The 52,001-nt window shown below is 46.3% G+C and carries 47 protein-coding genes; 7 read left to right on the top strand and 40 right to left on the bottom strand.

The genetic code is table 11. From position 1 onward, the window contains the following. Positions 1–167: 167 nt before the first annotated feature. The 16 genes from A3773_RS15350 to urtA form a co-directional block, all read right to left on the bottom strand. The gene (locus tag A3773_RS15350) at positions 168–497 is read right to left on the bottom strand and encodes a hypothetical protein (protein ID WP_067987834.1); all 330 of its coding nucleotides are present in this window, start codon (positions 495–497) and stop codon (positions 168–170) included. Between the two features lie 86 nt (positions 498–583). After that, positions 584–1,078 (bottom strand): hypothetical protein, encoded by a 495-nt coding sequence (locus A3773_RS15345; protein WP_067987831.1) that lies wholly within the window; start codon positions 1,076–1,078, stop codon positions 584–586. Positions 1,079–1,491: 413 nt separating this feature from the next. Continuing rightward, positions 1,492–1,812 carry a hypothetical protein gene (locus A3773_RS15340; protein ID WP_197462804.1) on the bottom strand — a complete coding sequence of 107 codons (321 nt, stop codon included), beginning with the start codon at positions 1,810–1,812 and terminating at the stop codon, positions 1,492–1,494. A 202-nt stretch (positions 1,813–2,014) separates the two neighbouring features. Continuing rightward, positions 2,015–2,215, bottom strand: a complete 201-nt coding sequence (locus A3773_RS15335) for a hypothetical protein (RefSeq protein ID WP_067987828.1) — start codon at positions 2,213–2,215, stop codon at positions 2,015–2,017. Positions 2,216–2,255: 40 nt separating this feature from the next. Beyond that, the gene (ureG, locus tag A3773_RS15330; RefSeq protein ID WP_067987824.1) at positions 2,256–2,903 is read right to left on the bottom strand and encodes an urease accessory protein UreG; all 648 of its coding nucleotides are present in this window, start codon (positions 2,901–2,903) and stop codon (positions 2,256–2,258) included. Between the two features lie 40 nt (positions 2,904–2,943). Then, entirely contained in the window at positions 2,944–3,669 is a 726-nt protein-coding gene (locus A3773_RS15325) for an urease accessory protein UreF (protein WP_067987821.1), read from the bottom strand. After that, complete coding sequence (locus A3773_RS15320) at positions 3,650–4,093, bottom strand: urease accessory protein UreE (RefSeq protein ID WP_067987818.1); 444 nt, start codon at positions 4,091–4,093, stop codon at positions 3,650–3,652. Before A3773_RS15320 ends, A3773_RS15325 begins: the two co-directional genes overlap by 20 nt. Positions 4,094–4,108: 15 nt before the next feature. Then, a complete protein-coding gene (gene ureC / locus A3773_RS15315; RefSeq protein WP_067987815.1) occupies positions 4,109–5,815 on the bottom strand; it encodes an urease subunit alpha in 1,707 nt (568 codons plus the stop codon). Beyond that, entirely contained in the window at positions 5,812–6,168 is a 357-nt protein-coding gene (locus A3773_RS15310) for an urease subunit beta (protein ID WP_067987812.1), read from the bottom strand. Before A3773_RS15310 ends, ureC begins: the two co-directional genes overlap by 4 nt. A 28-nt stretch (positions 6,169–6,196) precedes the next feature. Then, positions 6,197–6,499, bottom strand: coding sequence for an urease subunit gamma (locus A3773_RS15305; protein ID WP_067987809.1), 303 nt, complete (start codon positions 6,497–6,499; stop codon positions 6,197–6,199). Positions 6,500–6,568: 69 nt separating this feature from the next. Further along, positions 6,569–7,513 carry an urease accessory protein UreD gene (locus A3773_RS15300; RefSeq protein ID WP_067987806.1) on the bottom strand — a complete coding sequence of 315 codons (945 nt, stop codon included), beginning with the start codon at positions 7,511–7,513 and terminating at the stop codon, positions 6,569–6,571. Positions 7,514–7,546: 33 nt separating this feature from the next. Continuing rightward, entirely contained in the window at positions 7,547–8,242 is a 696-nt protein-coding gene (urtE, locus tag A3773_RS15295) for an urea ABC transporter ATP-binding subunit UrtE (protein ID WP_067987803.1), read from the bottom strand. Next, positions 8,239–9,072, bottom strand: a complete 834-nt coding sequence (gene urtD / locus A3773_RS15290; protein ID WP_067987801.1) for an urea ABC transporter ATP-binding protein UrtD — start codon at positions 9,070–9,072, stop codon at positions 8,239–8,241. Before urtD ends, urtE begins: the two co-directional genes overlap by 4 nt. Next, positions 9,069–10,244 carry an urea ABC transporter permease subunit UrtC gene (urtC, locus tag A3773_RS15285; RefSeq protein WP_067987799.1) on the bottom strand — a complete coding sequence of 392 codons (1,176 nt, stop codon included), beginning with the start codon at positions 10,242–10,244 and terminating at the stop codon, positions 9,069–9,071. The genes urtD and urtC overlap by 4 nt, the downstream gene beginning before the upstream one ends. Next, on the bottom strand, positions 10,241–11,842 hold the full coding sequence (urtB, locus tag A3773_RS15280) for an urea ABC transporter permease subunit UrtB (RefSeq protein ID WP_075109593.1): 1,602 nt from the start codon (positions 11,840–11,842) through the stop codon (positions 10,241–10,243). The genes urtC and urtB overlap by 4 nt, the downstream gene beginning before the upstream one ends. A 308-nt stretch (positions 11,843–12,150) precedes the next feature. Continuing rightward, positions 12,151–13,431, bottom strand: coding sequence for an urea ABC transporter substrate-binding protein (gene urtA / locus A3773_RS15275; protein ID WP_067987795.1), 1,281 nt, complete (start codon positions 13,429–13,431; stop codon positions 12,151–12,153). 487 nt (positions 13,432–13,918) lie between these two features. Between urtA and A3773_RS15270 the strand changes: the two genes are divergently transcribed. Beyond that, a complete protein-coding gene (locus A3773_RS15270) occupies positions 13,919–15,367 on the top strand; it encodes a DEAD/DEAH box helicase (RefSeq protein ID WP_067987791.1) in 1,449 nt (482 codons plus the stop codon). 75 nt (positions 15,368–15,442) lie between these two features. Here the strand turns inward: A3773_RS15270 and A3773_RS15265 are convergent, their stop codons facing one another. The 5 genes from A3773_RS15265 to A3773_RS15245 all read right to left on the bottom strand — a co-directional run bounded on the left by A3773_RS15265 (position 15,443) and on the right by A3773_RS15245 (position 24,530). After that, the gene (locus tag A3773_RS15265; RefSeq protein ID WP_067987790.1) at positions 15,443–17,860 is read right to left on the bottom strand and encodes a putative bifunctional diguanylate cyclase/phosphodiesterase; all 2,418 of its coding nucleotides are present in this window, start codon (positions 17,858–17,860) and stop codon (positions 15,443–15,445) included. Positions 17,861–17,895: 35 nt separating this feature from the next. Beyond that, positions 17,896–18,657: a substrate-binding periplasmic protein gene (locus A3773_RS15260; RefSeq protein WP_197462803.1), complete on the bottom strand. Its 762-nt coding sequence runs from the start codon at positions 18,655–18,657 to the stop codon at positions 17,896–17,898. A 326-nt stretch (positions 18,658–18,983) separates the two neighbouring features. Then, positions 18,984–19,895 carry a response regulator transcription factor gene (locus tag A3773_RS15255; RefSeq protein ID WP_067987784.1) on the bottom strand — a complete coding sequence of 304 codons (912 nt, stop codon included), beginning with the start codon at positions 19,893–19,895 and terminating at the stop codon, positions 18,984–18,986. Then, positions 19,892–23,368 (bottom strand): ATP-binding protein, encoded by a 3,477-nt coding sequence (locus A3773_RS15250; protein WP_067987781.1) that lies wholly within the window; start codon positions 23,366–23,368, stop codon positions 19,892–19,894. Before A3773_RS15250 ends, A3773_RS15255 begins: the two co-directional genes overlap by 4 nt. A gap of 229 nt (positions 23,369–23,597) precedes the next feature. Beyond that, positions 23,598–24,530, bottom strand: a complete 933-nt coding sequence (locus A3773_RS15245; protein WP_067987776.1) for a LysR family transcriptional regulator — start codon at positions 24,528–24,530, stop codon at positions 23,598–23,600. A 111-nt stretch (positions 24,531–24,641) separates the two neighbouring features. On the opposite strand from A3773_RS15245, the gene A3773_RS17720 reads away from it, so the two are divergent. The 3 genes from A3773_RS17720 (at position 24,642) to A3773_RS15230 (ending at position 26,518) form a co-directional block, all read left to right on the top strand. Next, positions 24,642–24,878 (top strand): DUF1127 domain-containing protein, encoded by a 237-nt coding sequence (locus A3773_RS17720; protein ID WP_067987774.1) that lies wholly within the window; start codon positions 24,642–24,644, stop codon positions 24,876–24,878. 99 nt (positions 24,879–24,977) lie between these two features. Beyond that, positions 24,978–25,565 (top strand): phosphonate metabolism protein/1,5-bisphosphokinase (PRPP-forming) PhnN, encoded by a 588-nt coding sequence (phnN, locus tag A3773_RS15235; protein ID WP_067987771.1) that lies wholly within the window; start codon positions 24,978–24,980, stop codon positions 25,563–25,565. Between the two features lie 179 nt (positions 25,566–25,744). Continuing rightward, positions 25,745–26,518, top strand: coding sequence for a sulfite exporter TauE/SafE family protein (locus tag A3773_RS15230; protein ID WP_067987768.1), 774 nt, complete (start codon positions 25,745–25,747; stop codon positions 26,516–26,518). Between the two features lie 125 nt (positions 26,519–26,643). On the opposite strand, the gene A3773_RS15225 is transcribed toward A3773_RS15230, so the two are convergent. The 12 genes from A3773_RS15225 to A3773_RS15170 form a co-directional block, all read right to left on the bottom strand. After that, positions 26,644–28,140: a methyl-accepting chemotaxis protein gene (locus tag A3773_RS15225; protein WP_231902222.1), complete on the bottom strand. Its 1,497-nt coding sequence runs from the start codon at positions 28,138–28,140 to the stop codon at positions 26,644–26,646. 496 nt (positions 28,141–28,636) lie between these two features. Continuing rightward, positions 28,637–30,358 carry a BatD family protein gene (locus A3773_RS15220; protein WP_067987762.1) on the bottom strand — a complete coding sequence of 574 codons (1,722 nt, stop codon included), beginning with the start codon at positions 30,356–30,358 and terminating at the stop codon, positions 28,637–28,639. Further along, positions 30,352–32,391, bottom strand: coding sequence for a VWA domain-containing protein (locus tag A3773_RS15215; RefSeq protein ID WP_067987760.1), 2,040 nt, complete (start codon positions 32,389–32,391; stop codon positions 30,352–30,354). Before A3773_RS15215 ends, A3773_RS15220 begins: the two co-directional genes overlap by 7 nt. Before the next feature lie 20 nt (positions 32,392–32,411). After that, entirely contained in the window at positions 32,412–33,428 is a 1,017-nt protein-coding gene (locus A3773_RS15210; RefSeq protein WP_067987756.1) for a vWA domain-containing protein, read from the bottom strand. Then, positions 33,421–33,897: a DUF4381 domain-containing protein gene (locus A3773_RS15205; protein ID WP_067987753.1), complete on the bottom strand. Its 477-nt coding sequence runs from the start codon at positions 33,895–33,897 to the stop codon at positions 33,421–33,423. Before A3773_RS15205 ends, A3773_RS15210 begins: the two co-directional genes overlap by 8 nt. Continuing rightward, positions 33,887–34,810, bottom strand: a complete 924-nt coding sequence (locus A3773_RS15200) for a DUF58 domain-containing protein (protein ID WP_067987749.1) — start codon at positions 34,808–34,810, stop codon at positions 33,887–33,889. The genes A3773_RS15205 and A3773_RS15200 overlap by 11 nt, the downstream gene beginning before the upstream one ends. A 19-nt stretch (positions 34,811–34,829) precedes the next feature. After that, positions 34,830–35,837 (bottom strand): AAA family ATPase, encoded by a 1,008-nt coding sequence (locus tag A3773_RS15195; protein ID WP_067987747.1) that lies wholly within the window; start codon positions 35,835–35,837, stop codon positions 34,830–34,832. A 213-nt stretch (positions 35,838–36,050) separates the two neighbouring features. Further along, positions 36,051–38,045 carry a sigma-54-dependent Fis family transcriptional regulator gene (locus A3773_RS15190; RefSeq protein ID WP_082800652.1) on the bottom strand — a complete coding sequence of 665 codons (1,995 nt, stop codon included), beginning with the start codon at positions 38,043–38,045 and terminating at the stop codon, positions 36,051–36,053. Between the two features lie 212 nt (positions 38,046–38,257). Then, complete coding sequence (gene lipA / locus A3773_RS15185) at positions 38,258–39,202, bottom strand: lipoyl synthase (RefSeq protein ID WP_067987743.1); 945 nt, start codon at positions 39,200–39,202, stop codon at positions 38,258–38,260. A gap of 107 nt (positions 39,203–39,309) precedes the next feature. Beyond that, the gene (locus A3773_RS15180) at positions 39,310–40,071 is read right to left on the bottom strand and encodes a substrate-binding periplasmic protein (RefSeq protein ID WP_067987741.1); all 762 of its coding nucleotides are present in this window, start codon (positions 40,069–40,071) and stop codon (positions 39,310–39,312) included. Between the two features lie 16 nt (positions 40,072–40,087). Then, positions 40,088–40,516, bottom strand: coding sequence for a c-type cytochrome (locus A3773_RS15175; RefSeq protein WP_067987739.1), 429 nt, complete (start codon positions 40,514–40,516; stop codon positions 40,088–40,090). A gap of 82 nt (positions 40,517–40,598) precedes the next feature. Next, entirely contained in the window at positions 40,599–42,272 is a 1,674-nt protein-coding gene (locus A3773_RS15170; RefSeq protein ID WP_197462802.1) for a pyrroloquinoline quinone-dependent dehydrogenase, read from the bottom strand. 501 nt (positions 42,273–42,773) lie between these two features. Between A3773_RS15170 and pqqA the strand changes: the two genes are divergently transcribed. The 3 genes from pqqA to A3773_RS15160 all read left to right on the top strand — a co-directional run bounded on the left by pqqA (position 42,774) and on the right by A3773_RS15160 (position 45,067). Next, entirely contained in the window at positions 42,774–42,848 is a 75-nt protein-coding gene (gene pqqA, locus A3773_RS17885; protein WP_156473550.1) for a pyrroloquinoline quinone precursor peptide PqqA, read from the top strand. 318 nt (positions 42,849–43,166) lie between these two features. Then, positions 43,167–43,754, top strand: coding sequence for a VOC family protein (locus tag A3773_RS15165; protein WP_067987733.1), 588 nt, complete (start codon positions 43,167–43,169; stop codon positions 43,752–43,754). Positions 43,755–43,837: 83 nt separating this feature from the next. Then, positions 43,838–45,067, top strand: a complete 1,230-nt coding sequence (locus tag A3773_RS15160; protein WP_067987730.1) for a HupE/UreJ family protein — start codon at positions 43,838–43,840, stop codon at positions 45,065–45,067. A 92-nt stretch (positions 45,068–45,159) separates the two neighbouring features. Here A3773_RS15160 and A3773_RS15155 read toward each other — a convergent pair whose 3' ends face one another. From A3773_RS15155 to A3773_RS15125, 7 genes are read right to left on the bottom strand one after another with little or no spacing between them, the layout of a single operon-like run. Continuing rightward, complete coding sequence (locus A3773_RS15155) at positions 45,160–45,963, bottom strand: ABC transporter permease (RefSeq protein ID WP_067987727.1); 804 nt, start codon at positions 45,961–45,963, stop codon at positions 45,160–45,162. Further along, a complete protein-coding gene (locus tag A3773_RS15150; protein ID WP_075109590.1) occupies positions 45,963–47,183 on the bottom strand; it encodes a type 1 periplasmic-binding domain-containing protein in 1,221 nt (406 codons plus the stop codon). Before A3773_RS15150 ends, A3773_RS15155 begins: the two co-directional genes overlap by 1 nt. A gap of 20 nt (positions 47,184–47,203) precedes the next feature. Beyond that, a complete protein-coding gene (locus A3773_RS15145) occupies positions 47,204–48,199 on the bottom strand; it encodes a PQQ-dependent catabolism-associated beta-propeller protein (RefSeq protein ID WP_067987721.1) in 996 nt (331 codons plus the stop codon). After that, entirely contained in the window at positions 48,192–48,956 is a 765-nt protein-coding gene (locus A3773_RS15140) for an ABC transporter ATP-binding protein (protein WP_067987718.1), read from the bottom strand. Before A3773_RS15140 ends, A3773_RS15145 begins: the two co-directional genes overlap by 8 nt. Beyond that, a complete protein-coding gene (locus A3773_RS15135; protein ID WP_067987716.1) occupies positions 48,953–49,729 on the bottom strand; it encodes an ABC transporter ATP-binding protein in 777 nt (258 codons plus the stop codon). The genes A3773_RS15140 and A3773_RS15135 overlap by 4 nt, the downstream gene beginning before the upstream one ends. Then, complete coding sequence (locus tag A3773_RS15130) at positions 49,729–50,616, bottom strand: ABC transporter permease (protein WP_082800651.1); 888 nt, start codon at positions 50,614–50,616, stop codon at positions 49,729–49,731. The genes A3773_RS15135 and A3773_RS15130 overlap by 1 nt, the downstream gene beginning before the upstream one ends. Beyond that, entirely contained in the window at positions 50,616–51,623 is a 1,008-nt protein-coding gene (locus tag A3773_RS15125) for an ABC transporter substrate-binding protein (RefSeq protein ID WP_075109592.1), read from the bottom strand. Before A3773_RS15125 ends, A3773_RS15130 begins: the two co-directional genes overlap by 1 nt. Positions 51,624–52,001 lie beyond the last annotated feature (378 nt).

Genomic DNA, 52,001 nt, shown 5'->3' with positions numbered 1-52,001 from the left:
AGGCATTATCCAATGCTTACTTAAAATCTCAGGGGCTTTATGAATTGCGCGATGGATGGATCAAGCTTCACCATTCTCAGTGAAACGCCCTGTGCGGATCCGCATGCAGGGTGTTGTGGGGGCTGAGGGTTAGAGACCCTCGGCTACCCGATTAGGTGACTCCCTCATTAAACTAAAGATTCGCATTTTTCCAAAAGCTTAGCTACAGCTTTTTTACCCGATTTGTTTAGAATTTTCATCTCCGGATCGGACATATATGGAGAACCCGGCACGTCTATTTTCATGCATTCATTCTTAATTTCATTTAGTACGGGATTCTTGATATCACACGACTCAAAGTAATCCCACTCTTTCCAATCAATCTTATCATTGAGCCAATCTCTCAAAATTTCGCATATTTCTTCAGGGGCTCGATCGATGGGATCGTTATTGTGAAGTAACGCAAATACGATAACTAATAAAAGCATTGCTACAACAATAGCGATCATCCAGAACATTAATTTCTCCTAACGCCGCTCAGCACGCGCGGCTACGAAATGAAGGCGAAGCCGCAATGTAGTAGACGTCGCCATGACTGGCCTTGTTACATTCCCCACGTGCAGACCTCCAATTGATTGCGACAGAAAGAGGTGTGATTGAATTCGAAAATAACACCCATGTCCGACGACTTACCTACCCACCCTATATCGAAGTGGTCCTGCGCCTCACAGTAATTCTGGAGAAGGTCAAGATTAAGAACGAACTCGGCAAGCGTTAAAGAATAATATGGCCCATCGGTATCAATAAAGAACCATCCTGGAATAATTGCCGGCTCGATACTAGCTTTGATAAAGCTGGTCATTTCAGCCATCGTGTCGAAGTACTTAAGATCCCAACCCTCTACCATACCTCTAGTGGTAGTTTGTTGGTCCGCCTCCATATCCCATGTCGAGAAAGCGGCGTACTTTAAGCACTGCACGTCGTGACTAAATTCTACTTCCGAAAGCAAGCAAGAAAGCACAGGATCGACTGAGTCCAAAAGCTCGCGCCTCGCTCGTTTGTTCTTCACTTCTCGTAGCTTAGTTTCCAGCTTACTCATAATCTCTCAAGGGATGTAACATTTGTATATACGGGGGTCCGTGTATCTACCCACACCGCTATTGATTAAAAATAGATGTAATTATTTGAAAAGGAAGGAGAAACTAAAGAATCAAATCGTACTCTTCCGTGACAAATCAAGCATGCGTATTAACAATTGATATACGGGGGTCCGTATATCTATCCATGCCAGACATCCATCTCTCTGATTTATAAATATTTTTAACCTAAGCAGTGAGGGAATACAACTAGCCTTTTAGGCTACGCATTGGGCAAAAAGACTTTACTCAATTAGTGTATACAGCCGCTAAAAACATGTATTAAATAGCTTTAATATTGTTAAAGCTGGTGAAATTCACGCAAGAACTCTTTTCTATCCTGTGTAAACTTACGATGCCCATCGTGATTTAATGCTCATTTCTTTTCAGAAAATGCCGGAGTTATAACGCCCCAGTTTGAATTTCTGGCAAAGAAAACAACAACATCAACATGACTATCTACCCAAGCATTATGAACAATATGATCTTCGCCACTCGCTTCTACTGTTTTTACTTGAATACGATGATAGGAAGGGCCATCGGAGATGAGGATATCAGTCTGGTGCCCATGGTCCAAAATTGGCAAAAATACTTGCCAACCATCTTGCATTAGCCAACTTACGACCATGCTTTCATAAGATGTATTTTTAAGAGCTTGGTGTGTACCAGGTTTTGTTTGAGTTAGCCGCCTTGGCATAATACTAGTCCTTTGTTTATTCTAATATTCGTGCATACAAAGCGATATATCTTCAACCAGAGCGAACTAGATTACAAGCCTTCACCTTGTACCTTCGCTCACGGGGTGAGCTCCTACATCAGCGTATTTCTGTAGGAGGCCAACCTTTGGCCGAAGCCCTATTGAAGGTTGGCACCTCTTTTACTCGTTGGCTAGGATGCCTTTAAACCTTTTTCTTGCCCATTCGACGAACGATAAAAATTAAGGCTAGAGACACTAAACCAGAGATCGCTAGATGATCCGGCTCTGTCATAAAATGAACAATACCACTCATAATGCTGGCGTGTTCTGAGTGTGCTAGTGCAGGTAGTGATGTCGTTAATGCAGCGGCGCCAGTCAATGTGCTAATCGCTATTTTTTTCATTTTTTAATCCTTTCTTTCTTTAAATTTTTTGGCGGTTTATTTAAACAACAGCAACGGCAGGTGGTAAAGTTTTAGCCGTTAGCATGCCTTCGCTAATAATAAATTGGATAATATCATCTAAACCTTTCGCTTGTTTTAGATTAGCAAATACAAATGGACGTTCGCCCCGCATGCGTTTTGTATCGGTGTCCATCACTTCTAGGGAGGCGCCAACAAGTGGGGCTAAGTCTATTTTATTGATAATGAGCAGATCTGATTTGGTAATACCCGGCCCACCTTTACGTGGAATTTTATCGCCGGCGGATACATCGATCACATAGATCGTAAGGTCCGACAGTTCAGGACTAAAGGTCGCGCTTAGGTTATCACCACCGCTTTCAACAAAGACGACATCGAGGTCACCGTGCCGTTCAATCAATTGATCGATCGCGGCAAGGTTCATGGAGGCATCTTCCCGTATGGCGGTATGGGGACAGCCGCCCGTTTCTACGCCAATAATTCGGTCCGCGCTAAGGGCTTCATGTTCGGTGAGAAACTTAGCGTCTTCTTGGGTGTAAATATCGTTAGTGACGACGGCGATATCGTAGTGGTCTTTCATGGCGGCACAGAGCGACCTTAATAAAGCTGTTTTACCCGAACCTACGGGTCCACCGACCCCTACTCGCAGTGTCTGTTTTGGTTTACTCATCTACCACTTACCTCTATGTTTAGTCCGCTTATATATACGTTCAGGAACGGAATAATCGTGAATATTGTTGTTCATGCAGGGCGCTGGCAATCGCTAATGCGGGAAGGCCGGCGCCTACCTGTTCTTCATCAACCTGTTCGGCAATGTTGAGTGCTTGGCTTAAGATCGGTTGAAGATCGCCAATCAACACTTGTGCTTGTGTTTGGCCTAACGGCACAAGTTTAGTCGCGGCGGCCACTTGGTTTTCTAACCATGACCATGCAAAACCGAGTGCGGCACTGGGATAGTTAATATCCCAATGGGCCGCCGCAATGGCAAACAGCGAGATAAAACTCACGGCTTCCGGTGCACTCCCCCGCCCATGGGCAAAGGGCTGTTCGACGCCTAAGCTATTCAGTAACCTCACTAAGGCTTCGCCCATCGCGGTATCGGTTAAGCGCAGCTCTTTCGTCTCTCGGCAGGCTAGAACCAGGTCATTTAAGCGTTTTACTTCTTGCCAATCAGCCTGTTTGGCCGCCGCCATTAACAGCTTAAGTGCGGGGAGATCGACATAAGCAACCGCATGCAATATCTGCATCTCTAGCCATTCATGTACCTCCGCTTGTTTTTTCAACCAGCCGCAATCTATGGCGTATTCTAACCCTTGCGAAAACGAGTAGCCGCCGACAGGTAAGCTGGCACTGCTTAACTGCATCAGGCGAAAAAGCGCCCGATCATCGGTGTTAATTGCGACGTTAGGCTGCATATCAGTGATGGGCGTGGCCATGATTATACGCCCCTGACTCTGGCACAAAGACGGCGTCTTCATGGCTAACAACTAACCCTAACTGCACAAGCATCTCTTCGAGTACGTGATCCGGTTTAATGCGCAACCAGCGTTCACCCACTTCTATTTTTGTATGTCGATTACCTAAGTGGTAACACGCACGGGCGAAGGTGTGCCAGGCATCACACGAGGCTAAGGCAACCGGTTCAATAGCGCCTGCCACTTGAATGTAGTGACCACAGGTTGTTTTTAGATATTCCCCCACCAGCAAGGGTTTACCCCGCTCCAGAAAAACGCGCACCTCTTGGCCTTGGTCATTGACCAGTTTCAAGCGCCCCCGGTCCCGTTGTTCATGGGTTAAAACGACCTGACTGTCTGCTTTATGGTGGCAATGGGTGCCTAAGCGTTCATACACTTCTAACATTTAACAGCTCCCCTTTTAAAACAAGGTATAAAGTTGGGCTAACGGCAGTTTGTCCGCCGGTTCACAGGTCAGCATCTCACCGTCAGCACGCACTTCATAGGTTTGTGGGTCAACCGTGATATCAGGCATCCAGTCGTTTAATACCATATCGGATTTGCTGATATTACGGGTATTCGAGCAGGCGGAGAGTTCTCGCTGTAAGCCTAAGCTTTCAGCAATGTTATTGTTTAACGCCGCCTGACTAACAAAGGTCAGGCTGGTTTTCGCCGCCGCTAAACCACAGGCCCCAAACATAGGTCGGTAATGCACTGGCTGTGGGGTTGGGATCGATGCGTTAGGGTCACCCATCGGCGCCGCAGCGATCATTCCACCTTTCAGAATCAGGGAGGGTTTAATACCAAAAAATGCAGGTTTCCACAGGACTAAGTCCGCTAGTTTACCGTTTTCAATCGAGCCTACATCATGGGAGATGCCGTGTGTAATGGCTGGGTTAATCGTGTATTTAGCGATGTAGCGTTTAGCCCTAAAGTTATCGGTTCCCCTTTCAAGGTCTTCTGCTAATAGGCCAAACTGGACTTTCATTTTATGTGCGGTTTGCCACGTTCGTGTAATCACTTCGCCAACACGTCCCATCGCCTGAGAATCTGACGAGATCATGCTGAACGCGCCCCGATCATGGAAGATATCCTCTGCGGCGATGGTTTCTTTACGAATACGGGAATCAGCAAAGGCCACATCTTCTGGAATATTACTGTCTAAGTGATGACATACCATCAGCATATCCAGATGCTCATCCACCGTATTAACGGTAAACGGCCGTGTTGGGTTGGTCGATGAGGGCATAACATTAGGGTATGAACAGGCCCGAATAATATCGGGAGCATGACCGCCACCCGCACCTTCTGTATGGTAGGTATGAATCACTCGGCCTTTAAAGGCACCAATGGTATCGTCGACAAAGCCCGATTCATTGAGTGTGTCGGTATGAATCGCCACCTGAACATCGTATTTTTCAGCCACGCTAAGGCAGTTATCGATTGATGCGGGGGTGGTGCCCCAGTCTTCATGTAACTTCAATCCACACGCACCGGCTTCCAGTTGTTCTTCGAGTGCGGCAGGTAAGCTGGCATTACCTTTACCAAGAAAGCCAAAGTTCATCGGTAAACTATCGGTTGCTTGCAGCATTTTGCCTATATTCCAAGGCCCTGGCGTGCAGGTGGTCGCTTTAGTGCCGGTCGCAGGCCCTGTGCCTCCCCCGATCATAGTGGTTACACCCGACATGAGGGCTTCGTCGATCTGTTGGGGGCAGATAAAATGGATATGCGCATCAATGCCCCCCGCGGTGACGATAGAGCCTTCCCCTGCAATAATTTCAGTGCCGGGGCCGATCACTATATCGACATTATCTTGTACATCTGGGTTGCCCGCTTTACCTACTTTAGCAATGCGGCCCTCTTTAATTCCGATATCTGCTTTAACAATGCCCCAGTGATCAAGTATTAATGCATTGGTGATCACCAGATCCATCGCTATATCGTTACTTAGCTGGCTCTGGCCCATGCCATCACGGATAACCTTACCGCCACCAAACTTCACTTCATCGCCATAGGTGGTTAAGTCATTTTCAACCTGAATCCAGATATCAGTATCACCTAACCGTACTTTGTCGCCCGTCGTGGGGCCAAACATCTGGGCATAGCTAACACGATCCATTGAACTCATGCTGTTGTCCCCTTCTGTGATTTCTCTTGAGCGGTGCTCGTCTCCCCATCCACGGGGCCCATAACATCACCACGGAATCCGTAGATCATTTTATTGCCGGCATACTCAACTAACTCAACTTCTCGGCCTTGACCCGGTTCAAACCTTACCGCTGTACCTGAGGCGATATTAAGACGGTAGCCTTTGGTCGGTTCACGGTTAAAGGCCAACGCAAGATTGACCTCATAAAAATGGTAGTGGGAACCCACTTGGACTGGACGGTCACCTCTGTTTTCAACGCGCAGCGTTTGGGTTTTACGTCCCTCATTAAGCTCGATACGCCCCTCTGCTGTCTCAATCTCTCCTGGTATCATTGTTCTATCCTCTTCGCGTCGTTAACCATCAGTTAATTGGGTTATGGACCGTCACTAATTTAGTGCCATCGGGGAATGTCGCTTCCACTTGTACTTCGTGGATTAATTCTGGAACCCCTTCCATGACTTGATCCGCCGTTAGCAGGCTTTTGCCATAACTCATCAACTCGGCCACGGTTTTTCCATCCCGTGCGCCTTCAATGATCTCCATCGTGATAAATGCCATCGCTTCGGGATAGTTCAGCTTTAAGCCTCGATTAAGACGTCGCTCTGCCAGTAGTGCTGCGGTAAACACAAGCAGCTTATCTTTTTCTCTTGGTAACAGTTCCATTACTCACCTCATTGGCCAGGTGTCATTAAATTGATAAATTTTATCTAATTGTTGTGTTTTATTGCGGGCTTAAGTCGCCCAAATTCTTGGTTCACACGCCTCACGCTGTATCAACGCAGGGCGCAACAGTGTCCAGCAACGAATAAACAGTAAACGTGCCTGTTCTGAGCAATCACCTAAATAGCGCAGCTGTATAAACTCATCATTGATGCTGACAGCAGATAGCGCTTTTTGAGACTGACTATCGGTTTGGTTTAATGCCTCACACTGCGCTTGCAAGGCACTCAACAACGTATCGGTATCATGGGTTTTGGATAACGGCCCTGCTATCAGCAATCCATTGACAGAGTGACCGGCTAACCCCGCTCGGCTCTGCATAAAGTTATGTTGCTCTGGGTTAAGCGATAATGCCTCACGAATCTTTAAGCGCCCTTGACTAAACACTTGTAAACGCTGCTCTATTTGGCCCTGATCGAACGGTTGTTGGCTGGCGTGTAAACCAAAACAACTGATCTCCCAGCCAATAAACGTACTGCCCACATCAAGGTGGATATCCGTATGTAGCCGCGTATGCGCACCGGGGTAGATGATATTTTCGAGAGGCAACCACTCTACGCTGCTGTTCGGTTCTAAGCGCAGTTGGATATGCTGGGTTTGTAGTGTTTTATCGGCACGCGCTTTATAAACCCGACCGGCACCGGGTGTTGTAATCAACGCACGGGCGGCCTGAGCCATCGTGACATTAATGCGGAGATCATCCCCCGACACCATGCCGCCGGGCGGATGAAGAAGGTACAGATGCGCCAGATCTCGACCTTCTGGGTAAAAGGCTTTTTGCACATAGAGCGGCCCTTGGTGCCGACAGGCATTCAGCACTGAGCCTCGCTTAGTATGTGCTAACCCAAGGCTTAGTTCGGCTTTCCACTTGGACTGCTCAGTTTTTTCTGGCAGCCCTAATGGATCAGACGGTTTATCGGCCCCTTCGCCTCTGGCGGGTGTTACCCAATTATTCATCGACACTCAAACCTAAATGCTTATGCTAAATCGTTATACTGCGAGATACTGCTTGATCAGATCCTCGCTTAAATTTGCCATCTGGTCACTTGCGACCACACGCCCTTTTTCCATTAATCTAAACTCTTTGCCTACTCTACGTGCAAATCCTAATTTTTGCTCCACTAAGATAACGGTTAATCCCTCCTCCTGATTGAGTTTGAGGATAACATCACCAATTTGTTGCACGATATTTGGCTGAATCCCTTCATTAGGCTCATCAAGGATCAACACTTTAGGTTCAATAACCAGTGCTCGACCAATGGCTAACTGTTGCTGCTGACCACCGGAAAGGTCCCCGCCTCGACGGTGAAGCATCTCCTTTAAAACAGGAAAGAGCTCAAATATTTTCTCCGGTATCTGTTTCGCTTTATCTTTACGGATCGGTAAGCCAATTCTCAGGTTTTCTTCAACCGTCAGTGTCGGAAAAATATCTCGCCCTTGGGGCACATAGCCAATACCTGCCGGTGCGCGAAACTGAGCGGGCTTGGTATGCAGCGCTTCACCCTCAAGTAAAATCTCGCCGCTTTCTATAGGCAGCAAGCCCATAAGGCATTTTAAGAGGGTCGTTTTACCCACCCCGTTACGCCCCATAATACAGGTACAAGACCCTGGTTTAATCGCTAAATCGAGGTCCCAAAGAATTTGAGTACCACCATAACGTTGATTTACTTTTGAGATATCGATCATGGTGCTTCTCCCAGATAAACTTCGATCACATCAGGGTTATTTTGAACTTGGTCCATCGTGCCTTCAGCCAACACAGAGCCTTGGTGTAAAACGGTCACCGTCCGCGCGATGCTACGCACAAACTCCATATCATGTTCGACCACTATAACGGTACGCTCACCCGCTAATGAGGTCAGTAGCTCGGCGGTACGTTCAGTCTCTTGGGCCGTCATACCCGCGACCGGTTCATCGATTAAGAGCAATCGAGGCTCAGCAACGAGTAACATTCCAATCTCTAACCACTGCTTTTGGCCATGGGATAAGGCGCCCGCTTGCATAAAGCATTGCTCTTTTAAACCAATGACATTAAGCACTTCATCGATACGATCAATTTCCGTCGGTGTTAAGCGAGCAAATAGCATCGGTAAAACCGACTTCTGCTGTTTGAGCGACAACTCCAAATTATCAAACACACTGAGGGCTTCAAATACGGTCGGTTTCTGAAACTTACGGCCAATACCTAGTTGGGCAATATCAGCCTCATCGTGCTGTAAAAGATTAATGCTTTGACCAAAATAAACACTGCCCGAATCCGGCGTTGTTTTACCGGTAACGACATCCATCAATGTGGTTTTACCCGCACCATTCGCACCAATGAGGCAGCGCAGCTCACCATCATTAACGTACAGGTTTAGATCATTCAGGGCTTTAAAGCCATCAAAGCTAAGGTTTAAACCTTCCACATACAGAATAACCTCATGGGATACATCGACCTGCTTCTGCTCATCCTTTAAGAATGACCACACTTGGTCCCTACGCATAACTTCGCGTACATCCGTTAAGGCGCTCATACATTACCTCCTTTCACAGCGGGCTCAGCGTTTTTACCTTCCGTATCGGAGCCATGACTATCCGAGTTATCAGGACGGCGCTTATCCATCATTTTTTTATACAAGCCCATCAACCCTTGCGGTAAATAAAGCGTAACGAAAACAAACAACGCACCCAGCGCAAACAACCAGCCGTCAGGCATAATCGCGGTGAATTTTGTTTTTGCAAAGTTGACAAGCAGCGCACCGACAATGGCGCCAATCAATGTGCCACGACCACCAACAGCAACCCAGATCACCATCTCTATCGAGTTAAGTGGTGAGAACTCACCGGGGTTGATTATCCCCACTTGAGGTACATACAGCGCACCGGCAATACCCGCAATTAATGCTGAGTAAACAAACAACCAGACTTTAAAACGCTCAGTACGGTAACCGATAAAGCGGGCACGGCTTTCGCCATCACGAATCGCAACAATCACTTTACCCATACGGGATTGTAAAATTTTATGGCTGACCACCAGAATCACCGCTAACAACAACGCAGTTATGGCGAAGAGCGTGACACGGGTTGTATCCGCTTGCAGGTCAAAGCCTAAAATATCTTTAAAATCGGTTAAGCCGTTATTACCACCAAACCCCATCTCATTACGGAAGAAGGCCAGTAACAGTGCATACGTTAGGGCTTGGGTCATAATGGAAAGATACACACCCGTTACACGTGAACGGAAGGCTAACCAACCAAAGATAAAGGCTAAGATGCCCGGCACCAATAACACCATCAACATCGCAAACCAAAACTGATCCATACCCTGCCAAAACCAAGGCAGCTCAGTCCAGTTAAGGAAAACCATAAAGTCAGGTAGCTCAGGGTTACCATAGACGCCGCGATCACCGATCTGACGCATGAGGTACATCCCCATGGCATAGCCACCTAGCGCAAAGAAAGCGCCATGACCCAAACTCAAGATCCCGCAGTAACCCCAAATCACATCAACCGCTAACGCCAACATGGCATAGCACAGGTATTTGCCTAATAAGGTGATGGTATAGGTACTAACATAAAAGGCTGAGTCTTCGGGCATCAATAGATTACCCATCGATGCCAATAAAGTTAAAACAACTAAGATCGCAACAAACGGCGCGACTTTACTGTCGCCATGTAAACGGCTAAAACGCATTAACTGATTCATTCTGCAGCCCTCCCTTTCTGAGGGAATAAGCCCTTAGGACGTTTTTGAATAAAGAGGATGATAAAGATCAACACAAAAATACTGGCCAGTACCGCACCGGTAACAGGCTCTAGGAACTTGTTAGCAACACCGAGTGAGAATGCAGCAACCAAGGTTCCCCACAGGTTACCTACCCCACCAAAGACCACCACCATAAACGAGTCGATAATATAGGCTTGACCTAGGTTAGGGCCTACATTGGTCAACTGGCTTAAGGCAACACCGGCTATACCTGCAATACCTGAACCTAAACCAAAGGTCATGGCATCAACCCAATCGGTCCTAATCCCCATCGCTTTTGCCATATCACGGTTTTGAGAAACCGCTCGAACGTTCAACCCTAGGGAGGTCTTACGCAGGATAAGCAGCAACAAACCAAAGACTAAAAGCGCAAAGGCAAGAATATAGAGGCGGTTCAAGGTTAAGCTTAATATAGGGTTGATATCCAACGTGCCGCTCATCCATTCAGGAGACGCCACTTGGCGGTTGAGTGGAGAGAAAACACTGCGAACCAACTGTTGCAAAATAAGGCTGATACCAAAGGTCGCTAATAGGGTTTCCAGTGGACGACCATGCAGATGACGAATAACGCCCCGCTCAATTAATACACCGACTAAGCCCGAAACGACAAAGGCTAAGGGTATGGCAACCCATAAAGAGTATTCAATGGCATTAGGCATCATGAGCTGAACAACATAGGTCGTATATGCCCCGAGCATGATCATCTCGCCGTGGGCCATATTGATAACCCCCATCACACCAAACGTAATGGCTAAGCCGATTGCGGCCAGTAATAAAACAGACCCTAAACTTAAACCAAAAAACAGCTGATCGATAAAACCATAGAACTCGATCTCTTCATTAATCTGTTTAAGTGCTTTGGTCGCCGCCGCTTTTACTTTGGGGTCGGTATCATGTTCAATAATTTTTACTAATTTGTTACGTGCATCACTTTCAAGGCTGTCCGCCATCACATAGACAGCGGCAAGCCGTACAGCGGGATCGGCTGAATCTGACTGATGTAAGGCTAACGCCAAATCAATCATCGCCTGCACATCTTCATCCTGCTCTTGAGGACGAACCCTCTCTAAGGTGGCGATAGTCTCATCGGAAAGGTGCGTCAATAAAGCTTGAACCGCCGCTAAACGTTTGCTCGCGTCGGGATGAGATATTTGTAGTCGCGCAATGGCTTGGCGTAAAAATCCACGTAGCTTATTGTTAACACGGATTTTTTTAAGCTGGTTTTTGCTCACACCCGGTAACGGTTGTTTGCTTAAAACACCTTGAGCCGTCAATTCACCTTTAATGGTTGAGATCATAACGACCTCTTTGCTGGACTTAACAAAATACAAGTCACCCTCCAGCATCCCTTTAAACATAGGTAACAGCGCAACGCCCCCTAATGACTCTAATTGTTTGAGCACAGGTAAGGCTTTACTCAATTTCACCTCGGTCAGACTTTGCAGCAGCGTTTCAACAGAAACAGGCTCAGCCACAGGGTCTGATGGAAGGGGGGACACCGTCGTTAAGGTTGCTGGATCAGCATCGACCGTTGTCATAGGTTCATCTGCATGAACCGACGTTAGGGACGTAGCAACATAGCAGCATAGTATGGCAAACAGACGTCTCACGTGAATTCTCCTGTATAGACCGCTGAATCAGGTTTGTAGGTAACGAAGTAACCGTCGTTTCAGCGAATCAGGAATAGAAAGTCGCTCGGCTTAATTAAACAAAGCGACCTGTTAACTTAGCGGGCACTTAATTTCATTAAGTGCTTTTTTCTCAAAAAAACAGAGCGTATATAACGGCTGAAAGTACCTAGTCATACGCGATCTACTAGGTACTTTCATGCGTTATGCGTGGGTCATTAGTTAGAACCAGAACACGCTTTAGTAACAGTGTTGTAATTGCCGCACTTAGTCGGGCTTGTCCAATCAGAGATCAGATCTTTAGACCCTGGAAGGAAGTCAGACCATGCATCACCGGCAACAACGCCATCCGTTTCCCAAACCACTTCAAACTGACCGTTGTCTTGGATCTCACCAATTAAAACGGGCTTACTTAAGTGATGGTTTTTGTTCATGACAGCAACACCACCGGTAAGGTTAGGTGTTTCCTGTCCGATCATCGCCTGCTCTACCGCATCGACATCCGTTGTGCCTGCTTTAGTCACCGCGTTCGCCCACATGTTGAAACCAATATAGGTTGCTTCCATCGGATCGTTTGTTACACGCTCTTCGCTTGTAAACGCTTTCCACTGTTTGATAAACGCTGTGTTCGCATCGTTTTCAACACTCTGGAAATAGTTCCATGCAGCAAGGTGACCAACAAGCGGCTTAGTATCTAAACCGGACAGCTCTTCTTCACCTACTGAGAATGCAACCACGGGAATATCTTCAGAGGAGATACCCTGGTTACCTAACTCTTTGTAGAAAGGTACGTTTGCGTCGCCGTTAATGGTAGAAACCACCGCTGTTTTCTTGCCCTCACCCCCAAACTTTTTAATATCAGAGACAATAGACTGCCAATCAGAGTGGCCGAAAGGTGTGTAGTTGATCATGATATCTTCAGCCGCAACCCCTTTAGATTTAAGGTAGGCTTCAAGAATTTTGTTCGTTGTACGTGGGTAAACATAATCGGTGCCCGCAAGAACCCAACGTTCAACGCCTAGGTCATTGGCAAGATAATCAACCGCAGGAATCGCCTGCTGGTTTGGCGCTGCACCGGTGTAAAAGACATTTTTAGATGACTCTTCACCTTCATACTGTACAGGGTAGAACATTAAACCGTTTAGCTCTTCTAACACAGGTAGTGCAGATTTACGTGAAACGGATGTCCAGCAACCAAAAATCACATCGACATTTTCTTTTGTCAGTAGCTCACGTGTTTTTTCTGCAAACAAAGGCCAGTTAGAGGCTGGGTCAACGACAACCGCTTCAAGCTGTTTACCTAACAAACCACCTTTTTTGTTTTGCTCTTCAACCATCATAAGCACGGTGTCTTTCAGTGTTGTTTCACTGATAGCCATCGTGCCTGATAGTGAATGCAAGACACCAACCTTGATGGTTTCTGCCGCCATTGCGCTTATGCTAATCACTGAAGCACCTAATGAAAGTGCTACACCTGCCGCAATACTTTTAAGTTTCATATCTGCCCTTCCCCTAATTATAAAATTAACTGCCGCTGCTCAAATAGATGTCACTTGCTTGCTTATTTGTGCAATGCAATAAGGCTATTCCAAATAAGGCCGAACAGGTATGCGGTGATTGACGCACCTATATACGTCATTTGACGTATATCCCCTGAAATAAGCTGTTTTTTGTAACAAAAACCAAGTTTTATCAATCCTTGCTACGCCTAGAGGCCGAACAGTGTTACAATTGCGCCGTTCCGAAGATCAAAGCGAACGAGTCTTAAAAGCTTTAATTACTCTAAAAGACCTGTTGGCACCGTGTGTTAAGCACTTCCTAGCATTTATGCAGGGGCCTTCAGAGAGCTTTAGATAGAGTGAATCCTTCCTTTCACATCGATTCTAGATAGCAAAAATAGAATTAACACTGCATCGCACTCAGATCGAACCATTCGTTCGAGTGGGTTTTAATGCAATTCTGTAAATACCATATAGAGAGCAACACATGAGTTTTGCCAACCTGGGCCTTTCACGCCCAATTTTGGATGCCGTTTCCGCTAAAGGTTACGACACGCCATCCCCTATTCAAGCAGCTGCCATTCCTGCCGTAATTGAAGGGAAAGATCTAATGGCGGCTGCCCAAACGGGCACAGGAAAAACAGCGGGCTTTACATTGCCTCTTTTAGAACGTTTAAGTGCAGGCAAACCTGCTCAGGGTAATCAGATTAGAGCGTTGATCTTAACGCCGACCCGTGAGCTTGCTGCCCAAGTTGCTGAAAGCGTCAATGACTATTCTAAGAATTTACCCCTACGCTCTGCCGTTGTTTTTGGTGGCGTAAAGATTAATCCGCAGATTGCCAAGTTACGTGGTGGCGTAGATATTTTAGTCGCAACACCTGGACGTTTGTTAGACCTATACAACCAGCGCATTATTAAATTTTCTCAGCTGGAAGTACTGGTATTAGATGAAGCCGACCGTATGCTTGATATGGGCTTTATCAACGATATTAAAAAAATCTTAGCCGTTTTGCCTAAACAACGTCAGAACCTGTTGTTTTCTGCGACCTTTTCACCGGCCATTCGCAGTTTAGCTAAAGGCCTAGTGAATGATCCGGTCGAGATCTCTGTCTCACCGGTGAACTCTACCGCTACGACCGTCAAGCAGTGGATATCCCCTGTCGACAAAAATAGAAAAGCACCCGCCTTGATCGAGTTGATTTCAACAAACAACTGGGAACAGGTGCTGGTTTTCTCACGCACAAAACATGGCGCTAACCGTTTAGCTAAACAGCTAGATGCCGCTAACATCTCTGCCGCAGCGATCCATGGCAATAAGAGCCAAGGCGCACGCACAAAAGCACTCGCTGAATTTAAAAGTGGCGTTGTTAAGGTATTGGTTGCAACCGATATCGCCGCGCGCGGTTTAGATATTGATCAACTTCCTCATGTGGTGAATTTTGATCTACCGAATGTGCCTGAAGATTATGTACACCGTATAGGCCGTACTGGCCGTGCAGGCGCATCAGGTGAAGCGGTTTCTTTGGTCTGTGCTGATGAGTTTGAACATTTAGCCGCCATTGAGCACCTAACCGGAACCATTTTGGAGCGTCAGGAATTGAGTGGCTTTGCCCCTGTTCACCCGCTACCCGAATCAGATCTAAGTAAAAAGCCTAGCCGTAAAAAGCCTAGCCAGAATCGTGGCGGTGGTCATAAAGATGGACAACGCTCAGCGGATAACGCACGTGGCCATAAACCCCAAGGTAAAAACAAATCACACCGCTCCGGATCAAGAACGAGCCGCAGCACTGATTCAAGTAGCCAAGGTAACGCTAAAAGCGCCAGCACGGGGTCTCAAGGCCAACGTCAAGGTACGACGCATGGTAACAACACCCCTGCAAACAGTCGTCCAGCTCGCCGCGTTAGAAAGAGACCGGCAACCAATACAGCACGTTAATTATCGTCGATAGTTAACCGCCGTTGTGTAATCGGCTATACCCTTTTATGTATAGCTGATTACCACATTCCTCGATTAAGCCATGATATCCATGTCCTGTTGCAACCGCTCATAGAAAGGCGTGGCTGGCATAGGTCTGGCGTAAAAGAAGCCTTGGAAGCAGAGGCAGCCAAGCTCAAGCAGTGTATCCCTCTCCTCTTCCGTCTCGACACCTTCCGCAATAACCGTTAACCCTAAACGATCAGCTGTCGCGATAATGACTTCGACAATGGCAGCCTCTTCCGATGACGGACGTAGGTTGGTAACGAAAGATCGGTCAATTTTAAGGATATCTAAGGGTAGGTAGCGTAAGTACCTTAGGGATGAGTAACCGGTACCAAAATCATCAATAGCAAAAGAGATGCCCCGCTGTTTTAAAATTCTCATTTTGTTGCTAGCAATCTCAAAGTTATTCAGCAACATATTCTCGGTGATCTCTAATTCAATCAGCTCACCCGGAATTTTATAGTCGGTCAGCATCGTTAAAAAGCGACCCACAAAGTCCACCTGCATAAACTGCAACGGGCTGATATTAATAGCCAAGCGTTTAAAGCTGGCAGGTAGACCTTGCGCCTTCCACTGGGCCAGCTGCTCAAAACTCTCCGTTAAGACCCACTGGCCCATTTCAACAATTTGCCCACTCTCTTCCGCAATTTGAATAAAGCTAGCGGGACTGATCACCCCTTTTTCAGGGTGCATCCAACGTAACAGTACCTCAGCTCCGACAATTGCCCCATCCGCTTGTACTTGCGGCTGGAACCAAAGCTGAAACTCCTTTTTATCCAGTGCTTGATACAAACCTTTCTCAATCAACAACCGCTCTTGCGCCGAAGATTGCATCTCAGGGTCATAAAACTGAAATCCATTTTTCCCCATCGCTTTAACACGATACAACGCAATATCCGCATAACGTAAAACATCAGTGGCACAGAGCCCCTGTTCTGGAAAAACAGCGATGCCGATACTCATCGTGCAGTAAAGTGTATGCCCGTCTACTTCAAACGGCGCAGCAATCGCTTCGAGTATTTTTTTAGAAATATGGACAGCGCTTTCGGCACAGCTCACCCGCGAATCACCCGCTTCAGGCAGCAAGATAACAAATTCGTCACCGCCAAAACGGGCACTCGTTGCTTCAACGGGCACAATCTCATTCAATCGTTTAGCAACGGTACACAGCAAGCGGTCACCGATGCTGTGCCCTAATGAATCATTGATGGTTTTAAAACGGTCTAAATCCATATACAGCACCGCGCCATGCACTTGATGGACGTTATGTAACTCTAATGCCGACGATAACCGGTCCAAGAAAAGACGGCGGTTTGCCATGCCGGTTAGCGTATCGAAAAAGGCAAGTTCAAAGATCTGCTTCTCTGATTCTTTACGGGCGGTGATATCCCGTGCAGAGATAAGAATATAGTCTTTATCATCTAATCTAATTCTTATACCACGGGCTTCAATAGGAAAAACGCGATTGCGCTCATTGATAAGCAGGTCTTCAAAGGTACATACCTGCTTTTCATCCATCGAGTTAAATAGATCAATTAAGGCATCTTCCGTGTAGTTTTGACTATACCGAGATAATGTCGTCCCCAATACCTGATCTTTATCGCTTTTTAAGGTATCAACAGCTTGATTGTTAAGGTCAATAATCTTGGTACTCGGCGTACACAGAAACATAGCATCCCCCGCATTTTCCATTAAGGAGCGGGAAAAGTGTTCGCTTTTGGATAGCTTTTGGATGGTCTTATTTAGCCGGTCTGTCACCTGCCTGCGCTCATCCCAAAGTGAGGCAAAACTGGTAACAAGGTCACCAATTTCATCACACCCTGTGTATGGCAACGCAATATCCTCATCCGTACGCAACCGATTTACCCACTTAGCAATATTCAAAATGGGGCGAGACAGGTAACGATAAAAGAAAAACAGGAAAACCGACGCCAGCACAACGGTATGTAGCAAGCCGAAGAGCAGGCTCGTGACAGCGCGTAAGGCAAAGTTATGGGCGATGTAGGTCGAATCTAACTCAATAATGAGCTTAGCAACGCCGGAATGAGAGTCCCCAATGGTTAAGGTACTTTCATAGTGCGAATTAAACGGAAAGAAGAGGTTGCCGACCGTAGAGAAAAACGTATCTGGAGCAGAGCTATCGCGCACATGGTGGGCTAGCGCATCACCAAAATCATCAACCAATGTCGCTTGTAATATCTCGGGGTGTGCAATAATCGCTGACGTGATCTCATCAGCCTTGCTGTAATTTAAATTATAAACCGCACGTTGCGCGGCCTCTTTATGCAACTCAATTAAACGGTTAATCCCTTCAACGGAGCTGCGTGTCTCCTGCCTAAGATCAAGAAAAATTTGCACACTGGTAGAGAGCAGGCCGAGTATGAGTGAAATAGTCAGCACAGCCCAAGCTTGCTTAAACGCAATCTTATACCGAAACTTAAACCCCATGCAGATACCCTACTCGCGATAGCTGATCATAATAATTACAGATACTTGTCATAAATGGCTTGGTAAATTCCCTGATCCTTTATACGCGACAAGCCTAGATTAAAGCGTTCGACTAGGCGCTGGCTCTCACTATGCTGCTTACTAAAGCAAATATGTAAGGGTGTACTCATTTTATCCTTAAAGTGCTTTAACTTGATCTTATCAAGAAGGCCTAATTCTCTAGCCCTAAAGAGCGTTGATAGCTCTCCATTATAAAAAACGTCTACACCTCGATTTATAACCGCATTGACCCCTGTTTCAATGCTAGGTGTTGTTGTATGGGCGATCCCGAGCCGACTGAGTTCTTGCTCAACCCCCCAACCATTAACCGCAATCACCTCAAATTTTTCCAGATCACTCACCTGCGCTAAGGCTTGATCATCAGCCAGCGCAGCCATGACCGCGACATCGTTTACTGCACTTATCGGCGCACTGAAAATCACATATCCAAGGCGTTCAGGACGTTTAGAGCAGCTGATTGTTCCTAACGTATGACCATGCTCTATATTTTTTAAAATGCGTGTCCAGGGGGCCGTTTTCAGCTCAACATTAATACCTACCGCTAAAAATGCGGCTTTAACCACATCAACATCAATACCGCTAAAGACACCGTCTTGACCCATAATCGTGTAAGGCGGGTAATCAACAGTATACAACTCGATTGATTCAGCCTGTGCCGCCTGTCCATACGTCAATGAACACGCCACAACCGTCCATACAGCCACGGCGACATACACTATTTTTTTAAGATAAGACACAGCAGCTTCCTTCATTTTTAGGCCATTGGCAGTACGTAATCAATACAGCAAGCAGTTCTTAGTTCATCATAATAGCCATTATTTTTCAAATGGTTATAAAGATAGAGTTAAGGGAATGGATTCAATGGCACAGGAAACAAGGCGATAGGCTTATAACCTACTAATAATCCGCTGGCCGCCTAATGTTTCCAACAGTACGGCGATAATATTAGCGATGGCGTTATCACCCGTAGGCTGAGGGTGCGATAAAGCACAGGGAGGGAGAGCATATGCTCATTATGCCCTGCTCGAATACTCAAAACAGGGCGCTAAACATGCAGTGTGCCTTACTCTGAGGCTAAGACGCGCAATGCGACACCCGCCGCTGCGGTACGGTTCTCTACACCGAGTTTAGGAAAAAGCTGCTCAAGGTGCTTATTCACTGTCCTGGGACTCATTTCAAGAATTTCTGCAATCTCGCGGTTTGTTTTTCCGTTTGCAATCCAGTGCAGCACCTCAGATTCACGCTCAGTGATTGAAAGTTTACTTTTTAACAGTGCAGACCCCGTTGGTCGATTTCCATCAATTAACCGCACTAACACTTCATCACTACTCTGGTAAGCAACCAGTTTAAGCTCTAAGGGGTAACTCAGCTGCTTAACCTTTAACGCTTGGCTTTGCGCCAACTCGGGCTGCTGTAGCCAACGCTGTATCTGGGGCGCGAGCTCCTTTGCTTGACGAAGGGAGTCGATCTCGGCTTTTGCTAATAGAGCATGCGCCTGCGGCGTACCCCATAACATCACCCCGTGGGCATTCACGGTCACTAGATGCTGACCGCTACTATCCAATGCAGACTCTACGCTAACGGCCTGACGGGCATTGGCCAAATGCACCCGCATTCTTGCAAGCAACTCATGAGGGTTGATCGGTTTCGTCAAGTAATCCACGCCCCCCGCCTCAAGCCCTCTCACCACATCACAGGTATCCGTTAACCCGGTCATAAAAATAACGGGGATGGATGCGAGTGTAGGGTCGGCTTTAAGCGCTAAGCAGGTTTCAAACCCATCCATATTAGGCATGATCGCATCCAACAAGATAATGTCGGGGCGAATCCGTTGCGCAATGGTCAGCGCCTGACGCCCCTCAAGTGCAACTAATACATCCATGCCTGCGTGCTCTAAGGCATCATTGATTAAACTCAGGGCATCGGGTGAATCATCCACCACTAAAACGATCTCTTTCCCTAGTGCCGCTTTCATAGGGTATGTGCCTCTATATGCTGTGCCAGTTTTTCAAATTGGAATGCTTGAGATAATGCCTGTAGGTGCCCAAATGACTCTGCATTGAGAATCCCTTCTTCATCAATCTGCTGCAAAATAGTATTGACGCCCTTTTGGTACCCCATTTCAGCGTAGGCTTTAAGCTCTAACAGCAAGCTGTGCTTAGGTAAGTTTTTAACCGCCCTATTATGCTCCGCTGACGGCGCCACAGTCTCCCCGACCACCGCAGTGCTGTTCAGTGCAGTGTCGGCGTCACTGATCTGTAAACGACTAGGGACAACCAGTGTGGACGATTCTGTGCGATACACCCAATCTAAATCAAGGTATTGAGCCAATTTATCCAGCAATAGATGATTACTCACTGGCTTCACTAAGTAATCATCATAAACCGATTGATAGTCCGCTTGCTGATTATACTCTTGTGCATCAGCTGACAGCATAACGATCGGCTCTTTATGCCCCTGCTGCCTTAACAGGCTGGCCAGCTCTAAACCACTGATCCCCGGCATCGAGATATCCAGTAGAAAAAGATCGGGCCTTACCTGCTTAACCAACTGCAAACAGCTAGGGCCATCATGCGCTTCCACGGTGTTAAACCCTAGCGGAACGAGCAGATCAGACAGTAAACCACGTAGAACGGGGTCATCATCCACCAAACATATCGTACGCTGAAACCCTTCATAGCCCATCACTTTACGTAGCTTAGGCTCATCAATATGAGCACCATCCACCCAGGGCAGAAGCAAACTCACTTTAAATTCAGATCCTTTCTTTAGCTGGCTATCGACCTGCAGGTCGCCCCCCATAATCTCAGCGAGCAGTTTTACAATGGTTAACCCAAGCCCTGTGCCTGGCAAACTGGCCGTATCCCTGTTTCGGACCCGCTCGAAGGGATCAAAGATACGCTGCAAGTGATCCTCATCAATACCGGGGCCTGTATCTCGAATACAGAATTCAGCCACTTGATTGCGATAGTTTATTTCAAAATCAATATGACCTTGAGGCGTATATTTAATCGCATTAGATAACAGGTTAATTAAGATCTGTCTTAACCGTTTTTCATCCGTAATAACTACATCAGGCAGAGGGTTATGAATTCGACAACTAAATTTTAAGTTTTTTTGTTCTGCTTGCACCGTAAACATCTGGGCCAGCTGATCAATGAGCTCTGGTAGCTGAACTTGATTGCGATACAGGTCTAACCGCCCCGCTTCGATCTTAGATATATCCAGCAACCCCTCAATTAAATCAGTGAGGTACTGTCCACTTCGGTGAATGATTTTTAAACCCCGCTTATGTTCATCCGCAATACTGTCTTTATCACCGAGCAACTGCGCATAGCCTAAAATAGACTGTAATGGCGTCCGCAGCTCATGACTTATACCAGTAAGGTAACGACTTTTAGCCGCGTTAGCCCGCTCAGCATGCTCTTTAGCCTGCTGTAGCTCTCTATCCGTTTGCTCATGGGCATCGATCTCACGTGTGAGCTTTAAACTTTGTCGATTCGATTCTTTTTGCGCTGTCACCCGACTCTCATGGGCAAGCAGAAACACCCACGTGGCCACACCGGATGCAATAAACAAAGTAATAAACAGAGAGATAAAGGTTTTTTCAAGCAGCATTATTTCAGCCGCATTTGCAGGTTTCATTTGGGTATAGATCAGCAGCAACAGCCCACCCAACACAATGTTTACACTGAACACCCACGCAATAAACCGGCCGAAGCGGGAGTAGATAGAACGTACCGCAGATCGCGGGAGATAACGGTATAAATATTTTAACCAACGCTGGGAGATACCCGTTTTTGGCTTACATCCATCTAAACAACGCACATCCAATGAGCAGCATAATGAGCAGATGGGCTGCTCATAGGCTGGGCAGTAACTCATATCTTCCAGTTCAAATTTGTTTTCACAAATACCACAGGTCAATGTTGCAATCGCCGCAGGGTGAATCCGTTTTTCATCACTCATAAAGCGGCTTAAATTAGCGGATTCACGGGCAATGTAGTAACGCCCTTTCGTCAACCATGCGATCAGTGGGACACAGATAAAACACGCCAACAAGGTCACAAAGTGACACAGCGGTTTGGCCACTTCACCCAAAAGCCCCAGATATGCCAACAACCCTAATACTGTAGAGATCAGCATAGAGCCAATGCCCACAGGGTTGATGTCATACAGGTGAGCCCGTTTAAACTCGATATTTTTAGGGCTTAATCCTAAGGGCTTATTAATCAGAAGGTCCGCCGAAAGTGACCCCAACCACCCGAGGGCTAAAATAGCGAAAATACCCAAAATCGCTTCTAACGCCTGATATATCCCAAGCTCCATTAACAGCAGAGCAATAGACACGTTAAACACCAACCAAACCACACGTCCCGGATGACTGTGGGTTAATCGAGAGAAAAAGTTAGACCATGCGATTGAGCCCGCATAGGCATTCGTCACATTAATTTTCATCTGACAAAGAATCACCATGATCGCCGCCAAAATAAGCGAGATAACCGGTGATTCCGTAAGCGTTAGAAACACTTGCGTATAGAGGTAGGTCGGGTCCGTTGCTTGCTCAAAAGGCATCAGCTGCGTAAAGGCGAGGTAAGCCAAAAACGACCCTAATAACATTTTAATAAAGCCCACCCAAACCCACCCAGGGCCAGACAGTACTAACCAAAACCACCAGCGCTTTCGATTTTCTACCGTTTTAGGCGGCATAAACCGTAAGTAATCCGCTTGTTCGCCTATTTGTGCCACCAATGCGATAAAAATTGATACCGCCGAGCCAAATAGCACCAGATTAAAATCACTACCCTCCGGTGCTTGTGGCGCAACAAACTCAGTCCAACCCGCAAGGTTATCGTATTCATAGATCAACACGACGGCTAACGCAGAGCACTGTAATAGCAACCAGATAAATTGAGTGCCCACCTGAAATTTACTAATCGCGGTAATACCGTGGGTCACAATAGGGATAACAGCCACCGCGCAGATGACATACCCGATAAACAGGGGAATACCGAGCAACACATGTAATGCAGATGCAAGAATAGCGGCTTCAATCGCAAAAAAGATAAAGGTAAACGAGGCATAGATAAGTGAGGTGATGGTGGACCCAAGGTAACCAAACCCAGCCCCACGGGTTAGCAGGTCGATATCTAAACCATGTTTTGCGCAGTAATAAGCGATTGGGAAACCGGTAATAAATAGTACGACGCAAACCGCCAACATCGCCATGAGCGTGTTGGTAAAACCATAACTTAAAGTGACTGCCGCCGCTAACCCCTCTAACGCTAAAAAGGAGGCACCGCCTAGCGCCGTCATCCCTACTTTGGAGATGCTCATATGGCGACCACCCACAGCGGTAAAACGCAGGGCGTAATCCTCTAACGTTTGGTTTGCCACCCACTTATTGTAATGCCGGCGCTCTTTTAAAATACGTTGTGAAGCACTCATATCCACCTATCACCAAATCATGCCCACACAAAAACGCACCACAAAAGAGCAGCGAGGCACCTATGCGGTGCATATTAGGTATAGCACGATCAAAAGCACGTGCGGGACTCTAGGCTCGCAGCCTTTATATAGTGGGAGGTGCAGTTTAATTGAGCACAATCCTTCATTGTTTGCATTCAATTAGTGCAGTGTTCGTGCCAGTTGTACTGAGGTAAGCTGCCCAGCTGAATTAAAGCAGCTGTAGCGTTAACCCTGCTTGCTGTTTGTAGGCTTGCCAGCTTTTCTCGATCACGGAGACTTCATCGATAATCCATTGGCTAAAGACCTTGACCTTATGCCGTTCGAAATACGCTTCAGGCGCGACCAAGTAATAGCGAAAATCTGAGTTCCAGTAAACGTTAGCGGGACAGACTAACTGCCCTCGCTGAATTAACTCAAAAGCGAGGCTATAACGGATAGGCGCAACACCTTGTCCATTCAACACCGCATTCATGAGTAAGCTTGAATCTTCGACTTGCAGTGCAACTTTGCTCGGCGCGCCAAATTTAGCTTGAAACGCTGCATTTAAGGGCGCGAGTTCCGGTGAGCTATCAAGGAGAATCGGCATCTCATCAAGGGTACGCTCCCCCCTCTTTAACGAGTCAAATAGCATCGGGTGACAAAGGGGCAAGATATAATCATGGGCGATCATTCTCTCCTTTAATCCGGCGAAGCCACCCAACCCGAAACGGATAGCGAGGTCCTGAGAATCATCGCTGAAGTCATGTAGGTCCAACGAGGTGGAGATAAAACAGCTCAAGTCCGGTTGTTGCGCTTGAAAAACACCTAATTTAGGAATTAACCATTGGGCCGCAAAAGAGGGAATCGATGTGATCTTTAACTGATGGGGAAAGGCATCAGCCTCTAGGGCTTTACTACCCTCTTCAATCAAAGAAAACGCCTGTTGAATAAACGGCAGTAATTGAAGCGCTGAAGGTGTCGGTCTAATTTCGCGATTTAGACGTGTAAACAGCGGCTCATCAAAAAATGCCTCCAGCAGTTTAATCTGCTGACTAACGGCCGCTTGCGTGACATGAAGCTTCTCGGCAGCCAATTTAAAGCTGCCACACTCAGCAGCAACCTGAAATACCCTGAGTGCTTTTAACGGTGGCAATCGGCTCATAATTAAGATTTTCTTAAGTGAACTGTAAAATATATCGTTTGTCAGTGTAGCAGCAACAACCTCAGAATATGCATAACATCCTGCAAATTCAACAAATATGAGGTATTCATCATGATCGCTTTACCAAGAGGGCATTTAAAAGGCCCGTTAGAGGAGCGCTTTCAAGTAAGTTTTAATTTACAATTATTAGGCCGTTATCAAAAAAGGCTACAGCAACAGCTCCACCATTGGCAGCAGAACTACCAATCAAGAAACGCATTGGCTAAGCTCGATAACGCACGCCTCAGCGATATTGGAGTGACCCCTGAGCAAGCAAAACAGGAGTCAAACAAACCATTTTGGCGATAAGACAGGGGCTTAGTAATGACGAGAGAGATAAATCAACATAAAAATCTATCCTCCAATGCTGTATAAAGAGGATAGATTTCAACGGCTGACGGGATAGTGATGAGCGGACATGTGTATTATTTAATGGGAGCGTCGGGGTCCGGTAAAGATTCCCTACTCCAAGGTTGCCGTGATCGACTAGACCATAGCCATAACGCCGTCATTGCACACCGTTATATTACCCGTACCGCAGACGCCGGTGGCGAAAACCACATCCATCTGACCGAGTCAGAATTCGCCCTGCGAAGAGATAATGGTATGTTCTGCATGCACTGGGCGTCCCATGGCCATCTGTATGGCATAGGGAAAGAGGTAGAAATATGGATCGCACTCGGACTCAATGTCATTATTAATGGTTCAAGACATTACCTGCCAGAAGCGTTAGCGCAGTTTGACTGTATTACCCCCATCATGGTCGAGGTTGATACAGCACACTTAAAAAACCGATTACTGAAGCGCGGCCGTGAATCCCTAACGGAAATCGATCTACGCTTAGCGCAACATGCATCCTTACTCCACCCGCTGCCCGACGCATCAATGCTACATATCGATAACAACCACTCATTAGAGGCAGGGGTCAACGCGTTAATGCAGATCATCACCGCGGCCCCCCAGCTAGATAACAGAGAACCCCAAGCCCTTGCCTAATCGGCATATAGGTTCGCAACATAATGACGTTATCTTGATGTAATATATCAACGTGACCGCTTACCTATAAGTTCAACGGTGTCACCACAATTAAGTACGTATAAATACGGGTTCGAGTTAACCCAGAACATGCGAGAATAGACGCTTAAACCCTCTAATTGTTTAATGATTATCAGCTTATGACTTTCGAGATATTGGTACTTTTTATTGCCGGCTTTTTAGGCGGCATTTTAAACTCTGTTGCGGGTGGAGGAAGCTTCATTACCTTCCCCGCCCTCTTATTCGCCGGTGTGCCCCCGATTATCGCCAATGCGACGAACACATTCTCATCCAGCGCAGGTTATATCAGCGGCGCGTTTGCTTTTCGCAAAGAGATAATGGCACACAAACCAGAGCTACTAAAAATAGTCATTTTAAGCTTAGTGGGTGGGATTGCCGGCGCGTGGTTACTGCTGCAAACGCCTGAAGCACTCTTTATGGAAGCGGTACCTTGGCTTCTACTCTTTGCCACCTTGCTCTTTATCTTTGGCGGCCAGCTCAATAGCGCATTAAAAAAACTGTCAACGGTACATCGTCATGCGTCATCCATGGGGGCTTTCTTACTGGCTCTGCTTCTACTCGGTGTTGCCACCTACGGTGGTTTTTTTAATGCGGGGTTAGGCATCATTACGCTGAGCTACTTAGCGCTTGCAGGCTATAGTGATATTAATGCGATGAATGGGCTAAAACTCTTAGTCTCATCCTTAGTCTCCCTGATCGCCATTATCCTGTTTGTGCTTGATGGCGCGATTGATTGGTACTCTGGCACCATCGTTTTGGCAGGGTCACTTGCGGGGGGTTATGTCGCTGCGATCTTATCAAAAAGGCTACCACAACAGGCCGTGCGCCAGTTTGTGATTGTTGCCAGCGTGGCAATCACCGCCTACTTTTTTTATGACATCTATATGCGTTAATCTCCGTAGCCCAGTGATTCTGCACCGACGGCTTAACTCCCATTTGAACGGTTTGGTTAAACGAAAAAAGGAGGGGTAAAGACCACTCCTTTTTTTTGCTCGTACAGTTATTGAATGCGTTCTATTTAAATCGCTTTAAGCATAGATTTCAGATCGACAATTAATGTAGCCAGCTCCTCTGATGAGCTCATCATCCGCTTTGATATCTCCGTATTTCGGGTCGCCACTTCTCTAATATTATAAATATTCTGACTCACCTCTTCCGCCACAGCGCTCTGCTGTTCAGACGCAGCGGCCACTTGGGTCGACCTATCCGTAATATTCGTCATCGCACCATTAACATTATCAAAGGAGCGTCCCGCATTTTCCGCTCGCTCAATATTCGAATGCGCATGTTCGTTGCAACGGTTCATGACATCTACGGTGGAGGATACTTGCTTTTGTATAGCGTCTATCGTTTCCCTTATCTCACCTGTAGACTCCTGCGTACGCTGCGCAAGCACGCGCACCTCATCAGCAACAACGGAGAAGCCTCGCCCTTGGTCACCGGCACGCGCCGCCTCAATAGCCGCGTTTAAGGCTAATAGGTTTGTTTGTTCAGCAATGCTGTTAATAATATCAACCACCTGTTCAACGGCAGCGGCTTTGGTTTTTAGCTCTTCTGATGAATGACTCGCATTTTTAACATCATTAACCAGCTCTTTAATACCATCAATCATATCCTCAACGATCACCTTACCCGCGTTGGCTAACTGAGCCGTTGACTGTGTCGCTTCTGAGGTTTGCGCTGTATTTTCGGCAATTTCATGGGCGGTCGCCGACATCTCAGTCGCGGCACTCGCTAACATGTCACTTTCTAAATTCTGCTGGATAATCCCTTGCGACGTTTCTCCAATGGAGTGTTGGGTCTCTGTCATAAAATGACCCAACATGTCGATGCTATCTTCTACGCGTCCGATCACTGTTCGAAGGCGTGACTGCATCATAAAGTTGGCCAGTTCAGCGGCACCCACCTCATTCATACACCCCGTCATCGCATACTGGGCTAACGGATTATCGTAGATCTCTTGGCTATATTGCTGAACGCGGTTAAGCGGCTTCATTAAACCGTAGTTGATCAGCACCATGACCAAACAAAGCCCGGCAATGATTGAGCCCTGTATCCCGTCAGTCAACGGGCTTAACGCGGTAGCCATAATCGCCAAGCAAAACAAAACAGAGCATAAGGTAACCCTTGACGCTAACCGCTTTGTTTTAATGTTGATCGGTTTATGTGAAATTTTAGAATAGACCTTATCGGCCTGAGCGATCTGCTCATCACTAGGTTTTGTACGCACCGATTGATAACCGATTTTCACCCCATCTTTATCGAAAAGAGGCGTGACATAGGCTTGTACCCAGTAGTAATCACCATTTTTACAGCGGTTTTTAACCAACCCCATCCATGGTTTTCCTTCACTAGCATGTGTCCAAAGATCGGTAAACGCAGCGGAAGGCATATTCGGGTGACGAACAATATTATGTTGTCTGCCTATTAACTCATCGACGGTATAACCTGCAACCTCACAAAATTCAGGGTTGGCATAGGTAATTTCGCCCTTGAGATTCGTCGTAGAAATCAATCTAAGTTTGCTTGAATATCTTTGCTCTTTATCTGTGCAATGCATCCCCAACTCCTGTAACAGACCTAATGTCCGGTTTGTTCCTTGTCCACCAACAATTTATCACTGCATTAACACTCATTATTGCAATGCACATAAAAAGAATTTTTTAAAATAGTTTTGAGAAGTACGCGGTATCTATTTAAAGCAGACCTATCATGAAGAATAAAAGCACTATTTAAAAGAGCTATTACCCTTATTTTTCAATAAATTAAAAAATAAAATTCATTAATTCAATGAAAAACAGATATGACTGAAAATATAAATCACAGATATAACAAAATAAATAATGACGCAGTGCAGCATAACAATTAACTGACACAGATCAATGGCTTTATAGACACAGCAGAAAGAGATCAACGAGGAGAAAGGCGAGATAAGCCATAAAAAAGGACGGCAACGCCGCCCTTCACATCAAAGGGAAGTGATCCCCTCCTATAACAAACGATAAATGCGATTAATTCGGCACCAACGTGGCTAAGGTATTTGTACCTTGAGACACAGACGAGGGTTGATACCCCTTTATCGCTTGCCAAAGCTGATCACCTTGCCACACTGAAGGGGCTCGGTCATAACAACAGCGATTAAGTTCGGTAATCATATCGCTCATGGGTAACGGCAGCGCCTGCTGTAAATGATTTAGATGGGTACACCCAGGAAACACTAACTGCCCCCATGCTAATAGGGCATCACGTGCTAATTGAGGGTCATTCTTTTTACACGCGCGCTGTAGCGCATCTAAGCATGGCTTCAGATCAACCTGCTGAGTCTCCGATTTAGCCTTACCCTTACGAGGCTTTAAGCCCGCACGCTTGTAATACAGCATCGTGCCCCCACTCCCACAAATAGCAGCCACAACAACCATAGCAACCATCAACCAAGCGCTAAGCGGCTGCACGGCGGCCAAGGTTGATCCGTTCTCGGCATTGGGTTGGCTATTCCCCACCCTGTTAACGGGTGCTGAGGGCGCTGTCACGGGCAAAGCCTCCACCGGCGCAACCGTTACCGTCTGCGTATGTTCAGCAGACGGTGCCACAGTAATAACCTGCTGAGGTAAGAGTGCAACCTCTTCTTTATTCGTTTTCGTATTCCACCACGCTAACTTAACCTCAGGTAACACCATCTCCCCTTGCTGGCTAGGAATGATAGTCACCTCTTGGGTCATGGTGACGCTCAGCTCATTATCTTTCTGATCCTGTTCATACACAGGTTTTGCGGCGTATTGCTTAATATTTTCGACGGTGGGCAACACCAGCTCAGCAAGTTGATCTTGACCAATACCTTTTGCCTTGAGGGTGATCGTACGCGTAATCGGCTCACCCACCTTCCACTGCTGGCTACTGAGCTCGCTCTTAAGCTGTAGTTCACTGGCGGCAAGCCAGTTTTGTCCGGTAAAGGTTTCAGGGATCGGCGCAACCTCTATGGTATAGCTATCGGCAGACAGAAAAATACGTCGTATGGCGCGTGGATCATTCATACGTCGGAACGGGTCAACCCCCGCATTAAGGTTACGGATCTCAGCACTAAGCTTTGCCCCCTCGATGCTCAGCGATCCGCTTTGCTGTGGCGTAATCAGCCATGATTGTTCAACAACCAGCATCTCTCGACCATTTAACGTTTGGCGATATTGGCGCTGCTCGCCTAAGGGCTGAATCAGCGCTTTGCCTTGTTTTATTGTTGGCTCTTGAAAAGAGGCATTGTAGATACGTTGACCTAATACAAGGTTCATCTGATAGATGATGGGCTGTTGCACCATCGGTGAGGAGTCTGACAAGGTTGAAAGTAACTCCACCCCGCCATCCACCGCAGATAGCTGCTTCACCGGTTTAACTTCAATGCTGTGCGGCTGACTTTTTTCACCATTGAGGGTTAAAGCTGGAACCTCCAATTTACCTGAGCGTTTAGGCGCTAAAGTGATAACCAATTTAGTGCTGGTTTTCAATTCACCATTAATAATGCTAGTGCCTGATTGGTGGCTACGACTAATTATTTCAAAGTTTTTCTCTAATGGGGATAAATCTACATTCCTTAAATTATTTTGCGCAAAGCTAAGTATGAATAAAAATGTTTGCCCCTGCTCAACCACATTACGATCAATCTGAGTACTGATAGCCGCATGGAGCTGAACGCTGATCAGTAACGTCAATGCAATTGATAATAACCTAAAAAATCTCACCACTGCTTCTCCTCAAGCGCTTGCCCATTAGGCTGCTGATGATATTGATAGATAAACTTCCTTCGCCATAACCCAGCGGGGTCGTCCTCAATTCGGTTCAATAACTGTTGTCGTGCTTGTGCTGCCTCATCTAAAGGTTCGCGCGTTTGCTCTGCCCCTTGTACGGCCATTGCACCCTGCGGCCTTTCCTTTTGATCACCGCTTCCATCATCTTCTGTATCACTCATAGCCGCCTGACCCGACTCGTCTTTTAACTGCTGATCGATTTTATCCTTTAAGGCTTGCTGTAACTGATCACTAACAGCTTGTTTCTCTTGTTTGCTGGATTCGTCATTACCATCAGAGGAGGCTTGGTCACCGGACATACTGTTTTTTGCATGCTGCTTAGAGGCTTTGGATTGGTTATCGAAACCACTCCCCTCAGCATTAGCATTTTGTGACGAGCCTTCCTGCGGACCTAATCCTTCAGTATTGGTGTCGTTCGCCACACTCCCTTCTGAGTTTTGGGCGTTAGCACCTTGGCTCTCGGAACCTTCCGCATGATCCTCTTTAGACTCCCCCTCTTTTTGTTCATCACTTGCTGTATTCTTTTGTTGCTGCTCAGATTGTTGCTGCTTAAGCAACTCCGCTACTAAGTTGCGGTTGTAACGCGCATCCTCAAAATCGGGTTGTGCTTCAAGTGCTTGATCATACGCGTTCAACGCAGGTGCTAGCTCACCTTTACGCGTTAACACGTTGCCAAGGTTATACCACTCAGTGGGCGTCTGGGGTGCAGCAATCGCCGTAACGGCCTTATCATATTGACCGCTTTCATAGTATGAGAGCTGCTTCCATTGAGGGTCTTCAAAGACCTCTGCTGCACTAGCCTTATCCCCTGAGCGATAAAGCGTTAACCCTTGCTGGTCTTTCGTTTGCCAGAGATCTGTCCACACTTGGCGACCGCTCGCCATAATGTCTATCCCTTTATCATCGCTCGCCTTAACTGGCTCCGCTTGAGCCGGGCTGCTATGCCCTATGCCGAAGAGCACGATAGGCAGCAACAGCGGCATAAGGAGCGTAACAATACCTCGACGAAACACCATTAAAACAAAAGGCAAAGCAAACAAAATAAACCATGGCCCTTCGGCCACCCATCTGTCTATTTTCTCCTTAGATTCTGCCGGTTGTTGATCACCCCGCTGAAATTGAGCAATCAGATAATTAACATCACTATCATCAGCCGTAATCATCTTCGCCTGACCACCACCAAGACCTGCCGACTCTTGCATAAGCGACGCTTGTACCTTAGCAACGATAACCTGTCCGTTTCGGTCTTTTAATAGCCCTTGGTCTGTATTGATAGGTGCCCCTTGCTCAGTCCCTACACCCAAAATAGAGATTTGGCGTCCTTGGCTTTTCAGCCGTGTAGCGATCGACGCGATCTGTACAGGCATGACTTCGTCACTGATCAATAAAATATTGCCCCGTGCAACGCCTGCCTGCGCCAGTAACTGATCAGCCAGTGCAAGTGCCTTATCTGCGCGGCTCCCTTGGGCAGGCATGATCTCAGGCACCATGGCCGGTAGTTGGGCCAAGATAGTATCGCTATCATCCGTAAGTGGCGTTACGCTAAATGCTTCAGCGGCATACACCAATAAAGCCACGTTAGCATCGGGCATATGTGCCAGTAGATCTTCGATTTTAAAATGGGCTCGCTGCAACCGACTGGGCTTAAGGTCTACTGCATTCATTGACGCTGAAAGGTCCAGTGCAATCACTAAAGCATCCCCCTGCTTAAAAACAGGTTGAGGCTGTTTTTTCCAAACCGGTTGAGCCGCCGCCACAATCAGCATGAAGGCCGCTACCAGCAAACTAATGGAGAGCCACGAGGATAGCCCCTGCCCTTTGTGCTCGAGAAAAGGAAGCAACTCAGGATCACAAACCGTTTGCCAGTGGGTACGGTTAACACGCTGTTTAACCGAAAAATAGGCGACAACAAACACCACAGGAATCAACAGGAGCCAATAGGGTTGTAAAAAATGAAATGAGGCTAACATAGTATAAAAAACTCCATCTTTTACCCTTCCCTCACATGCTTAGAACAGAGTATCAGCGAGACAAAACCTAACAGCAGTGCCGCGAATAAAGGCCAATGGTAAAGCGACTCAATGGGACGAAAGAACTCATTATCTTGCGCGATAGGTTCAAGCTCATCCAACAATTCATAAATTTTGGCTAATTGATCAATATCCCGCGCACGGAAATACTTACCGCCGGTCGTGTCTGCAATTGTGGTGAGGGTTGCTTCGTCAATATTACTGGTGGGCGACGATGCTTGTATATAGGAATTAAAATCGGACAGCGCACCTAACAACCCTAAACGGGTATCTGCGCCCACCCCTATGGTATAAATCTTTAAGCCTTCTTTAGCCGCTAGCTCAGCCGCAGTCAACGGCTCTAAAACTCCCGCATTACTGGTGCCATCGGTAAGTAATATAAGCACACGCTGCTGACTGTCCGATTGCTGAAAACGCTTAACAGCAAGACCGATCGCATCCCCGATCGCCGTTGACTTACCGGCTAACCCTATTTGCGCCTCATCCAGTAAGGCTTTCACGGTTTTCCGGTCATGGGTTAAAGGCGCTTGCACATAGGCTTGTTCACCAAACAGTATCAAGCCCACACGGTCGCCCTGTCGCCGCTCAATAAAGTCCCCTGCCACAATACGCGTCGCAACAAGACGGTTAATTAACTGCCCATTCAGTTCAAAATCGGTTTCAAACATACTTTCCGATAAATCAACCGCTAAGACTAAATCCCTTCCTTCCAGCTGCTGAGGAATTGGTTCACCCAACCACTGCGGCTTAGTCACCGCCGCCACTAAAAGCAACCAGACAATAAACGCTAAGATCAAACCGGTATAACTGTTACGACTAACCAGACCACGCTGCCCACCCACGGCTTTTTCCATTTGGTCAATAAAGGGGATATGCAAAGCGTTTTGACTGACACCACTTGCGGGTGGCATCAACACTCTCACCAACAACGGCAGTGGTGCCAACAACCATAACCAAGGCCAAGCAAACTCAAGCATGGGGTACCCCTTTAACCTGTTTTATCCATTGCCGTGTAAACCGAATCAATGCAGCACTATCAATTGTGCCAGAGAGCTGCTCTTGATAGGGCCCTTGGGCTAACACCTCAAGCACAGCGGGATCGGATACCCCACCGGTTTCTTGTAAAAAACGACACCAGCGATCCCCTGATAAGGGGGCCACTTGCTCCCGCGGGTAGAGAGAGAGGGCCAGCCGTTTTAACAGGGCATTACTTTGCATGACCAGCCGCTTGCCGTCTGGGTCTTGTCGGTATGCTTGTTCAACCTGCTTCAATGCGTCCAGCGCATAACGTCGTGGGTCGTTCAATTTTTTCCGGAGGTAGCGGCCAAACAGAAACGCGATGATGATCACACTGATAATTAATAACCACCAGCCATAAGCTAAGGGCCACCAGCCGATCGTATCCGGCATCTGCATATCACGCAGGGGGATCTGACTATAGTCCATTACGCCCTCCCACTAAGGTAAATAAGGGGTGCTGATTACTATGCCAATGGGCAAACTCAACCCCACGCAGGTTGCGCAACTGCTCCAGTAGATCTATTCGCTGCTGGAATTGCGCATAATAGTGCGCCTGTTGTTTTGCATTGGCATCGATCACAACCTCACGCCCTTTACCCATAAAACGATAACTTTTTCCCGAAGGGAGTTGCGCTTCTAGGGGGTCCGAGATAAGCACCATTTTTAGCTCACAACGCTGCGCTATGCGCATAAGGTGCTGCTGCAAGGTTGCATCAACATCATGAAAATCACTAAAGAGGTAAATGATGGTTCCACTGCTTAGCAGGGGTTCAATTTCTATCAATTGAGTGGTCAATGACACAGGCTCAACCTCAGCCTTGTCGGTAAACCCTTGGGATAGCGCTGAGATCATCTGCATCACTTGTTGGCGGTTGTTTGTTGGCTGAAAAAGGCCGCCTGAGCCATGGCCTAGAATACGCCCCCCCACGCGATCACCATTGGCCAATGTCGTCCACACCACCATAGCCGCAGCATAAGCCGCTAACACTGATTTATAGTGTCCCCGCGTTGCAAAATGCATTGGCTGTCGTAGGTCGGCCACGACAAATACGGGCCGTTCTCGCTCCTCCCGATACAACTTCGTATGCGCTTCACCGGTACGGGCCATAAGCCGCCAATCCAAGTGGCGTATATCATCGCCTGGCTGATACTCGCGCACGTCATCAAACTCCATACCTCGACCTCGAATATGGCTTAGATGATGACCTTCACGAATAGCCATGCGCTCACGCTGTTGTCCCCTTGCCGGCGGCCAATGACGCAAGCTCACCAACTCATCTAAGGTCAGCAGGTTGCGGGCAGCCGGAACGGGTCTTGGACTACTGTCTCCCTGAAACATATGAACTACCGCCTATCTACTATGGTACAGCCACACGAGCAATAAGCTCGGCAATCATCTGGTCTTTATCTAACCCTTTAGCTTCTGCCACGTAACTTAAGCCGATACGATGACGCAACACACTCGGAGCGATCTCTTGAATATCATCGGGGGTGACGAAGTCTCGACCAGCTAACCAGGCTTTTGCCCGCACAGCACGGTCTAACGCGATGGTGGCACGCGGGCTTGCACCAAAAATAAGACTCCCTTTAAGATCATCCCCATAACGTTCAGGTTCACGGGTCGCCATGATTAACGCAATTAAATAATCTTCAAGGTTCGGGGCCATATAGGTGTTCATAATGGACGATCGTGCACGGAAGAGATCATCTTCAGTCAATGCGATCTCCGCCAATGCGGTTTGGCCGTCTAAGCTTGCAGTGTGCTCATTACGCACAAGACGCAGAATCTCTTTTTCCTGCTCATGGGCTGGGTAATCAACCCTAATATGCAACATAAAACGATCCAACTGCGCCTCAGGAAGAGGATAGGTTCCCTCTTGCTCTAGTGGGTTCTGTGTTGCCATCACCATAAAGAATTTAGCTAAAGGGTATGTTTTACCTGCCACGGTTACTTGGCGTTCGGCCATCGCTTCCAACAGCGCAGATTGTACTTTAGCCGGCGCCCGGTTGATCTCATCAGCCAAGAGCAGATTACAAAATAAAGGGCCGGGACGAAAACTAAACTCACCCTTTTGGGTGTTATAGATCTCGGTGCCGGTAATGTCGCTAGGCAAAAGGTCCGGTGTAAACTGGGCGCGGTGAAAAGTCCCTTCAAGTAGGTCACTTAAGGCGTGGATGGTACGTGTTTTCGCAAGTCCAGGCGGGCCTTCTAGTAAGACATGTCCATCGGTTAGCAGTGCAATTAATAAGTATTCTATTAATGCATCCTGAGCCACCACGCGTTTTTTCAATGCCTCAGACAGCCCCATCACCTTCGCCTGTAACGCTGCCGCCTCAACGGTCTCAGTTGCCACATCTGCTGTCATTCCATTACTCCTAGAACCTTTTAACTATGTTAATTCAACGGGTTAACGCTTGAAATATAAGATCAATTCTATTTATTTCAAGGCAGTCTAACACCCTCTGACCGTCGATTTTCGAAGAAGTTTCAGCCACTAAAATCGACCTTTTCCTATTAAATAGATAAAAAAAAGCCATGCATTTCGGCATGGCCTATTTTAAACCGTTGAGTCGCGCTATTAATGATCTAAAAGCTGATCTTCACTCAAAAGTCCGTACTTTTTAATTTTACGATGCAAGGTTGATCGACTCACCCCCATCGCTTTTGCCGCACGGGTCACTACCCAGCGATGCTGCTCCAATATATTCTCTAACTCTTCTTTCTCTGAGAGACTGCCGGAGTCACTCGAAATAGAAAGCATTCGCAAAGGAGGCGGAGCAATGTCCTGTTCTTTCCGCACCAGCTGATCACTCGAGAAGACCTCATCAGGCAGGTCTTCGATGCAGATCATTTCGCCCTCCCGCATACACAATGCGTATTGAAGAACATTTTTAAGCTGTCGTATATTTCCTGGCCAACGATACTGACATAGGAGTTCCATCGCCTTAGGGTGGATTTCAACGTGACCCACATCACCATCATCAAGGCAGAGCATATGTAACACTTTTTCAATAATGACCGGCTGATCACTGCGCTGGCGCAAGCTAGGCAGTGTTACTTGGAAGCCACTGATACGGTAATATAGATCTTCCCTAAACTCACCGCGCGCAACATATTCCTTCAAATCTCGATGGGTCGCACAGATAACATTTAAGCTAACACCGACCGCCTCATGTTCGCCAAGGGGGATAATTTCACTTTCAGCAAGCACACGCAGTAAACTCGCCTGTAGCTCAAGTGGCATGTCACCAATTTCATCTAGAAATAAGGTACCACCATCACTGGCTTGGATCTTACCCATCTTGCCGGCTTTAAGCCCCCCCGTGAATGTGCCCGCACCGTAACCAAACAGTTCACTTTCGATTAAAGACTCGGGAATCGCCGCACAGTTAAGCGTAATAAAAGGTTTATCAGCACGATCACTACTCTCATGCAGTGCTCTCGCCCACACCTCTTTACCTGTGCCCGTTTCACCTTGCAAAAGGATACTGATCCCTTTGTTGACAATCCGCTGGCAGCGGGTCGCCTGCTTGAGCAGTGTTGGTTCTTTTCCTGCCGCTAGAACCAGAGGGGTATTAACAGGAATACTAGTATCAATTTCTAGCGGTTTAGCGGTCACAATTCGCGATTGCGGGCTCTGAATTTGATATGCATTATTTTGTAAAAAGTTCGCATGGAATTTATAAGGTTTCCCCATGACTTGCATATAATGCTCAACACTACCGGACCCTGCGGCTTCCAGTTGCTCAAAGCTTAAATTAAAGACATCTTGAAACTTTTTGCCGACGATCTCATAACGGTCACGGCACCCGAGTGTTAAAAGAATCGGGGTCGTCGCAGCCACAATGGTACCGCTATCATTAACCGCAACCAGCGCTTTGGTAATGGAGACCACTGGGGAAACTGAAAAACTAATAACCCTCTGATTATGATAAGCATCTTTAAATACCAACGCTTCAATTTCATCAGCGGTCTCACAGACCATATTTAATGCTAACGCCTGACCAAGCCGGTTGCCATTGGCAAATGTGGACGCGTCAATAGCGCCAAACGGCGTACCATCAGGGGAGATAAGCGGGGCAGCAGAACAGCTGAAGTTTTGTAGGTTACTGCCGTAATGCTCTTCAGCATACACCGTAACCGGGCTACACTCCGTTAAGCAGGTGCCTAATCCATTAGTACCAACAAGGCTTTCTGACCATAAGGTGCCCTGTCTCAGTCCTTTTGCAACTAAATCATGCCCAACACTGGACTCGGCAAACGACTTAACCGCTACACCCTTTTCATTAGTGATAAGAACGGTATAACCACTGTTTTTAGATAAGGTTCTTATTTTATCGAATACTTCTACCGAATCACTCAGTAGTTTCTCTAAAGGCTCGCGATGCTCTTTAACCTCAGTGTCAGTCAGTGATACTAACTTCACATCACTGTGCTGAGAGATTTTGTATCTATCGCGACACCTTTCCCACGAGTTCTCAATGTATCTATCAGTTAAAGCATCGTCTTTCTCTGGAGTTTCTCCGGCGAGAAAACTCTTTTCATTAGAATAATCTGCACTTTTAGAAGACATTATTCACCTGCTCACTCCTTGCCTCACAGAGATACTACCTAGGGCAAGGTAATTTTTTTTATATTTATACTATGCTAGTGCCAGTCTGCGGCACTTTGGGGCCAACAAGCAACAATTATTTACGCTTATAAAGCCCCGAAGGTTTTAAATTTATATTACATTGCGCCCTTTCAGCAAAAAGCGCCACTGTAAATTATAGTTCACTATAATGATTAGAACGAATATTCATCAGCATGGTAGGAGGATCTAACCAACGGTCCGCACGCGGCATGTACAAAACCCATCTCAATCGCCAGATCGTGTAACCGGTCAAACTCCTCTGGTGTCACATAGCGATCAACAGGAAGATGGTGTTTACTTGGCTGTAAGTACTGCCCTATCGTAATCATGTCCACATGCGCTTCTCTTAGCGCTTTCATTACCTCATGAATTTCGCTCTCGGTCTCCCCCAGCCCTAACATAATCCCAGACTTGGTCATAATATCGGGATGCTCTGTTTTAAAGCTTTTAAGCAAGCGTAAAGATTCTTCATAACTAGACCCCGGACGAATCTGTTTATAAAGCCGCGGCACGGATTCTAAGTTGTGATTTAACACGTCAGGCACACACGTTTTGAATTTCGCGATTGCATCCTCAAGTCGACCACGAAAATCAGGCACTAAACACTCAATTCTAATGCTATCGCTACGCTTACGGATCTCGTCAATACAGGCAACAAAGTGCCCTGCACCGCCGTCACGTAAATCATCTCTGTCCACCGACGTGATTACCACATACTTCAGCCCCATACTTGTGACGGCTTCGGCAAGCTTAGCCGGCTCATCACTATCAAGCGCATTGGGGCGACCATGTGCCACATCACAAAAAGGGCAACGGCGGGTACAGATATCCCCCATGATCATAAACGTGGCGGTCCCTTTACTAAAACACTCATAAAGGTTAGGGCAACTGGCTTCTTCACATACTGACGCTAGGCTATGTTGACGCAGGGTCTGTTTAATCGCATCAACTTGAGGCGAGTCGTTATAGCGCACTCTGAGCCAATCCGGCTTTTTCAGCTTCCCCTCTTCCGTTGTTGGAATAATCTTAACGGGAATACGATCTACTTTATCCTGACCTCGTTGTTTAATTCCCTGCTGAATACTTACTTTCTGCATAACAATGCAAACTCCAAAAATAAAAAAGGAGCGCGGAGTGCGCGCTCAAAAGTTCTGCTTTGGGAGCGCAGAATCGGAGGTGACAACAACTTTTTCACCGCGAATCCTCACAGAGGTGAAACACCATATTCATTGAGAAGCGTAGGTAAGGTGCCCTCTTTTTTAAGATCAACTAATACCTGATTAAAGGCTTCGCGTGTTTTCTGGTCTGCTTTTCTTAAACCCAATGCGTAGTCATAATTAAGGCCGACATTGAGCACCTTCTCTGCATCAATCTCAGTTAATTGCTGGCCGTGCTGACGCTGGAACCAACCACTCGACACATTACTCACGATAGCCGCATCAATAAGACCATCAGCAAGTGCCTGTAAACGGCTCGCTTCATCCGCAAACCGCACCGCGATCTCCACGTTCTTTGAACTCAAAGCATGGGAGGCAATACTGCCGGATGACACCCCAACAACCATCGTTTTAAGGTCATCTAGGTTATGAATAGGCGCCTTGTTTTTTAACGTAACCAATTTAAATTCTAAGCGTAGGTACGGATCTGAAATCAACATATATTTAGAGTCACCATCTCCCAATCTGGCAACACCTGAATACAAATCACAACCTACTTTCTTTGCTTGACGCCTCGGCATGATCCACGAAACTTTAAGCGAGACATCCAGCTTTTCAGCAATCGCCTTAGCAACATCAATTTGGAAGCCTTTAGGCTTTTCTACTCTTGATGAAAAAGGCATTTGAGCAGGGTGAGCGCATAAATGCAGCTCACCCTTTTCGATAATATGTTCAAGGGTGCCTGCGGTAGCCAACGGGCTCAGCAAAACACAACTCAATAGGGTTAATTTTTTTATTGTTGTAAGCATATCGGCGTCTCCAGACTTATTTTTCTTCACTTAAAGACAATATATAAGTCACCAACTCCCAACGCTGTTCAGGTGTAAATGTTCTTTTCCATGGTGGCATTACAAGCGAACCACGTTTCTTTCCTTTGGTAATGGTTTTGAAAAGGTAGTCCGCATCAAAATCTCTACCTTGTAACTTGCGCGCTTTACCGCCTGACCCTTCGTATCCATGGCAGTAAACACATGTCTGGTTAAAGCGTTTCTCACCAATGGCAACGGAGACACTTTCTTTACTAAATACTTTCGCTTTCATTGCGGCGATATGTTCGGGTGTTTCTTTATCTTTTTTCTTCTCTGCTTTTCCCTGGTCATCTACGGGTGGCGCCACGGCGTAAGCAACACTACTTGTCAGTGCTAGCGCTAATAAACCAAATCGAACACGTGTAAAAATATTTTTATTATTCATCGTTATCTACTCCCAATAGATAGCTTTTAAAAAAACAGAGGAGGTGGCTGTACTCACCACCTCCTCCTTACTGCTCAGCGAATTAATCTTCCAACGTAAATGCAACTAGCGCTGCACCACCTGGTAATCCACCTACTTCAGGGAATGCACTGGCCATAAAGCCAGGTGCATGGGACCCAAAGCCTGTTGACGCAAGAATGTACTGTTTGCCATCAACTGAGTAACTTACGATACCGCCACGGATACCGGAACCTGCATTGAAGTTCCAAACCTCTTTACCATTCTGGGCATTGTAAGCATGGATAACACCGTAAGGGTCACCATTGAATACAAGATTACCGCCAGTAGTTAACACGCTACCTAGACCAGGTAATGGATAATCAATAGACCATTTCAATTTACCCGTGATAGGATCACGCGCATCAAGACGGGCTGAGGCTTTTTTGCCTGGAGGTGGAACAGCGACCAGCTTACTAACACCTAAATAAAGGCCAGCAATACCGATATTTTCATGTTCCTGAGGGGCTGGCACAACGACGTTACAAACTTCCATCGCATTGGTGTACCACAAACCTGTATTAGGGTTGTAGGCACCGTGGTTCCAGCTACGCGCACCTAGTAGGTACGGGCAGATCGTGGTTTCTTCACCAACAGGCATCGCCTTACGGCCGATTAACTCGCCAGTTTTAGGGTTGATCCCTTTAGCAAAGGTGATGTTTTCAGCCAACGGCCAAACATTTTCCACTTCACCGGTGCTCTTTTCGAGTACGAATACATAACCACTTTTATTCAGGTGAACCAGCACATCTTTACCATTATGCTTCAGGCTAAGTGCTTCATAGGAAGCATCATAATCCCAAACATCATGAGGAATCTCTTGACGAGCCCACTTCAACTTACCTGTTTTAGGCTCAAGCGCCAAAAGGCTGGCACTGTGCTTATTATCACCTTCACGCTCGGCGCCATAGAAATCAGGCGCTGCGTTGGCTGTACCGATAAAGATCGTATCGCTCTTGGCATCATAGGTACCTGGCAACCATGCACCACTCCCGCCCACTTCACCTGAATCACCAGGCCAGCTTTTAGGATCATCCTTTTGCAGGATATCGAAGGTCCACATTTTTTTACCGGTAATCGCATTAACCGCGAAGATCTTACCTTGCGTTGGCTGATCACCACCGGTTGTACCACCAAATAAAACATCACCCGCTAACTGAGGAGGCGATGAAAAAAGGCAACCGTAGCATTTTTCTAAATCAGTGATCTGAGTAGACCACTTCTCTTTACCTGTTTTCTGGTCAATCGCGATAAAACGACCATCCAAAGAACCAACATAAACATTACCATGTCCTACCGTTACACCACGGCTTGCCGCAACATAGAAAACTTCATCTACGATTGAGTCAAGGTCTGGCTGGTAGTGCCAAATGGTTTTACCTGTGGCTGCGTTTACCGCAAACACATTGTTGTTAGGACCTATATAGTAAGCTACGCCATCAATAACGATAGGCGTCGCTTGTAGACCCATCTCGATATCACCAGGCTGATGAATCCATGCAACTTTCAACTTATTAACGTTACCCACATTAATTTGATCCAGAGGGCTAAAGCGCCATGCATCAGACGTTCTGTGGTATTGAGGCCAATCATTAGGGTTTTCTGCAGCAGGACTTGCTGCAGCCGATGTAGCTGCACCAGATAATGCAATACATGATGCAATACTTGCCGATAGCACTAATTTTTTTATTGTAATCACTTCTCGTTCTCCATCTATCAATATCATGCAAACTTAAACTAAAGCGAATAAGTCCACCCTCTATGTACCCTACAAACAGCAAAATGCAGGCCAGAAACAAAATAACGGAACAAATACAGAACTATCTAATTGATATAAAAGGAAAAAACAAAGCGTCTATATTTTAAAAAAAATATCAATTACCCCTATAATTATCACTGTGCGTCACAAACTGTATCAAGCAATGGAACAGTCTGTAGTGATATATTTAACAATAGACATCTATATAAATAAGCGCTGAATATCCGCCTAAATAATCTAGGCAGGTAAGACCTTTTTACTCACCTTACGTGGCATACCCATCAATACCGCTTTCTTTTTATAGGCTATTCAATGAAACGATCATTCCGATCGTGATAAGAAATTAATATATCAACATAGGCACGGTCCTTGCTTTTATTATGCAGTGACACATGTCATAAAAATAATCATTTAGAAAAAACTGATACAAGGAGCATACTTATGAACTGGACAAAACCAGCCTTTAAAGACCTTCGAATTGGCTTCGAAGTAACAATGTACTTTGCTAACCGCTAAGTAACATAGATTAATACATACGTGCCCGCCCCTGCTCTGCAGGGGTTATCCTCCCCCTTTTTTAACCCATTCAACGCACCAACGCACCTACCTAATAAACCACTCTACTTCAAATAATGAAACAGTATGGTTCATAATCACTGGCACACATTGACTCAGTGCATCACCCCATTGTTATAAGATCTGAATAACCACACGAAAAAATCACGCCGCCCCCCCCTAGAACAAACTGTACACAATAAAAAAAAATAATAAGCTAACTGGCATAAAACGTGTATTCCTCCCTGTTTAAACATTCGTTACACATGGAATACTCAAATGAAAAAAACAAAAATAATTACAACGTGCCTGTTTCTATTAACGTTCTTTACCCAAGCAGCGCAGGCAGAGATGCCGGGTATGCGCGGCATCCAGCATTTAGGGATTACCGTCCCGAATGTAAAAGAAGCCACCGCATTTTTTAAAGACGTAATTGGATGTGAATCGTTTTTCTCAATCGGCCCATTTGGCCCGTTTGACAACGATTGGATGACAGAAAACCTTAATGTGGACAAGAAAGCCGTTATTAAAACAGCCCACCTCATGCGCTGTGGTAATGGTCCCGCTTTAGAGATTTTTGAATATTCCGCACCCGATCAAAAGCAAACACCACCACGTAATAGTGATATTGGCGGCCATCATGTTGCATTTTATGTCGATGATATGGCAGAAGCTGTCGCGTATTTAGAGAAAAAAGGTATCAAAATCCTAGGTAAACCTCATACATTTACCGATACCGGTATGAAAGACCTAACATGGGTTTACTTCATGGCACCATGGGGCATGCAACTTGAGATTGTTAGTTACCCATTTGGTCAAGGTTATGAAAAAGAAACAGGTCGTAGAATGTGGGATCCACGTTACTAATAGATACCTAATCCGTACTATTTAAACGCGATTCATAGTCCGCCCATAACGAGCGGCACTATGAATCGAAGGTGGCCAAAATAATGAAAAAAATATTCGCAGCATTTGTACTACTATTCTGTTCAACCGCTCAAGCGCATTTCACGCATTTCGAGCCCCGTATCATCCATCTTTATCAAGACAACCAAGATACCGTTGCCTTGATGCGCATGCCCCTACCGCTAATCCTTCTCGACAATACCTGGCAAGGTATAGATAGCAATCAAGATCTACCGTTCACAGAAAAAAGAGCGGCACCGGAGGGACGTGATTATTTTATTAAGCATAATGAAGTGCGAACGGAGCTTGAACGATTAAAAAGCTACATCACCCAAGGCTACGCCTTCACAAAAGATGGTGCAGCTCAGCCCTTCGCTGTTGAACAGATCCATATTTTTAATACCGATAGTCGCAAGCCCTTTAGCAACCTAGATACCGCACTAGAGAACTTTAGCGGCGAACTGGCGATCAGCCCTGACGCAACTAAGCTCTTTGATGCAGGCATTGATATTCAATTGCGCTTGCCGAATACCTCAATTGTCGATAATGATATTACGATCACAAGCTATTTAGGGGATAAATTTAACGCTATCAATCGATTAGCCAACATCATTACGCTCCATATAGATGAGCAACAGGCCGCTAAAACCACCGTTGGGATTTTAGACTACTCCTCTCAGCATCAACCTACGCTTTATCATAAGTTAATGACCGGGTTTAAGGATGGGTTTAGTCATATTTTGATTGGCTTAGACCACGTGCTTTTCGTCGTCCTATTGTTTTTTAGTGCTCCAACCTTTTTAAGACTTTTATCGCTCGCCACAGCCTTTACCATTGGGCACTCATTTAGTTTATTCGTAGGCGACAGCGCACCGATCTCATCCCCTCTTTTTACCCCGGGTATTGAACTTTTAATTGCCCTAACCATCTGTATAACCGCCGTTGCGCTGCTTTTTAATAAAGCACAACACTTAGGGACAACCCCCCTACTTATTATCGGCGTCATCCACGGCTTTGGCTTCTCATTTGTATTTAGTGAACTGGCGCAGGAAGGGGCTCAAACCAGCCTTATTAACCTCCTCGGCTTCAATATAGGCATAGAGGCAGGGCAGCTCTTTATCTATGTTGTGGTTTTTGCCCTCACCTCTCTGCTCAGTCAGAAGCGAATATTCAACAAGCCGCTTCCCTATTACGTCTCTTTAGGTACGCTCGCCGTATCAAGCTACTGGATCGTTACCCGCTCGATTCCTCTCGTAGAATACGCAGCTGCCTAGAAGAGAAGAGAAGAGAAGAGAAGAGAAGAGAAGAGAAAGGATAGCGCCTTAAAACAAAAAATCAGAGTCAGGTTATCCTGACTCTGATTTTTTTATCCTTTACGACGTGTAATCACACCTTTTTGCGGATCATAACCAATCACCGCAAGGACGAAGAAGAAGATAAAGCTCCCTAAGACCACCGCTAATGCAGTCAGGCTTAATTGCCCATATAAAGCAAAGCGCACTAACTCAACGGCATAGGTGAAAGGGTTGTATTGCGCCACTTGGTACACAATCTCTGCACCGGACTCTTCCAGCTTCCATAAAGGGTAAAGCGCCGGCGAAATAAAGAACATAGGGAAGATGACAAAATTCATCATGCCTGCAAAATTCTCCAACTGCTTAACCGATACGGACAACAGTAACCCCAAAGAGCCGAGCATTAATGCCGACAAGATGAATGCAGGCAATGCTGTTAATACACCCATTAAAGGAATATCCACATCAAACAACCAGCAGATCACAAGGAACGCATAGACCTGTAGCAACGAAAGCAATGTACCCGCCATCAGTTTGCAAAATAGAATATACCAGCGAGGTAACGGCGCAGTGAGCAATAAACGCATCACACCGACTTCGCGATCATAAACCATCGTTAACGATGACTGCATCCCGTTAAAGAGCATCACCATACAAAGCAAACCTGGCGTTATATAGACGTTATATTCAATATACGATTCGTAAGGCGGTATCACTGCCACGCCAAATACATTTTGGAAGCCAGCAGCAAACACCAGCAACCAGAGTGCCGGACGCACCAACGCAGAAAACAAACGTCCTTTCTGCCGAAGAAACTTTCCAGTCTCTCGGGCAGATAATGCAGTGAACGCATTGAAAGCATGCGATGTATTCATTATTTAGCTCCTGACGCAGTAGACTTGGACAAATCACACTGCCCCTCTCCACGATCATTACCTAGCACATCTAAATTATTGACGGGGTGTAAAAAGCCTTCGACAGGTGCACGATCAATCACTCGGTTAAGCGATGTTAAAAACACCGGTTGTCTCAACTGATGATTCCAAGGTTTAAAATTAAGCGGATAGCCTTTAGCACCATCCAACTTAAACTCCTTATCCAGTAGCGTGTCCAACAATTGATTAGGCGCAAAAGTCTCTTGGCGAAGAACACCCTCCGCAATCACTTTTACCGCCATCCATGCTGACCAGTCATACCCTGTCATTTGGCGTTTTCCTTTTTTCATAAAACGCTTATTGACTTGAGGTGCGCCATTACGCTCCCATGCCCAGTGCCACCAATCGGCAACCAGACCCGCCGCCCCAACAACAGGACGAGGCTGTATAATTGAATACGGTACATCAACAGCAAACTCACCACTGTGATCCACCACATAAACAACGTCGTAGTCATCTTTTGCGGTTAAGAGGGAGATGTTATTGCGATAACGCTGGCGCGGGTCATTACCTAGCTTAAATGGTTTTTCATTAACAATATCAACACCAAACTTTTTGGCTGACGTTTGTAATGATTTCAAATAACGCGTATCGGCTTCACTTTCACTGTAAAGCACCAACACCTCTTTCCACTTTTTGGCGACAAGGTACTGCGCCATCGCATCCGTTAGCATGCGTTGACTGGGTGCAATATGAAGCAAGTTGGCTTGGCAATATTCATTGCGCAAATTGTTATCCAATGCACTTAAATTAAACAGTAAGCTACTGGGCTTTTTACTCGCCTGTGCAACCTGTTTGACCCCTTCACCGGGTAGGTCTAAGAGGAAATATTGCGTGCCTTGTGCTTCTAATGACTGAATAAGTTCAGGTAAGGCACTCAGCTCAGAGACCGATTGCCGATCCAGCTCGAATTTAACGCCTTTTTTCTGCGCCGCAAAACGCGATTCTTTTATCGCAAGTTTTGCCGCAACCTCCAAACGTCCCCAAGGCTGAGCCTGATAGCGAGCATCGATGATATTATCCTTATATCGAGGATCTTCTTCATACTCGATCAGGGCGATGTTAACGGTTTGTAGTTCGGCGGATAGTGCGACCGCAGGTAACCCCATAAAGGTTAATCCTACTGCACAGCAAGCCAATAACGGTCTAATCACTTTCATGAACTGAATGCCTCCCAGTATTAGTCGTCTACAACAACATCATGAGGAACGCGGCCCGCAGGGACTGATTTAATAACCTTTAAGCGCTCAGTATCAATCACAGCGAGGTCATCACTCTTACCATTAGTCACATAAAGTCTGCTCTCATCATCATTCAAGCTAATACCCCACGCACGTTTACCGACAAGGATATAATCGAGCACTTTATGGGTTGCTGTCTCAATAACGGCAACATGGTTGGCGTTACCTAAGGTCACATAAGTAAGCTTGCCATCTTTAGTCATTGCCATACCCACTGGCGAGATACTCTCAGCGCGCATACCTTTAGGGGCAAAACTGAGTTCAGCTGTCTGCTCATAAGTTGTAGTATCAAGAATGGTGATCGTGCCGCCCACCTCGTTACTCACCCAAAGCTCTTTCAAATCTGGTGTTAGTTCCATTCGACGTGGACGGTTACCAACAACGATGTTCTCAATAATCTCTCTGCTTTCAACATCAATCACGTGGATCATGTTCGCGACTTCAGATGCGACATAAACCAATCGGTTATCAGGGCTAACTAATACACCTTCAGGCTCTTCGCCGACTTCAATCTCAGCAACTTTTTTGTCTTCTTCTAACGAGTAAACCGTGACAAGACCATCGTCTTCATTTGAAGCATAAAGAAATTTTTCATCCGGAGAGATATCAAAACGGTCTGGATCTTCACCTATATCGATACTCTTTTTAACTTTTAGCGCAGCCACATCAATCACATCAATGGCATCATCATCGCCGCAAGCCACATAAAGAAGGGAGCCATCTTTACTTAACTGCATCGCACGAGGACGTTCACTGGTTTTAATCTCAGTAACTTTATTCATACCTTTGGCATCAAAAACAGTGACCACATCATCTTTTTCACTGCTCACGAAAACATAACCTGATTTCGCTTGTACATGAGCCGCAACACTCAACGACAAGGCTAACGCACTGGCCTGTAACCCAAACTTCATTCCTTTAAAAAACTTATTCATAAGCGACTCCTATTTCTTTGTTATTATTGATTAATTGTGAAAATGCATCGGCAAGCGACAGCCTTGGTTCTATGCCCTGCGCCTGTAATTCTTCGGGGGATGACTCAGCTAATATCTTCCCTTTATCTAATACGATCACACGGTCAGCTGCTTGAACCTCTTCAACGATATGTGTGCTCCAGAGCACGGCAATTTCGCGCTCTTTGCAGAGGGAAACCACATGGTTAACAAGGGATTTTCGTGATTCAGGATCAAGCCCAACCGTCGCCTCATCCATCAGTAAAACCTTGGGCTGATGCAGTAAGGCACGGATTAACTCAATCTTGCGTCGGTTACCGCCACTTAAGCTACGCACCTGCTTATCGCGAACCGCCTGCATATCAAAGCGATCTAACTCACTATTAATACGCTCCTCTGCCAACTTGCGGCTTAAACCGTGAAGTAGACAGTGGAATTTAAGATTGCCATGAACCGTTAAATCTAAATCTAACGTGGCTTGTTGAAAAACCACGCCTAAGGTAGACAAAGCACCAATCGGGTCTTGGCTGATATCATGACCACACACACTGATCTGACCTTCATCACTATTAAATAAACCGGTTAACAGCTGAAACAGGGTCGTTTTACCTGCGCCATTTTGACCCAGTAAACCAATAAATTGGGCGGGCTTTATCGATAAGCTAACGTTATTCAGTGCGGTAAGCGGGCCGTAGCTTTTACTAACGCCGACCAGTTCTAACGCGGTAGGGGTATTCATATAAAACCTCTCGAAAAAGACTCGCTTGCAACATCACTCACCTGTCCTTCTAATAAACCAGGGTTCTGACTCAGCAAATGTTTTTTCCAATTTTGAAAATGAACATCGTCAATGCGAGGGCGAGGAAGATCTATGTCCTTATCCAACAGAACGGTACCCGGAGACGATGATAAGAAAAGCACGCGATCAGATAATTGAATCGCTTCATTCAGGTCATGCGTAACAAAAACAACGGTGGTTTTATGTTCTAACCACAACTCAAGTAAAATAGAACGTAAACGCTGTGCATTAGGTGCATCAAGCGAGACAAAAGGCTCATCCAGCAGTAAAAGATCGGGACGAGTCAAAAATGCACGGGCGATACTGACACGACGCTGCATCCCACCCGACAACTGCTTAGGGTAACAATCTGACTTACCTTTTAAGCCCACCTTATCCAGCATCTTTTCTATCTCAAACGGTGCTGAATCAGGCATTACAAGACGAAGGTTTTCAAAAACAGTCAACCAAGGCATCAACCGAGGCTGCTGAAAAATGTAACTCAATTTACACGGGGGCGGCCCTTTTAAAAGCTGATCATTAAAACGAATAGACCCCGCCTCTATGGACTCCAGCCCTGCAATCATATTTAGCAGTGTACTTTTACCGGTTCCAGACGGCCCCACAAGCGAAACAAATTCACCCTGCGCAACGTTAAACCCGAGTGGTCCTAGTACATCTGGCATATTGGACGCATAAGACTTGCGCTCAATAGCGATATTAAGATTGACCATTACAGCCCTCCTGTATAACGATGATTATCACTTGGGCCGCCACCGTTATAGTTGCCTCTTGCGATATAACGATCTAATGGACGCATCACGAGCCCCTCGATGACCAAAATTATTGCCGCAAAGGCTAAGGTGTACGCCAAAATACTGGCAATATCGAAAAAGTGGAAAAAGGTACCTAACTGGAAACCTACACCGTCACTACGGCCTAAAAGCTCAACCACGAGAACAACTTTCCATATAAGTGAAAGCCCCGAGCGCGCGGACGCCATAATGAACGGATAAAGCTGAGGTAGGTAAACTTTAAAGAAGCAGCGAAGTGGCGAGACGTTAAAAACTTGGGCAACTTGAAGCAGATCTCTATCCACAACACGAGCCCCTTCTCGCACCATCACGATGACCGTAGGGATTTTATTGATCGCCACAGCGGTAATCGCCGCGGCTTCAACCAAACCAAACCAAACGTAACACAGAATAATCGTCACGAGAGCGGGTACATTCAGTGCAATCACCAGCAACGAATCCCCTGCTTCATTCAAGCGCGGAAACGCTCCCATCACAATCCCGATCATGACGCCAAAAAACATAGCGATGCAAAAGCTTAAGGCCACACGCAATAGCGTTACCACAAGATGATGTAACATATCGCCATGGATTAAATGGGTCTGTAAGCTTGCGAACACCTCGACCACGCTGGGCACGTTATCACTTGCAAGAAAGAGAGAGGTCGCTTGCCAGCCTAATAAAATTACCCCTAAGGGAATTAACCAACGAAACAGAGAGATCAGTACGGCTTTAAATTTAGAGGGCGGATCAAGCCGCTTATCAACGGCGGCTTGTGTATTATCTACGCCCGTCTCTGGAAACACATGACTTTGACTATGGCGCATTACTGAGCACTCCCTGTGTCCAGCTGTATAACACCACCATCAGGGTTCGGTAACCAAAACAGAGTGCGGTCTAATTGCTCGGCCCCACCGGTCAGTGCAGCCCCGCCCTCTTTTGCCATAATACGGTACAGCTTATCTAATGCATCCAATTCGGTTCGCTCAAACTGACGCAACAGGCCGGCACGGTAACTCTGTTTAAGGGCATCAAAAACCTCGTCGTTTTTAACACGCATCAGGGGACGAATACGCTGCCACTCAGCGTCAGAGGTTAATAATATGTGACGGGCTTGTTGAGAGGCCGTCAGGAATTGACCTAGAAGCTGAGGATTGTTCTGGCGCCAGCCCTCTGCGAACACCCAGCCCACAAGCGGCACTTGAGTCTCAACACCTAAGCCTTTGATAATTTCTTCAACGGTAATAATCGGCTTAAAGCCACGCGCTTTAAGTTTGGCGCTGTAATGCCAAAAATTAAGACTCAAAGCGAGCTTACCGTCATACATCAGTTTATTTAATAACGGTGGTGCGGCAAAAACAGGCTCAATAACCTCTTTTAAATCCCGACCTAAATGTTGTTTGCTATAGGCTTGCAGTAACAACCAGCTTTTATCGACCGAGCCGCCAGCAATACCGACGCGCTGGTTATGCAGATCTTGTAACGAACGTACCGCACTGTCCGGTTGGGCATATAAGCCTCCCGCCGCAGCGGAAACGGGCGAAAAACCAAACATACGATTATTGAAGCGTTGACGATTCACCCAGACCCAATCACTAAACATCAGATCGACAGCTTTGCTTTGCAAGGCAACGGCGCTCGAATCTTTACCACCGACAGGCATTACGTCCAGAGTGAAATTATTTTTTGCATCAAGACGGTGATGATGGATAACATCCATCTCCCAATTAACGGTGCCATGCTGCAAGGTTGCAACACGTACATTCGGATAGTCTGCTGCACTCGCCTGTAAAGAAAACAAGGCGATAAATAATACAATTACATAATGTGGCATAACGTTATCTTTTTTATTTATTGTTATAGGTAAACCTAGATAAGCAGTAAAAGCAGCGATCAAAAGCGATCACACCTCTCTGCATCATTAAGTCTTACCTAGTCTCCAGCAACAACTAGGCCAACCCCACAATTCGGTATAATCCGGCGATTTAAGATAAAAAAGCGACAGTAACTGCAACAGAGTGTCGCAATTAAAAGGAACACCTGACCGGCTAAAACCAAACAAGTGTAGCAAGAGTTGGGCATCTGATTACGAGGGGCTCAAGACCATCCCCGCTCGCAATCAGGTTTTACAGACTAACCCTTCGCAAAGACTTTAGAGTTACGCTCATTTCTGAAGGTAAACTCATCAGGGTTATTGACCACCGCTTCCGCA

The sequence above is a fragment of the Neptuniibacter pectenicola genome (assembly GCF_001597735.1).
Taxonomy (GTDB): Bacteria; Pseudomonadota; Gammaproteobacteria; order Pseudomonadales; family Balneatricaceae; genus Neptuniibacter; species Neptuniibacter pectenicola.
This window is presented reverse-complemented; position numbering and strand designations above follow the sequence as displayed.

Excerpts from the sequence above, each read along its gene's own strand:
- A3773_RS15350 (WP_067987834.1), bottom strand. The coding sequence starts at position 497 with ATGTTCTGGATGATCGCTATTGTTGTAGCAATGCTTTTATTAGTTATC.
- A3773_RS15345 (WP_067987831.1), bottom strand. The coding sequence starts at position 1,078 with ATGAGTAAGCTGGAAACTAAGCTACGAGAAGTGAAGAACAAACGAGCG.
- A3773_RS15340 (WP_197462804.1), bottom strand. The coding sequence starts at position 1,812 with ATGCCAAGGCGGCTAACTCAAACAAAACCTGGTACACACCAAGCTCTT.
- A3773_RS15335 (WP_067987828.1), bottom strand. The coding sequence starts at position 2,215 with ATGAAAAAAATAGCGATTAGCACATTGACTGGCGCCGCTGCATTAACG.
- ureG (WP_067987824.1), bottom strand. The coding sequence starts at position 2,903 with ATGAGTAAACCAAAACAGACACTGCGAGTAGGGGTCGGTGGACCCGTA.
- A3773_RS15325 (WP_067987821.1), bottom strand. The coding sequence starts at position 3,669 with ATGGCCACGCCCATCACTGATATGCAGCCTAACGTCGCAATTAACACC.
- A3773_RS15320 (WP_067987818.1), bottom strand. The coding sequence starts at position 4,093 with ATGTTAGAAGTGTATGAACGCTTAGGCACCCATTGCCACCATAAAGCA.
- ureC (WP_067987815.1), bottom strand. The coding sequence starts at position 5,815 with ATGAGTTCAATGGATCGTGTTAGCTATGCCCAGATGTTTGGCCCCACG.
- A3773_RS15310 (WP_067987812.1), bottom strand. The coding sequence starts at position 6,168 with ATGATACCAGGAGAGATTGAGACAGCAGAGGGGCGTATCGAGCTTAAT.
- A3773_RS15305 (WP_067987809.1), bottom strand. The coding sequence starts at position 6,499 with ATGGAACTGTTACCAAGAGAAAAAGATAAGCTGCTTGTGTTTACCGCA.
- A3773_RS15300 (WP_067987806.1), bottom strand. The coding sequence starts at position 7,513 with ATGAATAATTGGGTAACACCCGCCAGAGGCGAAGGGGCCGATAAACCG.
- urtE (WP_067987803.1), bottom strand. The coding sequence starts at position 8,242 with ATGATCGATATCTCAAAAGTAAATCAACGTTATGGTGGTACTCAAATT.
- urtD (WP_067987801.1), bottom strand. The coding sequence starts at position 9,072 with ATGAGCGCCTTAACGGATGTACGCGAAGTTATGCGTAGGGACCAAGTG.
- urtC (WP_067987799.1), bottom strand. The coding sequence starts at position 10,244 with ATGAATCAGTTAATGCGTTTTAGCCGTTTACATGGCGACAGTAAAGTC.
- urtB (WP_075109593.1), bottom strand. The coding sequence starts at position 11,842 with ATGACAACGGTCGATGCTGATCCAGCAACCTTAACGACGGTGTCCCCC.
- urtA (WP_067987795.1), bottom strand. The coding sequence starts at position 13,431 with ATGAAACTTAAAAGTATTGCGGCAGGTGTAGCACTTTCATTAGGTGCT.
- A3773_RS15270 (WP_067987791.1), top strand. The coding sequence starts at position 13,919 with ATGAGTTTTGCCAACCTGGGCCTTTCACGCCCAATTTTGGATGCCGTT.
- A3773_RS15265 (WP_067987790.1), bottom strand. The coding sequence starts at position 17,860 with ATGGGGTTTAAGTTTCGGTATAAGATTGCGTTTAAGCAAGCTTGGGCT.
- A3773_RS15255 (WP_067987784.1), bottom strand. The coding sequence starts at position 19,895 with ATGAAAGCGGCACTAGGGAAAGAGATCGTTTTAGTGGTGGATGATTCA.
- A3773_RS15250 (WP_067987781.1), bottom strand. The coding sequence starts at position 23,368 with ATGAGTGCTTCACAACGTATTTTAAAAGAGCGCCGGCATTACAATAAG.
- A3773_RS15245 (WP_067987776.1), bottom strand. The coding sequence starts at position 24,530 with ATGAGCCGATTGCCACCGTTAAAAGCACTCAGGGTATTTCAGGTTGCT.
- A3773_RS17720 (WP_067987774.1), top strand. The coding sequence starts at position 24,642 with ATGATCGCTTTACCAAGAGGGCATTTAAAAGGCCCGTTAGAGGAGCGC.
- phnN (WP_067987771.1), top strand. The coding sequence starts at position 24,978 with ATGAGCGGACATGTGTATTATTTAATGGGAGCGTCGGGGTCCGGTAAA.
- A3773_RS15230 (WP_067987768.1), top strand. The coding sequence starts at position 25,745 with ATGACTTTCGAGATATTGGTACTTTTTATTGCCGGCTTTTTAGGCGGC.
- A3773_RS15215 (WP_067987760.1), bottom strand. The coding sequence starts at position 32,391 with ATGTTAGCCTCATTTCATTTTTTACAACCCTATTGGCTCCTGTTGATT.
- A3773_RS15210 (WP_067987756.1), bottom strand. The coding sequence starts at position 33,428 with ATGCTTGAGTTTGCTTGGCCTTGGTTATGGTTGTTGGCACCACTGCCG.
- A3773_RS15205 (WP_067987753.1), bottom strand. The coding sequence starts at position 33,897 with ATGGACTATAGTCAGATCCCCCTGCGTGATATGCAGATGCCGGATACG.
- A3773_RS15200 (WP_067987749.1), bottom strand. The coding sequence starts at position 34,810 with ATGTTTCAGGGAGACAGTAGTCCAAGACCCGTTCCGGCTGCCCGCAAC.
- A3773_RS15195 (WP_067987747.1), bottom strand. The coding sequence starts at position 35,837 with ATGACAGCAGATGTGGCAACTGAGACCGTTGAGGCGGCAGCGTTACAG.
- A3773_RS15190 (WP_082800652.1), bottom strand. The coding sequence starts at position 38,045 with ATGTCTTCTAAAAGTGCAGATTATTCTAATGAAAAGAGTTTTCTCGCC.
- lipA (WP_067987743.1), bottom strand. The coding sequence starts at position 39,202 with ATGCAGAAAGTAAGTATTCAGCAGGGAATTAAACAACGAGGTCAGGAT.
- A3773_RS15180 (WP_067987741.1), bottom strand. The coding sequence starts at position 40,071 with ATGCTTACAACAATAAAAAAATTAACCCTATTGAGTTGTGTTTTGCTG.
- A3773_RS15175 (WP_067987739.1), bottom strand. The coding sequence starts at position 40,516 with ATGAATAATAAAAATATTTTTACACGTGTTCGATTTGGTTTATTAGCG.
- A3773_RS15165 (WP_067987733.1), top strand. The coding sequence starts at position 43,167 with ATGAAAAAAACAAAAATAATTACAACGTGCCTGTTTCTATTAACGTTC.
- A3773_RS15160 (WP_067987730.1), top strand. The coding sequence starts at position 43,838 with ATGAAAAAAATATTCGCAGCATTTGTACTACTATTCTGTTCAACCGCT.
- A3773_RS15155 (WP_067987727.1), bottom strand. The coding sequence starts at position 45,963 with ATGAATACATCGCATGCTTTCAATGCGTTCACTGCATTATCTGCCCGA.
- A3773_RS15150 (WP_075109590.1), bottom strand. The coding sequence starts at position 47,183 with ATGAAAGTGATTAGACCGTTATTGGCTTGCTGTGCAGTAGGATTAACC.
- A3773_RS15145 (WP_067987721.1), bottom strand. The coding sequence starts at position 48,199 with ATGAATAAGTTTTTTAAAGGAATGAAGTTTGGGTTACAGGCCAGTGCG.
- A3773_RS15140 (WP_067987718.1), bottom strand. The coding sequence starts at position 48,956 with ATGAATACCCCTACCGCGTTAGAACTGGTCGGCGTTAGTAAAAGCTAC.
- A3773_RS15135 (WP_067987716.1), bottom strand. The coding sequence starts at position 49,729 with ATGGTCAATCTTAATATCGCTATTGAGCGCAAGTCTTATGCGTCCAAT.
- A3773_RS15130 (WP_082800651.1), bottom strand. The coding sequence starts at position 50,616 with ATGCGCCATAGTCAAAGTCATGTGTTTCCAGAGACGGGCGTAGATAAT.
- A3773_RS15125 (WP_075109592.1), bottom strand. The coding sequence starts at position 51,623 with ATGCCACATTATGTAATTGTATTATTTATCGCCTTGTTTTCTTTACAG.